This window comes from Agrobacterium sp. 5Ca39 (assembly GCF_055382365.1).
In genome coordinates, this window is record NZ_AP026436.1 from 56,268 (window position 1) to 113,267 (window position 57,000).

The 57,000-nt window shown below is 59.0% G+C and carries 50 protein-coding genes, 2 tRNA genes and 1 riboswitch (2 of these 53 running past the window's edge); of the genes, 36 read left to right on the forward strand and 16 right to left on the reverse strand.

Translation table 11 applies throughout. The features are described 5' to 3' along the window. Positions 1–849, reverse strand: partial view of an acetylglutamate kinase gene (gene argB / locus ACZ47E_RS00280; protein ID WP_004439672.1) — the 5' portion only. The gene continues 36 nt to the left of window position 1, outside the view; the window shows 849 of its 885 coding nt (coding positions 1–849); it begins with the start codon at positions 847–849; its stop codon lies beyond the left edge, outside the window. Between the two features lie 265 nt (positions 850–1,114). On the opposite strand from argB, the gene ACZ47E_RS00285 reads away from it, so the two are divergent. Then, on the forward strand, positions 1,115–1,492 hold the full coding sequence (locus ACZ47E_RS00285; protein WP_045533198.1) for a hypothetical protein: 378 nt from the start codon (positions 1,115–1,117) through the stop codon (positions 1,490–1,492). Positions 1,493–1,504: 12 nt separating this feature from the next. Here ACZ47E_RS00285 and yihA read toward each other — a convergent pair whose 3' ends face one another. The 4 genes from yihA to rpmH are packed head-to-tail and all read right to left on the reverse strand — an operon-like array spanning position 1,505 to position 4,513. Then, a complete protein-coding gene (gene yihA, locus ACZ47E_RS00290; RefSeq protein WP_004439676.1) occupies positions 1,505–2,158 on the reverse strand; it encodes a ribosome biogenesis GTP-binding protein YihA/YsxC in 654 nt (217 codons plus the stop codon). Next, positions 2,155–3,957 (reverse strand): membrane protein insertase YidC, encoded by a 1,803-nt coding sequence (yidC, locus tag ACZ47E_RS00295; RefSeq protein WP_004439678.1) that lies wholly within the window; start codon positions 3,955–3,957, stop codon positions 2,155–2,157. The genes yihA and yidC overlap by 4 nt, the downstream gene beginning before the upstream one ends. Continuing rightward, complete coding sequence (rnpA, locus tag ACZ47E_RS00300; protein WP_004439680.1) at positions 3,957–4,340, reverse strand: ribonuclease P protein component; 384 nt, start codon at positions 4,338–4,340, stop codon at positions 3,957–3,959. Before rnpA ends, yidC begins: the two co-directional genes overlap by 1 nt. A gap of 35 nt (positions 4,341–4,375) precedes the next feature. Next, on the reverse strand, positions 4,376–4,513 hold the full coding sequence (rpmH, locus tag ACZ47E_RS00305) for a 50S ribosomal protein L34 (RefSeq protein ID WP_003493611.1): 138 nt from the start codon (positions 4,511–4,513) through the stop codon (positions 4,376–4,378). A 351-nt stretch (positions 4,514–4,864) separates the two neighbouring features. Here rpmH and ACZ47E_RS00310 point away from each other — a divergent pair, with 351 nt between their 5' ends. The 17 genes from ACZ47E_RS00310 (at position 4,865) to ACZ47E_RS00390 (ending at position 24,461) form a co-directional block, all read left to right on the forward strand. Beyond that, positions 4,865–6,919 carry a methyl-accepting chemotaxis protein gene (locus ACZ47E_RS00310; RefSeq protein WP_278067185.1) on the forward strand — a complete coding sequence of 685 codons (2,055 nt, stop codon included), beginning with the start codon at positions 4,865–4,867 and terminating at the stop codon, positions 6,917–6,919. A gap of 244 nt (positions 6,920–7,163) precedes the next feature. Next, positions 7,164–8,582: an ATP-binding protein gene (locus ACZ47E_RS00315; RefSeq protein WP_006698926.1), complete on the forward strand. Its 1,419-nt coding sequence runs from the start codon at positions 7,164–7,166 to the stop codon at positions 8,580–8,582. Positions 8,583–8,798: 216 nt separating this feature from the next. Further along, a tRNA-Arg gene (locus tag ACZ47E_RS00320) sits at positions 8,799–8,875 on the forward strand. Positions 8,876–9,059: 184 nt separating this feature from the next. Then, entirely contained in the window at positions 9,060–9,872 is an 813-nt protein-coding gene (locus ACZ47E_RS00325) for a class I SAM-dependent methyltransferase (RefSeq protein WP_174150631.1), read from the forward strand. Between the two features lie 199 nt (positions 9,873–10,071). Further along, complete coding sequence (locus tag ACZ47E_RS00330) at positions 10,072–11,217, forward strand: ABC transporter ATP-binding protein (protein WP_006698928.1); 1,146 nt, start codon at positions 10,072–10,074, stop codon at positions 11,215–11,217. Continuing rightward, positions 11,214–12,140, forward strand: a complete 927-nt coding sequence (locus ACZ47E_RS00335) for a carbohydrate ABC transporter permease (RefSeq protein ID WP_035206712.1) — start codon at positions 11,214–11,216, stop codon at positions 12,138–12,140. The genes ACZ47E_RS00330 and ACZ47E_RS00335 overlap by 4 nt, the downstream gene beginning before the upstream one ends. Further along, positions 12,140–12,961, forward strand: a complete 822-nt coding sequence (locus ACZ47E_RS00340) for a carbohydrate ABC transporter permease (RefSeq protein ID WP_278067186.1) — start codon at positions 12,140–12,142, stop codon at positions 12,959–12,961. Before ACZ47E_RS00335 ends, ACZ47E_RS00340 begins: the two co-directional genes overlap by 1 nt. A gap of 42 nt (positions 12,962–13,003) precedes the next feature. After that, a complete protein-coding gene (locus tag ACZ47E_RS00345; RefSeq protein ID WP_278067187.1) occupies positions 13,004–14,296 on the forward strand; it encodes an ABC transporter substrate-binding protein in 1,293 nt (430 codons plus the stop codon). 63 nt (positions 14,297–14,359) lie between these two features. After that, positions 14,360–15,160 (forward strand): phosphodiesterase, encoded by an 801-nt coding sequence (locus ACZ47E_RS00350; protein WP_004439694.1) that lies wholly within the window; start codon positions 14,360–14,362, stop codon positions 15,158–15,160. A gap of 295 nt (positions 15,161–15,455) precedes the next feature. After that, positions 15,456–16,952 (forward strand): acetyl-CoA hydrolase/transferase family protein, encoded by a 1,497-nt coding sequence (locus ACZ47E_RS00355; protein WP_137068264.1) that lies wholly within the window; start codon positions 15,456–15,458, stop codon positions 16,950–16,952. A gap of 187 nt (positions 16,953–17,139) precedes the next feature. Continuing rightward, complete coding sequence (locus tag ACZ47E_RS00360; RefSeq protein ID WP_004439698.1) at positions 17,140–18,462, forward strand: alpha/beta hydrolase; 1,323 nt, start codon at positions 17,140–17,142, stop codon at positions 18,460–18,462. 124 nt (positions 18,463–18,586) lie between these two features. Then, positions 18,587–19,624, forward strand: a complete 1,038-nt coding sequence (locus ACZ47E_RS00365; protein WP_278067189.1) for a 4-hydroxyproline epimerase — start codon at positions 18,587–18,589, stop codon at positions 19,622–19,624. 112 nt (positions 19,625–19,736) lie between these two features. After that, entirely contained in the window at positions 19,737–20,774 is a 1,038-nt protein-coding gene (gene pyrC, locus ACZ47E_RS00370; RefSeq protein ID WP_153776357.1) for a dihydroorotase, read from the forward strand. A 147-nt stretch (positions 20,775–20,921) separates the two neighbouring features. Then, a complete protein-coding gene (locus ACZ47E_RS00375) occupies positions 20,922–21,620 on the forward strand; it encodes an orotate phosphoribosyltransferase (protein WP_004439706.1) in 699 nt (232 codons plus the stop codon). A 98-nt stretch (positions 21,621–21,718) separates the two neighbouring features. Further along, the gene (locus tag ACZ47E_RS00380; RefSeq protein ID WP_278067190.1) at positions 21,719–22,645 is read left to right on the forward strand and encodes a carbohydrate kinase family protein; all 927 of its coding nucleotides are present in this window, start codon (positions 21,719–21,721) and stop codon (positions 22,643–22,645) included. Positions 22,646–22,770: 125 nt separating this feature from the next. Next, positions 22,771–23,736 carry an acetylxylan esterase gene (locus ACZ47E_RS00385; RefSeq protein WP_278067191.1) on the forward strand — a complete coding sequence of 322 codons (966 nt, stop codon included), beginning with the start codon at positions 22,771–22,773 and terminating at the stop codon, positions 23,734–23,736. Beyond that, on the forward strand, positions 23,733–24,461 hold the full coding sequence (locus tag ACZ47E_RS00390; protein WP_278067192.1) for an esterase family protein: 729 nt from the start codon (positions 23,733–23,735) through the stop codon (positions 24,459–24,461). The genes ACZ47E_RS00385 and ACZ47E_RS00390 overlap by 4 nt, the downstream gene beginning before the upstream one ends. A gap of 15 nt (positions 24,462–24,476) precedes the next feature. Here the strand turns inward: ACZ47E_RS00390 and ACZ47E_RS00395 are convergent, their stop codons facing one another. The 3 genes from ACZ47E_RS00395 to ACZ47E_RS00405 all read right to left on the reverse strand — a co-directional run bounded on the left by ACZ47E_RS00395 (position 24,477) and on the right by ACZ47E_RS00405 (position 28,882). Then, the gene (locus tag ACZ47E_RS00395) at positions 24,477–25,346 is read right to left on the reverse strand and encodes a Rossmann-fold NAD(P)-binding domain-containing protein (RefSeq protein ID WP_278067193.1); all 870 of its coding nucleotides are present in this window, start codon (positions 25,344–25,346) and stop codon (positions 24,477–24,479) included. A gap of 87 nt (positions 25,347–25,433) precedes the next feature. After that, on the reverse strand, positions 25,434–27,059 hold the full coding sequence (pgi, locus tag ACZ47E_RS00400) for a glucose-6-phosphate isomerase (protein ID WP_037089367.1): 1,626 nt from the start codon (positions 27,057–27,059) through the stop codon (positions 25,434–25,436). Positions 27,060–27,169: 110 nt separating this feature from the next. Next, positions 27,170–28,882 (reverse strand): long-chain fatty acid--CoA ligase, encoded by a 1,713-nt coding sequence (locus tag ACZ47E_RS00405; RefSeq protein ID WP_004439720.1) that lies wholly within the window; start codon positions 28,880–28,882, stop codon positions 27,170–27,172. Positions 28,883–29,236: 354 nt separating this feature from the next. Between ACZ47E_RS00405 and ACZ47E_RS00410 the strand changes: the two genes are divergently transcribed. The 6 genes from ACZ47E_RS00410 (at position 29,237) to ACZ47E_RS00435 (ending at position 37,076) form a co-directional block, all read left to right on the forward strand. Next, on the forward strand, positions 29,237–30,283 hold the full coding sequence (locus ACZ47E_RS00410) for an ABC transporter ATP-binding protein (RefSeq protein ID WP_278067194.1): 1,047 nt from the start codon (positions 29,237–29,239) through the stop codon (positions 30,281–30,283). 153 nt (positions 30,284–30,436) lie between these two features. Continuing rightward, entirely contained in the window at positions 30,437–31,453 is a 1,017-nt protein-coding gene (locus ACZ47E_RS00415) for a Fe(3+) ABC transporter substrate-binding protein (protein WP_004439728.1), read from the forward strand. Positions 31,454–31,525: 72 nt separating this feature from the next. Then, positions 31,526–33,202 carry an ABC transporter permease gene (locus ACZ47E_RS00420; protein ID WP_278067195.1) on the forward strand — a complete coding sequence of 559 codons (1,677 nt, stop codon included), beginning with the start codon at positions 31,526–31,528 and terminating at the stop codon, positions 33,200–33,202. Positions 33,203–33,397: 195 nt separating this feature from the next. Then, positions 33,398–35,569 (forward strand): TonB-dependent siderophore receptor, encoded by a 2,172-nt coding sequence (locus tag ACZ47E_RS00425; protein ID WP_464016989.1) that lies wholly within the window; start codon positions 33,398–33,400, stop codon positions 35,567–35,569. A gap of 109 nt (positions 35,570–35,678) precedes the next feature. Next, a complete protein-coding gene (locus ACZ47E_RS00430) occupies positions 35,679–36,560 on the forward strand; it encodes a helix-turn-helix domain-containing protein (RefSeq protein WP_278067197.1) in 882 nt (293 codons plus the stop codon). Positions 36,561–36,683: 123 nt separating this feature from the next. After that, positions 36,684–37,076, forward strand: a complete 393-nt coding sequence (locus tag ACZ47E_RS00435) for a PRC-barrel domain-containing protein (protein WP_004439734.1) — start codon at positions 36,684–36,686, stop codon at positions 37,074–37,076. 99 nt (positions 37,077–37,175) lie between these two features. On the opposite strand, the gene ACZ47E_RS00440 is transcribed toward ACZ47E_RS00435, so the two are convergent. The 4 genes from ACZ47E_RS00440 to ACZ47E_RS00455 form a co-directional block, all read right to left on the reverse strand. Then, positions 37,176–37,418 carry a DUF982 domain-containing protein gene (locus ACZ47E_RS00440; RefSeq protein WP_072493947.1) on the reverse strand — a complete coding sequence of 81 codons (243 nt, stop codon included), beginning with the start codon at positions 37,416–37,418 and terminating at the stop codon, positions 37,176–37,178. Positions 37,419–37,735: 317 nt separating this feature from the next. After that, a complete protein-coding gene (locus ACZ47E_RS00445) occupies positions 37,736–37,894 on the reverse strand; it encodes a YqaE/Pmp3 family membrane protein (protein WP_004439740.1) in 159 nt (52 codons plus the stop codon). A 108-nt stretch (positions 37,895–38,002) separates the two neighbouring features. Further along, a tRNA-Thr gene (locus ACZ47E_RS00450) sits at positions 38,003–38,078 on the reverse strand. 135 nt (positions 38,079–38,213) lie between these two features. Continuing rightward, positions 38,214–39,176: an NAD(P)H-dependent flavin oxidoreductase gene (locus ACZ47E_RS00455; protein WP_278067198.1), complete on the reverse strand. Its 963-nt coding sequence runs from the start codon at positions 39,174–39,176 to the stop codon at positions 38,214–38,216. A 253-nt stretch (positions 39,177–39,429) separates the two neighbouring features. Here ACZ47E_RS00455 and ACZ47E_RS00460 point away from each other — a divergent pair, with 253 nt between their 5' ends. Further along, the gene (locus ACZ47E_RS00460; protein ID WP_278067199.1) at positions 39,430–40,575 is read left to right on the forward strand and encodes a hypothetical protein; all 1,146 of its coding nucleotides are present in this window, start codon (positions 39,430–39,432) and stop codon (positions 40,573–40,575) included. A gap of 33 nt (positions 40,576–40,608) precedes the next feature. On the opposite strand, the gene ppk2 is transcribed toward ACZ47E_RS00460, so the two are convergent. Then, on the reverse strand, positions 40,609–41,505 hold the full coding sequence (gene ppk2 / locus ACZ47E_RS00465; protein ID WP_107339978.1) for a polyphosphate kinase 2: 897 nt from the start codon (positions 41,503–41,505) through the stop codon (positions 40,609–40,611). A gap of 230 nt (positions 41,506–41,735) precedes the next feature. Between ppk2 and phoR the strand changes: the two genes are divergently transcribed. The 7 genes from phoR (at position 41,736) to phoB (ending at position 49,670) form a co-directional block, all read left to right on the forward strand. Continuing rightward, positions 41,736–43,004, forward strand: coding sequence for a phosphate regulon sensor histidine kinase PhoR (phoR, locus tag ACZ47E_RS00470; protein ID WP_004439761.1), 1,269 nt, complete (start codon positions 41,736–41,738; stop codon positions 43,002–43,004). 193 nt (positions 43,005–43,197) lie between these two features. After that, positions 43,198–44,232: a substrate-binding domain-containing protein gene (locus tag ACZ47E_RS00475; protein ID WP_004439763.1), complete on the forward strand. Its 1,035-nt coding sequence runs from the start codon at positions 43,198–43,200 to the stop codon at positions 44,230–44,232. Positions 44,233–44,504: 272 nt separating this feature from the next. Continuing rightward, on the forward strand, positions 44,505–45,989 hold the full coding sequence (gene pstC, locus ACZ47E_RS00480; protein ID WP_004439765.1) for a phosphate ABC transporter permease subunit PstC: 1,485 nt from the start codon (positions 44,505–44,507) through the stop codon (positions 45,987–45,989). Continuing rightward, the gene (pstA, locus tag ACZ47E_RS00485; protein ID WP_006698947.1) at positions 45,986–47,305 is read left to right on the forward strand and encodes a phosphate ABC transporter permease PstA; all 1,320 of its coding nucleotides are present in this window, start codon (positions 45,986–45,988) and stop codon (positions 47,303–47,305) included. The genes pstC and pstA overlap by 4 nt, the downstream gene beginning before the upstream one ends. A gap of 14 nt (positions 47,306–47,319) precedes the next feature. Beyond that, a complete protein-coding gene (gene pstB / locus ACZ47E_RS00490) occupies positions 47,320–48,135 on the forward strand; it encodes a phosphate ABC transporter ATP-binding protein PstB (protein WP_278067200.1) in 816 nt (271 codons plus the stop codon). A gap of 95 nt (positions 48,136–48,230) precedes the next feature. After that, positions 48,231–48,956: a phosphate signaling complex protein PhoU gene (gene phoU / locus ACZ47E_RS00495; RefSeq protein WP_004439770.1), complete on the forward strand. Its 726-nt coding sequence runs from the start codon at positions 48,231–48,233 to the stop codon at positions 48,954–48,956. A 30-nt stretch (positions 48,957–48,986) separates the two neighbouring features. Then, on the forward strand, positions 48,987–49,670 hold the full coding sequence (gene phoB, locus ACZ47E_RS00500) for a phosphate regulon transcriptional regulator PhoB (protein ID WP_003493692.1): 684 nt from the start codon (positions 48,987–48,989) through the stop codon (positions 49,668–49,670). A gap of 290 nt (positions 49,671–49,960) precedes the next feature. On the opposite strand, the gene ACZ47E_RS00505 is transcribed toward phoB, so the two are convergent. Then, entirely contained in the window at positions 49,961–50,494 is a 534-nt protein-coding gene (locus tag ACZ47E_RS00505) for a GcrA family cell cycle regulator (RefSeq protein ID WP_004439774.1), read from the reverse strand. Positions 50,495–50,924: 430 nt separating this feature from the next. Here ACZ47E_RS00505 and ACZ47E_RS00510 point away from each other — a divergent pair, with 430 nt between their 5' ends. The 3 genes from ACZ47E_RS00510 to ACZ47E_RS00520 all read left to right on the forward strand — a co-directional run bounded on the left by ACZ47E_RS00510 (position 50,925) and on the right by ACZ47E_RS00520 (position 54,326). Next, the gene (locus tag ACZ47E_RS00510; protein WP_004439775.1) at positions 50,925–52,124 is read left to right on the forward strand and encodes an aspartate aminotransferase family protein; all 1,200 of its coding nucleotides are present in this window, start codon (positions 50,925–50,927) and stop codon (positions 52,122–52,124) included. 57 nt (positions 52,125–52,181) lie between these two features. Continuing rightward, positions 52,182–53,099 (forward strand): ornithine carbamoyltransferase, encoded by a 918-nt coding sequence (gene argF, locus ACZ47E_RS00515; protein ID WP_004439776.1) that lies wholly within the window; start codon positions 52,182–52,184, stop codon positions 53,097–53,099. 237 nt (positions 53,100–53,336) lie between these two features. Further along, positions 53,337–54,326, forward strand: coding sequence for an Hsp33 family molecular chaperone (locus ACZ47E_RS00520; RefSeq protein WP_035206751.1), 990 nt, complete (start codon positions 53,337–53,339; stop codon positions 54,324–54,326). A gap of 45 nt (positions 54,327–54,371) precedes the next feature. Here the strand turns inward: ACZ47E_RS00520 and apaG are convergent, their stop codons facing one another. Together apaG and ACZ47E_RS00530 are read right to left on the reverse strand one after the other, a co-directional pair. After that, positions 54,372–54,764, reverse strand: coding sequence for a Co2+/Mg2+ efflux protein ApaG (gene apaG / locus ACZ47E_RS00525; protein WP_006698948.1), 393 nt, complete (start codon positions 54,762–54,764; stop codon positions 54,372–54,374). A 231-nt stretch (positions 54,765–54,995) separates the two neighbouring features. Then, entirely contained in the window at positions 54,996–56,180 is a 1,185-nt protein-coding gene (locus ACZ47E_RS00530) for an O-succinylhomoserine sulfhydrylase (RefSeq protein ID WP_107339983.1), read from the reverse strand. A 43-nt stretch (positions 56,181–56,223) separates the two neighbouring features. Beyond that, a riboswitch (SAM riboswitch) is annotated at positions 56,224–56,302 on the reverse strand. Between the two features lie 73 nt (positions 56,303–56,375). Here ACZ47E_RS00530 and ACZ47E_RS00535 point away from each other — a divergent pair. Continuing rightward, a protein-coding gene (locus ACZ47E_RS00535; protein WP_045533194.1) for a 2'-deoxycytidine 5'-triphosphate deaminase crosses the window boundary here: on the forward strand, positions 56,376–57,000 show its 5' portion. Its footprint extends 473 nt past the window's final position; 625 of the gene's 1,098 nt are visible here — the first part of the coding sequence; its start codon is at positions 56,376–56,378; its stop codon lies off the right edge, out of view.

Below are 57,000 nucleotides of genomic sequence, written 5' to 3' on the forward strand. Positions count from 1 at the left end.
GATTTCCAGAAGGACGGAGTGCGGCGTCTTGCCGTTGAGGATCACCACACCCTGAACACCAGCCTTGATGGCGTCGATGCAGGTCTCGACCTTCGGGATCATGCCGCCGGAAATCGTGCCGTCCTTGATGAGGGCGCGTGCCTGCGAGACGGTGAGCTCCTTGATGAGTTCCTTGTTCTTGTCGAGAACGCCGGGAACGTCGGTGAGGAACAGCAGACGCGAAGCGTGAAGTGCACCCGCAATCGCGCCGGCGAAGGTATCGGCATTGATGTTGTATGTCGCGCCATCGCGGCCAGGGGCGACCGGTGCGATGACCGGAATCATTTCCGATTTAGCGAGCAGGTCGAGCAGTGTGCGGTCGACTTCCACGACTTCGCCGACGAAGCCGAGGTCGAGCACGCGCTCGATGTTGCTGTCGGGGTCGATCACGGTCTTTTTCGCCTTCTCGGCGAAGACCATGTTGCCATCCTTGCCGCACAGGCCGATGGCCCATTCGCCCGTCTGGTTTATGAGGGCGACGATTTCCTTGTTGATCGAGCCGGCCAGAACCATTTCAACGATCTCGACCGTCTTGGCGTCGGTGACGCGCAGGCCGCCCTCGAATTTTGACTCAATGCCCATCTTGCTCAGCATGGCGCCGATCTGCGGGCCGCCGCCATGCACGACGATGGGGTTGATTCCCGACTGCTTCAACAAGGCGATGTCTTCCGCGAATGCCTTGCCAAGCGTGGAATCGCCCATGGCGTGGCCGCCATATTTCACCACGATGGTCTTGTTCTCGTATTTCTGCATGAAAGGCAGAGCCTGTGCGAGCAGCCGCGCCTGAGTTTCGCTTTCGGAAGACGTCATCTAAAAACCTCGGTCTGTGGTTGCGGCCGTTGAAGCCTGTCACCGCTCTAAAGCAAGTCTTTGACGGATGAAATAACCTCCGGGCCTTATTGTGTCGGCTGCGGTCAAATTTCTTTTTTTGCCTGTTCCGGCCCTGTAATGAGATTGACATAAAGGGCCAATGGGACCAGCCTTGCTGATGAAGGGGAGGGGTTAATTCAGGGTGATGGAGATGTCTCGCGCCGTGGAAATGGTGCACCTGAACGACCGAGGAGTGATTGAACACATGACGGCACCCGATCGAGACAAGCAAAGCGGTTTGCGGGACGAAGTGCTCGCCGGCGAATATGTGCTGGGTGCCCTGCCGCCGGAAAGCATGGCGGAGCTTGCCAAGCGCGTAAAACGCGACAGGCAGTTCGCGGCCATGGTCAGGCGCTGGCGTGACAATCTGGCGGAAACCGAATATCGCGAAAATGCGACCGTCGCTGCGTTGCTGGAGCGGGACCCCCGCCGATCCGGTCTGCCATTCAGGAGCCAGCCGTTGCGGAGTGGCAGCATGTTCGCAGCCATGCTCTCGGAGATATGGCATTCCGTGCGCTTCTGGCGCCTTCTGGCTTTGACGGCGATGCTCTGGACCGCCGTTCTGCTTTTCACCGTCGCCTGAGAGGCAAGCCTCTCAAAGAGAGATCGTTCTGATGATCTCGGCCCGCAGGTTATCCAGCCCGACTGATTTTTCCGAGGATGTGGCGAGAACTTCCGGATAGGCGGCAGGGCGCTTGCGGATTTTCTCAAGCGTTTCGCCAATCAGCCGCGGCACGCCGGCATCCTTGATCTTGTCCGTCTTCGTCAGCACGATCTGGTAGGACACAGCCGCCTTGTCGAGGAGGGTCAGAACCTCCTCGTCATTCTTTTTCACGCCGTGGCGGGAATCGATCAGCACGTAGACACGCTTCAGCGTCGCACGGCCGCGGAGGTAATCGAAGACGAGCTTCGTCCAGGCATCGACCTGATCCTTGGGGGCCTGCGCATAACCGTAACCGGGCATGTCGACCAACGCCATCGGCGGAAGATCGCCCTCAGCACCGGAGTAACCATCGGGAACGAAATAATTCAGTTCCTGGGTGCGTCCCGGCGTGTTGGAGGTGCGGGCAAGCCCTTTGTGGCCCACCAGCGCATTGATGAGCGAGGACTTGCCGACATTCGAACGACCGGCGAAGGCAATTTCCGGCGGCCCTTCAGGCGGCAGGAATTTCATCGCGGGGACGCCGCGAATGAAAATCCAGGGTCGTCCGAATAGTGGCTTTTCGGTTGCCGCGCCGGTTTCACTCATTTCGATTGCACCGGCTTTCGCTTGAACAGTCCTTTGATGTTATCGAACAGCTCGATCTTGGCGCCCTGGCGCTTCATGATGACCGCCTGCTGGGTGATGGAGAGCGTATTGTTCCATGCCCAGTAGATGACCAGACCGGCCGGGAAGGAGGCCAGCATGAAGGTGAAGATCAGCGGCATCCAGTTGAAGATCATCGCCTGCGTCGGATCGGGCGGCGTCGGGTTCATGCGCATCTGCAGGAACATGGTGATGCCCATGACAAGCGGCCAGACACCGATCATCAGGAAGTGCGGCACATCGTAAGGCAGAAGGCCGAAGAGGTTGAACAGCGATGTCGGGTCCGGCGCGGAAAGGTCGTGGATCCAGCCGAAGAACGGCGCGTGCCGCATTTCGATGGTGACGTAGATGACCTTGTAGAGCGCGAAGAAGACCGGGATCTGCAGCAGCATCGGCCAGCAGCCGGCAACAGGATTGATCTTTTCTTCCTTGTAGAGCTGCATCATCGCCTGCTGCATGGCCATGCGGTCATCGCCATGCTTGGCCTTCAGCTCTTCCATCTTCGGCTGCACGCGCTTCATGTTCGCCATGGAAGCATATTGCTTGCTGGCGAGCGGGAAGAAGAGGGCCTTGACGACGATGGTGGTGAGCAGGATCGCTACGCCGAAGTTACCAAAATAACGGAAGAAGAAATCCATCATTTTGAACATCGGCTTGGTGATGAAGTAGAACCAGCCCCAGTCGATCAGAAGGTCGAACTTCGGAATTGCGTAGGTCGTCTCGTAACGGTCAACCAGCGGCACTTCCTTGGCGCCAGCGAAAACAAGGCTCTTCAGCTCGATCGACTGGCCGGGCTCGACCGTCATCGGGTCGCTCTTGAAATCTGCCTGATAGCTCGGCTGATTGCCGGTGATGTGCGAATAACGGGTTTCGAATGGCGTCGTCTGGGGCGGAACGATGGCCGCAGCCCAATACTTGTCAGTGATGCCGAGCCAGCCGCCGGTCGCCTTGGCAACCGTTACCGGTGCTTCTTCGACGTCCTTGTACTTTTCTTCCGTCAGGCTGCCGTCTTTGCCCGAAACGCCGAGAAAACCTTCATGGATGACGAAGACCGGGGGAACTGCGGGCTTGTTGTTACGCGTCACGCGGCCATAGGTGGCGAAGGAGATGGCCGCCTGGCCGGGGTTCTCAACCTTGTCGGCGACCGAGATCATGTAATGCTCGTCGATCGAAACCGTACGGGAGAAAATCACACCCTTGGCATTGGTGTAGGTGAGGGTGACGGGCGTGTTTTCCGTCAGCTTGTCGCCGCTTGCGAGCGTCCAGACAGTGGTCGGACCGGGAACGCCGCCGACTTCCTGCGCTGCAACGTAACCGAGCTCGGTGAAGTAACCGTCCTTGGTGTCAGCGGGCGAGAACAGCGTGATGATCGGGCTCGAGTCATCGACGGTCTCATGGTAGTCCTTGAGCCGGATGTCGTCGAAGCGGGCGCCGGTGAGATTGATCGAGCCGGCGATGGCATTGGTGTCGATGGCCACACGCTGGGTTCTTGCAATCGACTCTTCGCGGGTCGCCGTTGCGGCAGTCTGCGGTGAGGAGGCGGGCGGTGCGCCTTCAACGGCAGCACCTGGTGCGGCGCCCGGCGCCGGCTGCTGTTGCTGCGTGGTCTGCTGCTGCGCCTGGCGGGCCTCTTCGGCGCGGCGCTGCTGCTCGATACGCGGATTCATGTAAAGGAATTGCCAGGCGAGGACGATGACAACCGAAAGGGCTATCGCGATGAAGTAATTGCGGTTCTTTTCCATCATTCTTTCCTGGAGCGGGTCTCCTGGGACCGTTTCGGTTTCGCCGTTCCTTCAATGCGCTCAGCAAGGAGAGACTGAAGTTTCGGGAAGGCCGTATCAAGCACATCCCTGCGGGCGACAATCACATAGTCATGACCGGGCTTCATTGCGACCCCGGCAGAAAGCCTGACGGCTTCCTTCAGACGGCGGCGCATGCGATTTCGCTCGACCGCGTTGCCTTGTCTTTTTGTTACGGTGAAACCGACGCGAGGCTCGGTTTCCGGGGATTTCCGATCAAGCACTTCCAGAAGAAAGGTGCTTCCCCGCCGTTTTTCACCTGCCTGAACGGCAAGAAACTCCGACCGGTTTTTAAGCCGGCCGGGGCTTTTCTTAGTCTCGCTCATGTGCCCGCGACTTTCATCGGGCCACAGATCGGCAATTAAGCCGACAGACGAGCGCGGCCGCGCGCACGGCGGGCTGCGAGAACCTTGCGGCCGCCGGCAGTAGCCATGCGGGCACGGAAACCATGACGACGCTTGCGAACAAGCTTGGACGGTTGGTAGGTACGCTTCGACATTTATTTAATACCGCGGTGTGCGGCCCTTCTTGAATTTGCAATTATTTGCAAGAGCGTTTCGTTTTTTGCACGGCTAAACCCGCCTGGGCGAGCTTTCAATGGCCGAGCGTGCGCGGCTTATAAGGGCATAGCCCAAGCAAAGTCAATTGCCGGAGGGGTTTTCGCCCTTCACCTTTTGCGGAAAACGCACCGCGATTTCTCTCGTCGACGGCCGATGAGGGCCGATTCCCATCCGCAATCGATAAAATCTGAAATTCTTTCTTAAGGCCGCATTGATAAATCTTGTGACGCGAAAAGTTATGCCAGCTTCCCATTTTCATAGCGCAGCTGGTTTTTGTTGGGGGAACGAAATTGAGAATTCGCGGTCGTATCAATCTACTTGTCGGGCTGATGAGCCTTGTTGCCTGTACCATCGGCGGGCTGTCCATCTATGCGATCAACGAATTCTGGGTTCGGTCGCACCATTTCGAGCAAGCGGCCGAACGGGCTTACAAGGGCGAAGCGCTCAACCGTCTGGTAACGGCAGTCGTCATGGAGGCGCGTGGCATCTATGCAGCGGCGGACATTGCTGCGGCCGCACCCTTTGCCGACGGCATGGTCAAGAACCTCGACGCCATGGACAAGCTCATTACCAGCTGGGCACCGCTCGTGCCGGCGGAACAGAAGGCTGGTTTCGACAAGCTTGCCGGCCGCTCGAAGGAATTCCGGACTTTCCGCCTGGAGACCGTCCGGCTGGCTAAGGAAAGCGGGCCTCAGGCGGCGAGCCAGCAGGGCAACAACGAAGCAAACCGCGCCAATCGCAAGGCCTATCAGGCGGAGATCGACAGTATCGTGAAAAACGACATTGCCGAGCTTGAAGTCGTCAAGGCGGGGGTCGACGCTTTCAGCACTTCCATATTCTGGGTGATTGTCGCGGTGACTGTCGCCGGCGTGGGGGCGGGGGCTGCTTTCGGCCTCTATATCGGAACGCGTCAACTGAGTGCGCCGATCCGCCGGGTATCCCAAGTCATGAGCGAGGTGGCCGACGGAAATCTGGATGTGGCAGTTCCCTACCTTGGGCGCAAGGACGAGATTGGCGAAATGGCCGCGGCCGTCGAGGTCTTCAAGACCAATGGCCGCGAAGTGCGCCGCATGAACGCTCAGGAATCCGCCATGCGGGCCAAGAGTGACGACCTGCAGGCCGGCATGGCCGTTGTCGTCGATGCCGCCGCCGCAGGGGATTTCAGCCGCCGTATCAACAAGGATTATGGCGACGACAACCTCAACCGTTTCGCAGCCACGATCAACGCCCTGCTTATCGGCGTGGACAATGGTGTCTCCGAGACCAGCCGCGTCATCGAAGGTCTTGCGCGGGGTGATCTGACGGAGAAGATGGATGGCGAGTTCCGCGGCGTGTTCGCCGAACTCCAGTCGAACGTCAACCAGACGCTGGCCAAGCTGCGGGAAACAATGCGCGAAGTGCGCAGCAGTACGGAGGGTATCAGCGGTAATGCCGGCGAATTGCGCTCGGCCGTCGATGATCTTTCCAGGCGAACGGAACAGCAGGCCGCGGCGCTCGAGGAAACATCCGCCGCTCTGGACGAGATCACTGCCGTCGTCCGAAATTCCACCGACCGCGCCCAGGAAGCCAGCGCCATGGTGGCTGAAACCAAGCAGAAGACCGAAGAATCCGCCAATGTCGTACGCGATGCCGTTTCGGCGATGGACCGTATCGAGCATGCGTCGCGGGAAATCAGCCAGATCATCAATGTCATTGATGAAATCGCCTTCCAGACCAATCTCCTTGCCCTGAATGCGGGCGTGGAAGCGGCCAGGGCCGGCGAGGCAGGCAAGGGTTTTGCAGTCGTCGCTCAGGAAGTGCGTGAGCTCGCACAGCGCTCGGCAACGGCGGCCAAGGACATCAAGGCGCTGATCACCAAGTCCGGTGAGGAAGTCGGGCGCGGGGTATCGCTGGTCCAGAGAACCGGCAGCGCTTTGAGTGAGATCGAAACGCGCGTCCTGGCGATCAACGAGCATATCCACTCCATAGCTACCGCGGCGAAGGAACAGTCCACAGGCCTGCACGAGGTGAATACGGCCATTAACCAGATGGATCAGGTTACACAGCGTAATGCCGCCATGGTGGAGGAAACCTCGGCCGCAACCCATAAGCTCAGCAGCGAGGCGGACCATCTTGTCACGCTGGTGACCCGCTTCAATGTCGGCGCGGATGGTGTTCAGCGGAACCTTCGCGCCGAGACCGTGTCGCGTCCGGCCCGCGCCGCGCAGCCCATGCGGCCCGTTGCAGTGTCAGACAGAACGACGGCGGTGGCTTCTCCGGCGCGCAAATTGATGAACAGCGTCAGCCGGGCACTCAGCGCTCAGCCAGCCGTAGCGCCGGCGCTGGGGGACTGGCAGGAATTCTGACGGGGTTACCTGATAACTAAGCCGCTTCTTGCTTCAGACGCCGCCTTGTGGCGGCGTTTGTTTTATTGCGATGAAAACCTTGCGTCGCAGCGCATTGGAAAAAAATCCGTTAGGTCCTATTATCGTTGGTGCATATAAACCGAGCCGTTCAACCGAAGCGGCGGCGCGCATACAGGATCAGGGCCCGGTGTTTTCTAAAGGCGTAGACAGCTTGGACCGCACGGAAGATAATCCGGCGCACGGCATGCCGGGATTGACTGCCGGTCTTTCCGGGCGGCTGCTGTTGCTCACGGTCATTTTTGTCATGATCGCGGAAGTGCTCATCTTCGTGCCTTCCGTCGCCAATATGCGCCTGTCCTGGTTGAGGGATCGTCTGAATACGGCTGCCGCGGCCGGCGCGGTGATTGACGGACTGCAGGCCGAATTGCCGCGAAGTGTGCAGAACGATACCCTGATGGCGACAGGGGCAAAACTGATAGCCCTGCGCAAGGACGGTACGTCGCGGCTGCTGGCGGCTGCGGAAACCCCGCCCGGCGTCGATGAGCAATATGATCTTTCCGATGTGTCGCAGGTGGCCGCAGTCCGGGATGCCTTTTCCACCCTGCTGTTTGGCGGTAACCGCGTCATTCGCGTTTTCGATGTCGTTGGTGACAGCGACACCATCATCGAACTGGTGCTGGGCGAGAACAAGCTCAGGGCTGCCATGCTGGCCTATGCCCGCAATGTGTTCCTCATTTCCATCGTTCTGTCGCTGATCACCGCCGGCCTCATTTTCATCTCCATCAACCGCATCATGATACGGCCGATACGCCGGCTGACGCTCGGCATGCAGAATTTTTCGGAAGATCCTGGCAACCCGGAGCGGATTTTCGTGCCGGAGGAGGGAACGGACGAGCTGGCCGTCGCCGGGCGTCATCTCGCCGATATGCAGACGGAACTCCAGAAAACGCTGCGGCAACAGAAAAACCTCGTGGATCTCGGCCTCGCCGTCTCGAAGATAAACCACGACATGCGCAACATCCTCTCATCCGCGCAGTTGATGTCTGACCGTCTGGTGGACGCAAAGGACCCGATGGTGCGAAGCTTCGCGCCGAAACTGCTGCGTACCATCGACCGTGCCGTTGCCTATACCGGCGAAGTTCTGGCCTATGGCCAGGCGACGGAAGGTGCGCCGAAACGCAAGATGGTGCAGTTGAGCCTTCTGGTGCGGGACGTGCGCGATATCCTGGCGCTGGAGCCGGACAGCGGTATTGAATTCCGCGACAGCGTGCCCGCGGAGCTGACGGTGGATGCGGATTCGGAGCAGCTATTCCGGGTAATCCACAATCTGTGTCGCAATGCCGTCCAGGCCCTGCAATCCGATGCCGCCAATGCCGCGCCGAGGTATCTTTCAATCTCGGGTCAGAGGGCCGGCAGCGTTGTCAGCATCGTGATCGACGATAACGGTCCGGGTATGCCGCGGAAGGCCAAGGAGAACCTGTTTTCCGCCTTCAGGGGCTCGGCCCGTTCCGGCGGCACCGGGCTCGGCCTGGTCATCGCCCGCGAACTGGTGCTGGCCCACGGCGGCACCATCGCGCTTGTCGAGAAGCCGGGCCCCGGCACGCAGTTCCGCATCGAGATCGCCGATCGCGCCACGACGGTGCAGGCGGCCAGAACCGCCTGAAAGCCCCCAACCGCATAGTCCAGCGCAGCCTTCATACCCGCTGGATGATATGCGGCTCACGCGCTCTCGAAAACGCACGTTTAGGAATGTCGTTTATTTTCAATGCGATAATTGAATTGCTGCGGAAAAATGACAATTTCGAAGCAAAATCGCTTGCAATCGGAATGAGGACGTTTTAGAGGATCGCCACGCCACCGGAAACGACCGGAACGGCACGCACCCGTAGCTCAGCTGGATAGAGCACCAGACTACGAATCTGGGGGTCAGGAGTTCGAATCTCTTCGGGTGCGCCATTTCCTTTCTTAAAAACAAGCATTGAAACACGCGATATTTCTAGCCTCGTATGCGGCTTGGATGAGCAAGTCCGTTCCGCCAGATTCCTCGGCCCCTCTGGCACGCGGCAGGACCGAACGAATTCCACACATCCCGAATATATGTTAAAATCATCCGGTCGTCAGATGGCTCGGGGTGAAAGCCATGTTGGAAGCGGATAAGGTATTTGCGGGGTCGATCCCGGAAAATTACGACCGCTATATGGTGCCGTTGATTTTTGCACCTTTCGCCACTGATCTGGCGCGGCGGGCGGCGGCCTTGATGCCGGTTGATATTCTGGAGGTCGCTGCAGGAACCGGCGCCGTCACGCGCGAACTCACGTCCCGACTATTGCCTGCCGCCAGCTATGTGGTGACCGATCTCAATCAGCCTATGCTCGACTTCGCCGCGTCGCAGCAGGCACCGGATCACCGCATAAAATGGCAACAGGCCGATGCTCAGCTCCTGCCTTTTGCAAGCGCTGTCTTTGATCTTGTCTTCTGTCAGTTCGGCGCAATGTTCTTCGGTGATCGGCCGTCGGCCTATCGTGAGGCAAAGCGGGTGCTGAAGCCCGGCGGGCATTATTTATTCAATGTCTGGGATCGCATCGGGGAAAACCACTTCGCAGATGAAGTGACAAACGCGTTGGCGCGCCTGTTTCCCGATGATCCACCCCGCTTCCTGGCACGCACCCCGCATGGTTATCATGATGTGGCCGCGATCCGTCGCGAACTGGAGGACGCGGGGTTTTCCCGGGTGACGACCGAGACGGTGGCGGCGCACAGTCGGGCCGCTTCGCCCCGTGTTCCGGCGGTCGCTTATTGCCAGGGAACGGTTCTGCGCACGGAAATCGAGGCAAGGGCCCCCGGAACGCTGGATGCTGCGACAGATTACGTCACCGCAGCCATTGAAGCCCGCCATGGCAGCGGTGAGGTTACCGGCAAAATTCAGGCGCATGTGATTCTCGCCGCATTATAAGTCTGCGCCCCCAGCGATTTTCGGTTCACGGACAAGTGCGGAAATACCATCAATATTAGTGGTTTTGAGTAAAGGCCCATTCATCGCGGTTTCCGATTGTCCGAGATTTCCGGGCTTTCGCGTGTCATCGAACTTTCCTCAAACCTTCGTCATATTGTCATACAATATAAGCATATGCGCTTCAGAAAAGGAGCGCAGAATGACGCCACAATCACTTGAACTTTCGGGCATCGGCAAAGGTTTCGGCGCCGACGATGTTCTGAAAGAGATCGATCTTTCCATCCGCCCCGGAGAGTTTTTGTCCCTGGTGGGCATGTCGGGCTGTGGCAAGTCCACGCTGCTGCGCATCATAGCAGGGCTCGAAACGCCGGATCGCGGTTCGGTGTCCATCGGCGGACAGGACGTGACCGAGATCGATCCGAGCGACCGAAATCTCGCGATGGTGTTCCAGTCCTACGCCCTTTATCCGCATATGAGCGTGCGCCAGAACATCGCGACGCCGCTTAGGATGCGGCGTTTGCCCTTTGCCGCGCGGCTACCGCTGATCGGGCGGTTTGCGGCCCCGGCCGAAACGGTGAGAGAGATCGAAGCAGCCGTCGAGCAGGCGGCCGAGACGCTGCAGATCGCGCATCTGCTGGATCGCAAGCCGGCGCAGCTTTCCGGCGGCCAGCGTCAGCGTGTTGCGCTTGCCCGGGCACTGGTGCGTTCGCCGGCCGCCTTCCTCATGGACGAACCGCTCTCCAATCTTGATGCGAAGCTTCGCGCCCACATGCGCGAAGAGCTGGCAGGCCTGCACCGGCGGCTCGGCGCGACTTTCATCTATGTCACCCATGACCAGATCGAAGCCATGACGATGTCCGACCGTATCGCGTTGATGTCTGAAGGTCGTATCGAGCAGCTTGGCACGCCGGATGAACTCTACCGCAAGCCCGCCACGCTCACCGTCGCGCGCTTCATCGGCACGCCCTCCATCAATCTGCTGCCGGTCGAAATCGCCGCCAGCGGCAAGGTGACGGCTTTCGCCCGGGATCTTGGTCTCGAAGCCGCGGGCCGCGACGCCGGTCCCGCAACGCTTGGTCTTCGCGCAGAGGATCTGCGTCCCGGCGCGGAAGGTTTGGCCGTGCGTGTGGTCCGCAGCGAAACCCATGGCGCAGACCGCTTCGTGAGTTGCCGTCTTTTAAGTGATGAGACGGTGGCCATAACCCTGCGACAGGGTGCCGGCGAAACGCTTGGCGCTGATGCGAATGGCGTCATGACCCTCGGTTTTGTGCCGGAGCGCGCGCATCTTTTCGCCGCCGACGGTCTCCGCCGCAAGGTGACCGTTCGCGAGCAGGTGCCGGCATGACGGCGGTTGATTTTTCTGGCGCGGCGCGTGCCAGCGCTCGCCCGCGGCTTTCAAAGGCCGACCGGCGGATGATCCGGCGCGGCCTGATCTTTGCGGCACCCGCAAGCTTGCTGCTTCTGGCAATCTATATCGTGCCGATGCTCGTTCTCGCCGGGTTTTCCGTCACGGATTATCAGCTTGGCGCGCTGTCCACGCGCTTTGTGGGACTGGGAAATTTCGTCAAGGCGTTTCAGGATCCGGTTTTCCTGCGTGCCTTGACGAATACGGCCATCTACGCTGCCATCGTCATTCCCTTCGGCGTGTTTCTGGCGCTCGGCGTAGCCTTGCTTGTCTATAATCGCAAGCGCAGCCGCGCCTTCTGGGAAGTAGCTTACTTCCTTCCGGTCACCGCAACGCTGGTGGCCATGGCGACCGTTTGGCAATTCCTGCTCCATCCATCGCTCGGCCCGGTGAATGCGGCGATCAAGTGGATGGGCTTCGAACCCGTCGCTTTCCTCTCCAACCCCGTTCTCCTTATCCCTACCATGGCGCTGATGGGCGTCTGGCAGATACTCGGCTTCAACATGGTGCTGTTCCTTGCCGGTCTCACCGCCATTTCGAAGGATTTGCACGAGGCGGCGCGTCTCGATGGCGCGAAGAACCCGGTGGACCGCTTCCTGACGGTGACATGGCCGATGCTCGGACCGACGACCATGTTCGTTGTGGTCACCACTTCCATCTCGGCCTTTAAGGTGTTCGAGACGGTGGCAGTGCTGACCAAGGGCCGTTTCGGATCGGAGACGTTGCTGTTCGATCTCTATCTCGAAGGTTTTGAGTATTCCAACACCGGTTATGCCGCCGCGCTGACGGTGATCTTCCTCGCAATCGTACTGGTGCTTTCGATCGGCCAGACGCTGCATATGGACCGGAAGGTGCATTATTGATGGCCGCACTCCGCAAATATCTTCCGCATCTTGCGTTGGCGCTCGGCGCTTTCCTGATGCTCCTGCCGTTCTACTGGATGGTGCTGACGTCAATCCGTTCGCCGGCGGAGATATTCAACGTTTCGCTCTGGCCGATCCCGGAGAAATTCGACGCGGCCGATAATTACACCCGCGCAGCCGGGCAAGTGCCCATGGCACGCTTCATGCTCAATGGCGTCATCGTCTGCGTCGGTATTCTTGTCGTCCAGATACTGACATCTGTGCCGGCGGCCTACGCTCTGGCGAAACTGCGGTTCCCGGGCCGCAAGCTGCTTCTTGGCCTGGTCGTCGCCGCGCTCTGCGTTCCCATCCAGGCCCTTGCCCTGCCGCTTTTCGTCGGTCTGGCAAAGACGGAGCTGCTGAACACCTATTTCGCGATGATGATGCCCTTCTTTCTCTCCGTCTTCGCCATCTTCCTGTTCAATCAGTCCTTCCGCAGCTATCCGGATGAAATCATCGAAGCGGCACGCATGGACGGCTTCTCTGAAATGGAGATCTGCTGGGGGCTTGTGCTGCGTGGTTCGCTGCCTTCACTCGCCGCCTTCTCGGTCTTTTCGCTCGTCGCCCACTGGAACGACCTTTATTGGCCGATGATCGTTATCTCTGACACCAATCTCGCGCCACCGCCGCTTGGCATGATGTTTTTCGCCGATGTTGAATCCGGCGCAAATTACGGCGCGCTGATGGCGGGCGCGACACTGATTACCGCGCCGATGGTGCTGTGCTTCCTCCTGGCACGGCGGCATTTCATCGCCGGTATTACCATGACCGGCGTCAAGTGACGCCGTTCAGACTTCCTCCTCCCAACCTCTCTGGAGACTGACATGAAACTAAACCGACGCGCTGTGATGGGCGGTCTGGCCCTTGGCATGGCTTTTGCGGGCCTCGCTCAGCCGGTTTTCGCCAACGAAATCACGCTCAATGTTCTCTACAACCTGCCGGGCTTCACGAAATTCCATCAGCCGCTGGCCGATGAATTCATGAAGAAGAACCCGGACGTGAAGATAAACTTCCTCGCTCCGGCTGCCGGTTATAACGAAGGCCAGCAGCAGGTTCTGCGCTCTGCCGTTACCGGTAATCTGCCCGACGTTTATTTCTCGGGCTACAATCTGACGGCGGAACTGGTGCACACGCTCGCACCGCGTAACCAGATCACCGATCTCGGCCCGTTCATTCAGGCTGAAGGCGGTCAGGCTTTCCTCGACAAGAACTACAGCCCCAAGATGGCGGCACTCGGCCAGATCGACGGCAAGCAGTATGGTCTGCCGGTCAACGCTTCCTCGCCGATCATCTACATCAACTCGGACCTCGTCACCAAGGCCGGCGGCGACCCGGACAAGATGCCGACGACCTTTGCGGAGCTCATTGCTCTTGCCAAGAAGATCAAGGCTCTCGACCCCAAGTTCGCTGGCATGAGCTACGACATCAACGGCTGGCCGGATGACTGGCTGTGGCAGGCGCTCATTGTCGAACAGGGCGGCAAGCTCGTCAACGAGAAGACCAAGACCGTTGCCTTCGACAACGAGATCGGCCTCAACGCCCTGAAGATGACCCGCCAGTTCGTCACCGAAGGTGGCCAGAACCTGCTCGATTGGGACCAGTCCCGCCAGCAGTTCGGTGCAGGCCTCACCGGCTTCATCTTCTCGACGCCTGCTCACGTTCAGACGATCCAGGGTCTGGTTGGCGACCGCTTCAAGCTGAAGACGGCGACCTTCCCGCTGGACAACAAGGAAAAGGGCGGCGTTCCGACCGGCGGTAACTCTGCCGTTATCCTGACGCAGGACAAGGCCAAGCAGGATGCTGCCTGGAAATACCTGAAGTGGATCACCGGTCCGGAAGCGCAGAACACCATCGTTCGCATCACCGGTTACCTGCCGACCAACAAGCTGGCAACCGGCCCGGACTTCCTCGCTCCTTATTACGTCGAGAACCCGAATGTGAAAACCGCTTCGCTTCAGGCTGACCGTTCTCTGCCCTGGGCCGGTTACCCCGGTGGCGATTCCGTCCGCATCTGGCGCACCCAGCGCGATATCATCGGCACCGTCATGCGCGGTGAGGTGACGCCGGAAGCCGGTCTCAAGCAGATCGTCGAGCAGACCAACGCCCTGCTGAAATAATCAGCACCATCGAGAGGCTGCGGGAAATCCGTTCCCGCAGCCATTTTGCGCAGGAAGCCCCAAATGAAGATTATCCAGATCACCGATACCCATCTTCTGCTGCCCGGCGTCGCCATAAATGGCGTCGACCCGGAAAAGCAGCTGCGCGCGGCAATCGCCGATATCGTTGAAAAACACGCCGACGCCGATCTTCTTGTCATGACGGGCGATCTTTGCAATTACGGTGAGCCGGAAGCCTATGAGCTGCTGCGCGGCATCCTCGCGTCGGTCTCCATGCCGGTGCGGCTGATGCTCGGCAATCACGATCGCCGCCCGGAATTCGTGGCCGCCTTTCCCGAACAGCCTCGCGACGATAACGGTTACATCCAGTCCTTCATCGACACCGATTTTGGTCGTTTACTGTTTCTGGACAGCCATGAAGCCGATGTCATAGGCGGCATGTATGGTGAGGATCGACTGGCATGGCTGGAGAGCGCGCTGGAAAGCGCGGGCGAGTTGCCCGTGACGGTTTTCATTCACCACCCGCCGATGGATTGTGGCATCCGCCATTTTGAACATATCGGCATGCACGATGACGGAGCTGTCATGCGCCGGCTCGCCGCTCACCCGGCCGGTGTGCGTCACATTATCTTTGGCCATATCCATGTGCCAATGGCAGGCACGACGGCCGAAGGCATCGCTTATAGTTCCGGTCAGGCCTGCGCGCATCGCTTTATCACCGATATCGACGTTGTCGATCCCCTGTGGACGGGCGGCAATCCCTGTTACCGGGTCATAAGCCTCGGCGCGTTCGGCCTGCGTGCCTATGATGTGGAAGTGGGGCAGGTCGTGCTTGGGCGGGCGCCTGTCTGCGAAGGCCCCTGACGAGTTGCTTTTTCCTCACTGCGATGACGCGAAGTGGGGCTCGTCACTCCTCGCCGGTCACGGCGTAACGGAAGTCTCCTGCCGATCGCAGGGCCGGCATGGTGTGAGGGCCTGCCAGCCTGTCGCGCCGATGCGTCACTTATTGTCGCTGAACGGGATTTGATACGCAGAAGTGATGGTTCCCTTCTTGCCCTTGATCTATGTCAGTTTCATCGATGAAACTGCACGCCATAGTCGCCGAATAGGTGGCCAGCCGAATGCCGTGCCATCGTGATTGCAGATCATGGAGAAGTGCATGCTTGAAAAGCGTATTCGCAACGCGTCCCTTTTGAACCGGATCGTCAGTGCCGAAGAGGCCGCCAGTCTCATTCGGGATGGCATGACTGTGGGCATGAGTGGCTTCACGCGTGCCGGCGAGGCCAAAGCGGTGCCGCTGGCGCTGGCGGAGCGTGCCAAGCTGCATCCCATGAAAATCACACTGATGACGGGGGCATCGCTGGGAAATGATCTCGACAAGACCATGGTCGAGGCGGGCATGCTGGCGCGTCGCATGCCGTTCCAGTCCGACCCGGCTTTGCGCAAGGCGATCAATGACGGCAAGGTCATGTTCATTGACCAGCATCTCTCCGAGACCGTCGAGCAATTGCGCGGTGGTCAGATTCACGGCGTCGATATCGCCATCGTTGAAGCCGTGGCGATCACGGCTGACGGTGGTATCGTGCCCACCACCTCCGTTGGCAATTCCGCGAGCTTCGCCATCCTGGCCGATAAGGTGATCGTCGAGATCAACCTGTCCCAGCCCGAGGTGCTGGAGGGGCTGCACGACATCTTCATTCCCGCAAAACGTCCGACCCGCATGCCCATCCCGGTGGTGGCGACGGATAGCCGCGTTGGACTGCCCTTCATTCCGGTGCCGCCGGAAAAGATCGCCGCTATTGTCCTGAGTGACAAGAGCGACAGCTTCTCGACAGTGCTACCGCCGGATGATGAAACTAGGGCCATTGCCGGCCACCTCACTGAATTCCTGCTGAACGAGGTGCGTCAAGGCCGTATGACCCACGAACTTCAGCCGCTTCAGGCCGGCATCGGCACGATCGCCAATGCTGTGATGCACGGTTTCATTGATACGCCGTTTCACGATCTCAAAATGTATTCGGAGGTACTGCAGGACTCCACATTCGAACTTTTCGATGCGGGCAAGCTGACTTTCGCGTCGGGTTCGTCGATCACCTTGTCCTCCGCCATGAATGAGCGGGTCATGCCGCGTCTGGCCGAATATAAAAGCAGGCTCATTCTGCGCCCGCAGGAGGTCAGCAATCATCCCGAAGTTATCCGCCGCCTCGGTATCATCGGCATCAACACGGCGCTGGAATTCGATATTTACGGAAACGTCAATTCGACCCATGTCGGGGGAACGCATATGATGAACGGCATCGGCGGCTCGGGGGATTTTGCCCGGAATGCCTATATGTCCATCTTTGTCACCAAGTCTATCGCCAAAGGCGGCGCCATATCGAGCGTCGTTCCCATGGTCAGCCATGTCGATCACACTGAACATGATGTCGATATCCTCGTGACCGAGACGGGCCTTGCCGACCTTCGTGGCCTTGCGCCTCGTGAACGCGCAGCGGTCATCATCGAGAACTGCGTGCATCCGGCCTATCGTGATGCGCTAACGGACTATTTCCAGCGGGCAGTCTCGCGGGGAGGGCACACGCCGCATCTCATCGAAGAAGCGCTGTCGTGGCATGGCGCCCTGCGTGAAAGGGGCACCATGCTGCCGCAGAAATAGCGGCGGATCAGGAATCCAGCCTGAGGTATCGGACGCGCCCACGCAAAATTGGGTCCGTTTGGACACACCGGGATGGAAATCATCCGCCACTTCGCTGTGGTTGCTGGCGCGTCAGTTCCGCCTCCGGTAGAAAATCCTCTCTCTCGGCAGCGACCCGGCTGCCTCAGGGTTGCAGGAGAGTGATGTAATGCCCATTCGCTTCGTCGCCATGATCGCGATTGTTGCCCTGCTTGCCGGTTGCGGCGGGCGGCCGATCGGAGTGATGACGCCAACGGGACAAACAGTGGCCGGTACGACGCCGGTGAATCTCCTTGTCGCGACGACACGCGCGCCGTCTGACAATCCTGCGGTTCTTTTCGGCGGCGAGCGGGGTACGGGGCTGAAGGTCGACGCGGTCACCGTCTCGATACCGCCGGATGCCAACCGCAAGGTCGGGCAGGTGCAGTGGCCGAAGAAGCTGCCGCCCAATCCGCTGAAGGATTTCACTACCGTTGCGGTCGAGCCCATCCGCTCCGAAGCCGAGACGCGAAGCTGGATCGGCCGGCATATTGAAAAGGACCGCCGCGTGCTGGTCTTCGTGCATGGTTTCAACAACCGCTACGAGGAATCCGTCTATCGATTTGCCCAGATCGTCCATGATTCCAGAACCGATGTCGTGCCCGTCGTCTTCACCTGGCCGTCACGCGCCAGCATCTTCGACTATAATTACGACAAGGAAAGCACCAACTATTCCCGTGACGCGCTGGAAGAGATGCTGACGCGGCTGGCGAAAGACAAATCCATCCGTGAAGTCACGGTCATGGCGCACTCCATGGGCACCTGGCTTGCGGTGGAGGCGTTGCGGCAGATGGCTATCCGCAATGGCCGCGTCGATCCGAAGATCGGCAACGTCATTCTGGCAGCACCTGATCTCGACGTGGATGTCTTCAGCCGCCAGTTCGCAAGCCTCGGCAAGACACCACCGAAATTCACGCTCTTCGTTTCGCAGGATGACCGCGCGCTCAGCCTGTCGCGCCGCATTTCCGGCAATGTTGACCGTCTTGGCCAGATCGATCCTTCGGTTGAGCCCTACAGCAGCCAGCTGGAAAAGGCCGGTATCACGGTTCTCGATTTGACGAAGCTGCAATCGGGTGACCGCCTGAACCACGGCAAGTTTGCCGAAAGCCCGGAGGTCGTGCGTCTGATCGGCGACCGCCTCATCGCGGGCCAGACCGTGACGGATTCCGATGTCGGCCTGGGCGAAGCCTTGGGCGCCGTCAGCATCGGTGCCGCGCAGACGGTGGGAACAGCAGCGAGCGTTGTGGTCAGCGCGCCAATTGCTGTGTTCGATCCCCGCACGCGGGAAAACTACGGCAGGCAGGTGGAGCGGCTTGGCCGCTCGGTGGAAAATACCGTGGGATCGGTGGGTGATACGGCCGGCTCCGTGGTGGACGATCAGGCGCTTCAGTCGTCAAGGATCAACTGCGATGCCGCTGCCAATCGAAACCGGGCGGAATGCCGCAATCGCTAAACTGCGATGCGTTAGGGGCAGCGGGAACGCTAGGCGCTTTTTGTCACAGAGCGGCGCAGATTTGTATACAGCTTGTATTTTTATCTGTATGGTCGGTCGACAACCCTTTTCGGAGTAAGACCCCATGCGTTGGAAACGCACCCTTCAGCTTCTCGATGTTCATTGCGAAGGCGAAATCGGCCGTGTCGTCACCGGCGGCGCGCCGAAAATTCCCGGCAATACGGTGGCTGAACAGCTTCACTGGATGAATACCGACCCAAAGGGAGAGGCGCTTCGTCGCTTCCTGACGCTGGAGCCGCGCGGCACGCCCATGGGCTCGGTCAATCTGCTTCTGCCGCCGAAGCATCCGGATGCGCACGCCGCCTTTGTCATCCTTCAGCCGGACCAGGCGCATGCCAGCTCCGGATCGAATTCCATATGTGCGACGACTGCGCTTCTGGAAAGCGGCATGGTGGAGATGCACGAACCGGAAACTGTCATCATTCTGGAAACGGCGGCCGGTCTGGTGAAGGCAACGGCCACCTGCTGCGACGGGCGCTGCGAAAAGGTCAAGCTGACCATGGTGCCGTCTTTCGTGCATGCGCTTGATGTCAGCATCGACACACCCCAATGGGGCAAGGTGACGATGGACATCTCCTATGGCGGCATTTTTTATGCGCTGGTGGATGTGCGTCAGATTGGTCTAACGATCGAAAAAGCCAATGCCGCGAAGCTGGTCTCTGCAGGCATGATCCTTAAGGATCTGGTCAACCGCGAAATGACCGTTGTGCATCCAGAAATCCCCGCCATATCGGGCGTGGCCTATGTGATGTTCCGCGATGTGGACTCCGATGGCTCCATCCGCACCTGCACCACCATGTGGCCCGGCCGGGCGGATCGTTCGCCTTGCGGCACGGGCAATTCCGCCAATCTCGCCACGCTTTATGCGCGCGGCAAGGTGAAGGTGGGCGACGAGTATAAATCCCGCTCGATCATCGGTTCGGAATTTGATGTCGGCCTTTCCGCCGTCACCGAAGTTGCGGGCCGTCCGGCTGTCATTCCCACGATTGCCGGGCGCGGCTTTACCTTCGGTCTGCATCAGGTCGGCCTCGATCCTTTCGACCCATTGGCCGATGGTTTTGCCATGACCGACGTTTGGGGTCCGGAAGCGGGCAACATCTGAAGCGCGCTTCAAAAAAATGACATTTACGGCTGCCTGATCATGTCGGGCGGCTGTTTTCCCGCGACAAAAGATGCTAAGCGGGCGCAATTCCATCATGCTCCGAGGTATCCCGATGAAGTCGCTCACCCTGCGCCGCCCTGATGACTGGCACCTGCATCTTCGTGATGGCGCCATGCTGGAAGGGGTGATCGGGGATACGAGTCGGCATTTCGCCCGCGCCATCATCATGCCGAACCTGGTGCCGCCGGTTGTCACCACCGCAGATGCCCGCGCCTATCGCGACCGCATCGTCAAGGCCATTCCCGCTGGCGACAGCTTTGAGCCCTTGATGACGCTCTATCTGACCGAGGACACGCAGGCCGACGACGTGGAAGAGGGCAAGAAAAGCGGCCTGATTACCGCCGTAAAGCTTTATCCCGCCGGTGCCACAACCAATTCCCATGGCGGTGTGCGCGATTTTAACAAGGCCATGCGTGTTCTGGAGCGCATGGCGAAGATCGGCCTGCCCCTCTGCGTGCATGGAGAAGTAACAACGCCGGAAGTTGATATTTTCGACCGCGAGAAGGTCTTCATCGAGACGGTTCTGGAACCGCTGCGCCAGCGCCTGCCGGAGCTCAAGGTGACGATGGAGCACATCACCACCCGCGATGGCGTTGACTATATCAAGTCTTCCAAGGCCAATCTGGCCGGCTCGATCACCACGCATCATCTCATCATCAACCGCAACGCCATTCTGGTTGGCGGCATCAAGCCACATTATTACTGTCTGCCCGTCGCCAAGCGCGAGGAGCACAGGCTGGCGCTGCGGGCTGCCGCGACCTCTGGCGATGCGCGCTTTTTCCTTGGCACGGATTCCGCTCCGCACGTGGACCCGCTGAAGGAATGCGCCTGCGGTTGCGCGGGCATTTACACGTCCATCAATACGATGAGCTGCCTTGCCCATGTCTTCGAGGACGAAAACGCTCTCGACAAGCTGGAAGCTTTCGCTTCGCTCAACGGCCCGGCCTGGTATGGTCTGGCGCCGAATGAGGAGACGATCACGCTGGTCAAGCGCGACGAGCCAGTGTCATTCCCCGCCAAGATCGAAACGGGCGCCGGGCCGGTGACCGTATTCGATCCGATGTTCCCGCTTCATTGGGATGTAAACTGATTTTATGACCGCCGGCACTGCCGGCGGTTTTGTTATGGTCCGCCGGCACCTCGGCTGGCGCACGAAATACCGAACAAAGACGCGTGCTTTCCGAACACCGATCCGGGTTTTCGGAGCGAGAAACCAAGGCCTAAAAGGAGAACGCCTATGAACCACTTCACATTCACCGATCGCGCCGTCGTTGCCGAACTGGTTGCGAAAATGTTGTGGGAAATCAAGGCGGTCCATTTTAATTCCGAAAGCCCATACACCTTCGCGTCAGGCATGAAGAGCCCTGTCTATATCGACATGCGCAAGCTCATCTCCTTCCCGCGCATTCGCTCCGCAGCCATGGATTTTGCGGCGGCGGCTGTCCTGCGCGAGGCCGGTTTCGAGAAGTTTGACTGTGTGGCCGGCGGCGAAACTGCGGGCATTCCCTTCGCCGCTTTCCTTGCCGAGCGCCTCGGCCTGCCGATGATCTATTGCCGAAAGAAGCCGAAAGGCCATGGCCGCAATGCCCAGATCGAAGGACATATGCCCGAGGGTGCCCGCGTTCTCGTCATCGAGGATCTGACGACCGCAGGTGGCTCGATGTTTACCTTTATCGACGCCATTCGTGCGGCGGGCGGCATCGTCGATCACGGCATCGCACTCTTCTATTACGGCATCTTCCAGGAGGCGGAAGCACGCTTTGCCAACGGCAATGTTAAGCTGCATTACCTGACGACCTGGCGCGATGTTCTGGCCGTTGCCCGGGCTGAAAAACTGTTCGATGAAAAGACCCTCTCCGAGGTTGAAGCCTTCCTCGATAACCCGCTGCCCTGGTCGGCAAAGCGCGGCGGTGTCAGCGAATTGCCGCAATCTTGATTTCGGATGCGGGTGGCCAGCTTGTGGCTGGCCTTCCGATCCATCTTCGTCTAAATCGATTTAAGTCCATTTGATTTGCTGTTTTGAGGAGGACCGTAATGATCCTGTGTTGTGGTGAAGCCCTGATCGACATGCTGCCCCGGCAGACAACGCTGGGAGAGGCGGGTTTTGCCCCTTATGCAGGCGGTGCGGTCTTCAACACGGCCATCGCGCTGGGACGTCTCGGCGTTCCCTCCGCCTTTTTCACCGGTCTTTCCGATGACATGATGGGCGATATCCTGCGGGAGACCCTGCGCGCCAGCAACGTGGATTTCAGCTATTGCGCCACCCTCTCGCGCCCGACCACCATCGCCTTCGTGAAGCTGGTCGACGGCCATGCGACCTATGCCTTTTATGACGAGAACACCGCCGGCCGGATGATTACCGAAGCCGAGCTTCCGGCGCTGGGCGCCGATTGCGAAGCGCTGCATTTCGGAGCCATCAGCCTCATCCCCGAACCCTGCGGCAGCACCTATGAAGCGCTGATGACGCGTGAGCAAGAAAGCCGTGTCATCTCGCTCGATCCCAATATCCGCCCCGGCTTCATCAAGGACAAGCAGTCGCATATGGCCCGCATCCGCCGCATGGCCGCCATGTCCGATATCGTCAAGTTCTCGGATGAGGACCTTGCCTGGTTCGGTCTTGAAGGCGATGAGGACACGCTTGCCCGCCACTGGCTCCACCATGGCGCAAAGCTGGTCGTCGTCACCCGCGGTGCAAAGGGCGCGGTGGGCTACACCTCGGGTCTGAAGGTCGAAGTCGCCTCTGAACGGGTGGAGGTCGTGGATACCGTTGGCGCGGGTGACACATTCGACGCCGGCATTCTGGTTTCGCTGAAAATGCAGGGTCTTCTCACCAAGGCGCAGGTGGCGGCGCTGACGGAAGAACAGATCAGAAAGGCGCTTGCGCTCGGTGCAAAGGCGGCGGCAGTCACCGTTTCGCGCGCTGGCGCCAATCCACCTTTTGCGCACGAAATCGGCTTGTGATGGGTTAGGGTTGAACCATTTTGAAAAGATGGTTCAACACGCATCACGCCGCCAAAATCGTGAAAAACCGTTATTTCGGTATTATCAAGCTTGTGTCTGCTGTTTTTTCGAGAAACAAGCGTCGCATGAGTGTACCGAAGACCCACCCTTTCGATTTCGACCCGACCTACGGCATGCAACGCGAGCAGTTGCTTGCCATCACGCCCCCGGAAGCGCCACCCGGTTTCGATGACTTCTGGGAGAAGCGCTATCGCCGCGCGCTCGCCACTGATCCGCGCCCGGTGCTGCGCCGGAGCAAGCTGAGCGATCCCCGTTGGCAGGTCCTCGATCTCACCTACACCTCCACCGACGGTTTCCGTATCGGTGGATGGCTGCTGTTGCCGCGCGAAGGACAGGTCCGCCGCGGCCTGATCGTCGGCCACGGTTATGGCGGGCGCGGCGAGCCTGATTTCGATGTGCCGGTGGAAGAGACAGCCGTGCTGTTTCCCTGCTTTCGTGGACTGTCGCTGAGTGCCTGTCCGCCGATTTCATCCGATCCGGCCCTTCACGTTCTCTATAATATCGAGCGGAAAGACGATTATATTATCGGAGGCTGTGTCGATGACCTTTGGATCGCGGTCTCGACGCTCGTCAGCCTTTATCCCTGGCTGGAAGGGCAGGTGGGTTATAGCGGCATCAGCTTCGGGGGTGGTATCGGCGCTCTTGCTATCCCTTATGATAAGCGTATCGACCGCGGCCATCTCGTCGTGCCGACCTTCGGCCACCGACCGTTCTGGCTGACGCTGCCAACGGTCGGCAGCGCGGACGCCGTCCAGACCTATGCGAAGACGCACGCCCATGTGCTTGAAACGTTGCGCCTCTTCGATGCGGCCTGCGCGGCCGCCCGCATAAGCGTGCCCATGCTGATTGCGCCTGCGCTTTTTGATCCAGCTGTGGCCCCGCCCTGCCAGTTCGCGGTGGCCAACGCTTTGCCGCCGTCAAAATTTAATGAAATCTTCATCCTCGACGCCGGGCATTTCGAATACCCTGACAGCGCATCGCAAGATGCGGTCCATAAGGACAAGGTCAGACGGTTTTTCAAGGTGCCATGAAACGCGAATATCTCCGCTGGTATAGTCACAGGCTCCATCGCGATATGGAACTCCTGATATTCGGTCATGCCGGCGCGAAAGTGCTGATGTTCCCGACACGCGACGGGCGCTTCTTCGAATATGAGGAGTTGGGCGTCGTCGAAAGTCTTTCTCACAAGCTGGAGGCCGGCCACCTCCAGCTTTATTGTATCGAGGGTCTGGCACGGGAAAGTTTCTACGCGGGCCACAACCATCCCGCCGACCGTCTCCGACGTCACGCCGCACTCGAGGCCTATATTCTGGGCGAAGTGCTGCCGCTGATGGCGGAGAAAAATCCGCACGGCAGCACCATCGTGCAGGGCTGCAGCCTCGGTGCCTTTCAGGCCGCCAGCCTCGTCTTCCGTCACCCGCATCTCTTCACCAAGCTCGTCGCTTTTTCCGGCCGCTATGACCTGACGATGGAGGTGGAGTCTTTCGGTGATCTATTCGACGGCTATTATGACGATGACGTCTATTTCCACATGCCGAGCCACTTTCTTCCCGGGTTAAACTGCCCATGGCGGCTCGATCACCTGCGCCGCATCGACATGGTCTTCACCATTGGCGACGCTGACCCCTTTCTGGACAACAATCACCACTTAAGCCGCGTGCTTTCAGGCAAGCAGGTGGGGCACCAGATGCATGTCTGGGAAGGCCGCGCGCATCGGGCGGGTGCGTGGCGCAAGATGGCGGCGCTTTATATTTGAGGTGGAGCCCGTGCCTCAGGCGAGAAGAAATTCCATCAGGGCATTCTGGGCATGTAGAAGAAAAGCTTTTGCCGACCGGCTCTGACAGGCCGGGTGGGCCATTGCGTCCGCGGTCACCTCTTGGCCACGCGAGACTGGCGGACAGGGCAAAAAAATCACATCAGGCCGCATCCTGTCGAGAAGGGACGCGGATATGCTATAATCGGCCAGATGATGATTGGCGTCGGACGGCCAGGAATCGGTAATGACCACATCCGCATCCAGTAGCTTGTCCATGTCCGTGCTTGCCCGGAAGTTCGGATTGATGAGCGCGGCATCCGTGACGTGCCATTGATCCGGGTAAACCTGCGTGACCTGAATGGGCAGGGAAATCGAGGCTTCGACCCAAGAGCGTAAAATATTGGCGTCCGGTGCTACACCGACGATTTTGAGGCCGGCTTTCTGGCCCCTCAGGCTTTTCACATAGGCTAAATCACCAAGCGTTTCACATGGATGATTGAATTTTGTCCGCGCGTTGATGACAGGTGCGCGCATGTCGGCTGCAAGTGCCCGAAGTGTCGAGAGGTCCTTCGTGCGGATAATCAAAAGATCGAACCAATTGTCGAGATAACCAGCCAGATCGGCAATCTCTTCTCGGCCGTTAAAGTTGATCGGAACGGTAACGCAGGTGCCGCCCATCGCCTGGATACCGAGATCAAAGGCGGCGGTATTGCGCCAGCCGGTGTCGTCAACGATCAGCCCGACACGTTTTCCCTTGAGCGTCTGTGGCATCGTGCCCTGTAACCAGTCCTCGGCCAGAGCGCCCGCGCGGTCGATGATCGAGAAGATCGCGTCCGCACTCAGGTCGTGAAACTCCAGAAAGTCCCTGCCCGGCCGGAACGACATATGCACCTCCAAGTGACATTCGATCAACGCTGCATTGAAAAAAGCCGGAAGTCGCCCTCCGGCTTTCGTAAATTGCAGTGCCTGGATTTACCCCGCCAGACCCGCCAGCGCCTTCACCAGCCCCTGCGTAGAGCTGTCATGGCCAGCGGCGCTTTCCTTTCCTTCGACGACCGGAAGCAGGCCGGTCGCCAGTTCCTTGCCAAGCTCCACGCCCCATTGGTCGAAGGAGTTGATGCGGAACAGCACGCCTTCGACGAAGACGCGATGTTCGTAAAGCGCGATCAGGCGGCCAAGCGCGAATGGCGTCAGCTTGTCGTAGACGAAGGTGATGGACGGACGATTGCCGGTGAAGACACGGTGCGGCGCGATGAAATCCGCATGTCTGTCATCCACGCCCTTGGAGGTGAGCTGGGCTTTTGCCTCAGCCAGCGTCCGCCCCTTCATCAGCGCTTCCGACTGCGCCAGGCAATTGGCGATGAGAAGCTGGTGCTGGTGGCGCAGTTCGGGCTCGAAACCGTTGGCTGCGATCATGAATTCCGCCGGGATGACGCTCGTGCCCTGGTGGATCAGCTGATAGAAGGCGTGCTGACCATTCGTACCGGGCTCGCCCCAGACAACCGGGCCGGACTGGCCTTCGACCGGCGTGCCGTCGATGGTCACACCCTTGCCGTTCGATTCCATGTCCAGCTGCTGCAGATAAGCCGGGAAACGCGACAGCCGCTGGTCATAGGGCAGGATCGCCCGCGTCGGGTAATTCAGTACGTTGCGGTGATAAAAACCGATCAGGCCGAGCAACATCGGAAGATTTTCACGGACCGGCGCCTCGCGGAAGTGGCGATCCATGGCGTGGGCGCCATCCAGGAACTTGCCGAAATTATCCGGCCCGATGGCGATCATCAGCGGCAGCCCGATGGCAGACCAGATCGAGTAACGGCCGCCAACCCAGTCCCAGAAACCGAAAATGCGGTCGCTTTCGATGCCGAAGGCGGTAACCTTGTCCAGCGCTGTGGAAACCGCGGCAAAGTGATGCTTGACGGCGTCTTCGCCCAGCTTTTCGGCGATGAAGCGGCGCGCCGTGGCGGCGTTCGTCATCGTCTCGATGGTGGTGAAGGTCTTCGACGCCACGATGAAGAGCGACGTCTCGGGGTCGATGAGCTTCAGCGTATCGGCAATATGCGCGCCATCAATGTTCGAGACGAAATGCGCCCGCGGGCCGTCATGGAAAGGTGCCAGTGCCAGCGTTGCCATGACCGGGCCGAGGTCGGAACCGCCAATGCCGATATTGATGACATCGGTAATCTTTTTACCGGTCGCGCCCTTCAGCGAACCGGAACGGATGGCATCGGCAAACTTGCCCATGGCAGACAGAACCGCGTTCACATCGGGCATCACGTCCTTGCCGTCAACGAGAACCGGCGTGTTGCCGCGATTGCGCAACGCGGTATGCAGGACGGCACGGTCTTCGGTGAAATTGATCGCCTTGCCGGAAAACATCTCCTCGCGCTTGGCCTCGACGCCGCCTTCTTGTGCAAGCTGTTCGAGAAGCGTGACGATCTCTTCATTCACGGCGCACTTGGAATAATCCATCAGCAGGTCGTCGAACTTGGCGCTGAAACGGCTGAATCTCTTGTCATCGGCCGCAAAGGCGGCGCGAAGATCGGTTGCGGCTGTGCTGCTCGCCGTTGCTTTCAGTTTTTCGATGGTGGCCTGCATCTCGTGCTCCTCGGCTTCCGTGGAAGGATGAGGAAACTATTCTTTTTCAGGCGGCCAAATCAAGGCGGCTTCGATAAAAGAAAAGAGCCGGTCACCCGGCTCGATTTCGTTCAGTTCAGATTGCGCAATTCGCGCCGCAGGATCTTGCCGACATTCGATTTCGGCAGCTCGGTACGGAACTCGATGATCTTCGGCCGCTTGTAGTTTGTCAGGTTCTTGGCGCAGAATGCCTTGAGTTCCGCTTCCGTGAGCGACTGGTCCTTCTTGACCACAAAAAGCTTGACGGTTTCGCCGGAGTGCTCGTCCGGAACGCCGATGGCGGCGCATTCCAGGACGCCTGGATGGCTGGCGGCCACTTCCTCCACCTCGTTCGGATAGACGTTGAAACCGGAGACGAGGATCATGTCCTTCTTGCGGTCGACGATCTTGGTATAACCGCGTTCATCCATGAAGCCCATGTCGCCGGAACGGAAGAAGCCGTCTGATGTCATCGCCTTTGCCGTCTCGTCCGGCCGCTGCCAATAACCCGCCATCACCTGCGGCCCACGAATGCAGATTTCTCCGACCTCTCCGGTGGGCAGGCTGTTGCCGTCCTCGTCGCGAATATCGATTTCGGTGGAAGAGATCGGCAGGCCGATGGTTCCGCTGAACTCCGTGGAATCGAGGCGGTTGACGGTGGCAACCGGCGATGTCTCGGAGAGGCCGTAGCCCTCCGCAATGGGGCAGCCGACGATGGAAAGCCAGCGTTCCGCGACAGGCCTTTGCACCGCCATGCCGCCGCCGAGAACCAGAATGAGCGACGACAGATCGAGCTTGCGGAAATCCTCGTTGTTCATCAGCGCGTTGAAAAGCGTATTGATGCCGGGGAAAATATGCGGCTGATAATGCGACAATTCTTTCACAAAACCGGGAATATCGCGCGGATTGGCAATCAGCAGATTGTGGCCGCCAAGCGCAATGCCCATCAGCGAATTCACCGTCAAGGCGAAGATGTGGCAGAGCGGCAGCGCGCAGATGAAGTTGAGAACTTCCGGGCGATCCTTTTGGCCGTTGAAGGCGGCGTCCAGCCACAGGCTGATCTGAAGCTTGTTGGCCAGAAGGTTGGCATGCGTGAGAACCGCACCCTTGGATACACCCGTCGTGCCCCCGGTATATTGCAGGAAAGCAATGTCCTGCGCCGTGAGGCTGACCGGCTTCAGCGAAAATCCCTGACCTTCCTTCAGCATCGCCTTGAAGCTGATGGAGCCGGGAATGGTATAGGCGGGCACCAGTTTCTTGACCTTGCGGACCACCAGATTGACGATATGTCCCTTGAGGCCGAGAAGATCGCCCATCGCCGCGACGACCACGTGCCGCACCGCGGTTTTCGGCACCGCCTGCTGCGCCACATGTGCAAAGTTCTCCAGCACGAAAAGCGCCTTCGCGCCGGAATCCTTCAGCTGATGTTCCAGCTCGCGCGGTGTGTAAAGCGGATTGACATTGACCACCACCATGCCTGCCCGCAGGATTCCATAAACCGCAACCGGATTTTGGAGGATGTTCGGCATCATCACGGCAACCCGGTCGCCCTTTTCCAGTCCTCTGGACTGCAGCCAGGCGGCGACGGCTCGGGTTTCAGCGTCCAGTTCCCGGTAGGTCAGCGACTTTCCCATGCTGGAAAAGGCCTTCCGGTCGGCAAACTGCACACAGCTCTTTTCGAGAAGATCGACGAGGGAGGCATTGGTCGATACGGGAATTTCGGAAGGAACGCCCGGCGGATAGGAAGACAGCCAGCGCTTCCCAATGACGGCGTTCTGCGGGTGTCCCAGGGACAATTCACTCATGCTGCTCCTCCCAGAGTCTCTTCGCGCCGCGCATTCTGTGGAACGCGTGAACAGCGCTTTCGGCTGCCTGATGTTCACGAGGCTCCCGCACCTGCCCGCATCTGCCGGCGTGAGGGAACCACTTGTGACGTCACCGGATCGACTGCTCCTCCCGCTCCCCGGTGACGAATGATAGACGCGTAATCCCTTGACGTCCATCTTATCGGCGAAACCTATTTAACTCTAACGTAAACGTCAATATTGCTGCCGCACATCTCGCCAACTCGTGATGGAAAATGCATTTTCCCGGTCTTTTTTGACTTTAATCCTGATTTGAGCGATCAACATAATTCGCAAAGCAGGGCAGGATTGGAAATGGCAGGCAGCGCAGCGCTAGAACTGAAATCGGTGGGCAAGAAATTCGGTGATACGGATGTATTGTCCGACATCGATCTGTCCGTCGAAAGCGGTGAGATCATTTGTCTTGTAGGGCGCTCCGGCTGCGGAAAATCAACCTTGCTGCGTATCATCGCAGGCGTGGAGACACCCGATAAAGGCAGCATTTCCCTGAACGGCGCTGTCGTGGCCGGGTCTGGAGTTTTCATCGAGCCCGAAAAGCGCAATATCGGTTTCGTTTTTCAGGATTATGCGCTCTTCCCGCATCTTACCGTCGAGCAGAACGTCATGTTCGGCCTCCGCTCGCTGCCGAAAGCGCAGGCCCGGGCGCGCACTGCGGAGATGATCGAACATGTGCATCTCAAGGAACTTGCGAAACGTTATCCCCATACGCTGTCGGGCGGTGAGCAGCAGCGCGTCGCGCTTGCCCGTGCACTCGCCCCGCAGCCTGGCCTTCTGCTGATGGACGAGCCTTTTTCCAATCTGGACAGGGGATTGCGTGACGATGTGCGCGAAGAGACGCTAGGTCTTCTACGCCAGCTGGGTACGACGGCAATCATGGTTACTCACGATCCCGAAGAAGCGCTTTCGGCGGGCGATCGCGTGGTTCTGATGCAGCGCGGACGGATCGTGCAAAGCGGCACGGGTTACGAAATCCACGACCATCCCAAGACCCGCTATGCCGCTGATTTTTTCTGCGCCTTCAACAAGATTGAAGGACGGGTAAGGCAGGGTCGCGTGGAAACGCCGCTTGGCCTGCTGGGGGATGCCTCCGATCTGCCCGATGGCCTCGCGGCGGTTGCCTATGTTCGGCCCAATGCGATTTCGATTATCGAAGACGCCGCGAAAGAAGGTATCGCTGGCGAAATATCGAGCCGGGTCTTCTTGGGGGAGATCGAACAGCTCGGCATCGCCGTGCCCGGATTACCAGCTGATCTTCGCGTCAGAACAATGCAGCGTACAGCCGCCAAGACGCGGGCGATACGCTTCGGAATTGATCCGAAGGGCGTGCTGATATTTACCTGAAGTTGAATGATCGCATTTGCATGTTCTTTTTCTGCACGTTTTCAACTCTTGGTGATCAAAATGCGGCGGAAAATGGCGAAATAAAACTTGATTTGTATCATCATGTATGATGTCTGCTCCCCCTATTGCCGTTATCGGAGAGGGAGACAAAACATGAAGAAATTTACCGGGTTCGCCCTGCTTGCCAGCACGGTTGCCTTTGCAGCCGGCGCAGCCAATGCCGCTGAACTCAATATCTATACCACCCGCGAGCCGGGCCTCATTCAGCCCCTCCTGGACTCCTTCACCGCTTCGAGCGGCGTGAAGGTCAATACCGTGTTTTTGAAGGACGGCCTTGCGGAGCGTGTTCTGAGCGAAGGCGCGAGTTCGCCGGCTGACGTTCTGATGACGGTGGACGCCGGCAATCTTGTCGATCTCGCTGAAAAGGGCGTAACGCAGGCGGTCGAATCCGAGACCCTGAGCAAGGCCATCCCCGCTGAACTGCGCGATGCCAAGGGTCACTGGTTCGCGCTTTCCATGCGAGCCCGCGTTCTGTATGCAGCCAAGGACCTCGATCTCGCTTCCTTCAATTATGAAGATCTCGCTGATGCGAAGTGGAAGGGCAAGGTCTGCATTCGCGCCGGACAGCATCCCTACAATACGGCGCTGTTTGCGGACTACATCGCCCATTATGGCGCTGAAGACACCGAGAAGTGGCTTGCCGGAGTCAAGGAAAACCTCGCCCGCAAGGCAGGCGGCGGTGACCGCGATGTCGCCAAGGACATCCTCGGCGGCATTTGCGATATCGGTATCGCCAACTCCTATTATGTCGGCCTGATGCGCTCGGGCAAGGGCGGCGAGGAGCAGGTGAAGTGGGGCGACGCCATCAAGGTGGTTCTGCCGACCTTCAAGAATGGCGGCACGCAGGTCAATATCAGCGGCGCAGCCGTGGCGAAGAATGCGCCGAACAAGGCGGAAGCTGTCAAGCTTCTGGAATATCTCGTTTCCGACGAAGCCCAGAAGATCTATGCCGAGGCCAACTACGAATATCCGGTCAAGCAGGGCGCGGCTCTCAACGAGATCGTCGCTTCGTTCGGCACGCTGAAGATCGATAACAAGCCGCTGACGGAAATCGTATCGCATCGCAAGCAGGCGAGCGAGCTGGTCGACAAGGTCGGTTTCGACAAGTAAAGGCCAATCAGCGATAACATGTGAAAGGCGTTCGCAATTGCGGGCGCCTTTCCGCGTATTTTCCAGAAGCACATGAACCCAGACGCCACCCAGCCATTGTCACCTCGTGCCCGAGCCAGATTTTCATCCTCCTTCTGGTGGCTGTGCCTTTCAGTGCTGGCGGTTTGCAGCGCCATGGTTCCGGTTATGGCGCTTGTCTCGCAGGCGTTGCAGGGTTCTGATGGCCTTTGGTCGCATCTGGGCTCAACCGTGCTCTGGACGGCGCTTCCGGATACGGCGATCCTTCTTGCCGGTGTCGGGCTGCTGGCAGGTATCGTCGGAACCTGTGCCGCCTGGCTGGTCACCGCCTATGATTTTCCCGGCCGCAAAATATTGGAGTGGGCGCTGCTGCTGCCGCTGGCCATGCCCACCTATATCGTCGCTTACGCCTATCTGGATATTCTGCATCCCATCGGGCCTGTGCAGGGCGCGATCCGCTGGCTGCTCGGCTATTCCAGCCCGCGTGAATTCCGTCTTCCGGACATAAGGTCCATGACCGGATGCATCGTCCTTCTGGGCTTCGTGCTGTTTCCCTATGTCTATATTCCCGTGCGCGCCATGTTCCTCACGCAGGCAGGCAACCTGCTGGAAGCGGCGCGCACGCTCGGAGTCTCCAGACGTGCGGCTTTCTTCAAGGTAGCGGTGCCGCTGGCGCGCCCGGCGATTGCGGTCGGCGTCAGCCTTGCCTTGATGGAAGCGCTGAACGATATCGGCGCGTCCGAATTTCTTGGCGTCCGCACACTCACCGTCTCCGTCTACACCACCTGGGTCACGAAATCCGACCTGCCGGGTGCGGCGCAGATTGCGCTTTCCATGCTGTTCATCGTTGTCGCCCTCGTGGCGCTTGAGCGCTGGGCGCGACGCAAGCAGCGCTACGCGGTCTCTGCGCAGAAAAGCAGGCAACTGGAGCCGCTGCGGCTCAATGGCCTGAAGGGTTGGGCCGCTTTCTTGTTGGGCAGCTTGCCGGTCCTGATCGGTTTTATGGCGCCAGCCAGCTATCTCGTCACCGAGGCATGGAAACGGTTTCGTTTCAACGGATTGTCCCCCCGTTTTGCCGATGAGGCCCTGAACACCATCGTCTTTGCCGGGATGGCGACGGTGATCACCCTCATCCTCGGCCTTGTCGTCGCTTACGCCATGCGCCTTGCGCCGGGCCGCCTGTCGCTCTGGTCCTATCGTCTTTCGACGGTGGGATATGCCGCCCCCGGAACGGTCATCGCCATCGGCGTCCTGATCGCGCTCGGCGGCTTTGACCGCTTTGTCGACGAGACCATGCGCGACTGGTTCGGCATATCGACAGGCCTCATCTTCATCGGCAGTGGCGCCGCGCTGATCTACGCCTATTCCGCACGTTTCCTTACCATTGCCGCCGGTGGGGTGGATGCTGGCCTCAGCCGCATCCCGCAGTCCTTCGATCACGCCTCGCGAACGCTCGGGCGATCCGCAACGCAGACATTCCGACACGTCCATCTTCCGCTTTCCAAGGCCTCACTTGCGGCTGCGGCATTGCTTATCTTCGTGGATTGCGTCAAGGAGCTTCCCGCTACGCTCCTGTTGAGGCCGCTCAATTTCGAAACCTTTGCCACCCATCTTTATGGCGAAGCGGCGCGTGGCACCTACGAGGAGGCGGCCATCGCAGCCTTGGCAATCGTCGTCATCGGCATGCTTCCGGTCATGCAACTTGCAAGGATCGGCCGGCGCAAGAGCTGACATCGAAGCTCCGCCGGATAAATTGCGGGCGCAAAATTGTGCGAGAGGCCAATAAGCTTCAAATCCACCCAGAAAACGACAAGCATCGCGCCTTAATCCTGATGTAAATACTCAGCTTAATTGAGGTGCTGCGACCCTTGGGATATCAATACGGTCGCGATGTTTTCGGGGCATATCTTGAAAAATTTGCATGGGATGTTTTTGTGCCATCTGGCTTTGGGAACGGCTGCCGTAGTTTTGCTGGCGCCCGCGATGGTGCATGCGCAGGACACAACTGTCCTTCAGCAGATTACCGTTGACGGGCAGGGCGCGGAAAATGCAACCGGTCCCGTCCGGGGCTACGTCGCGAAGAAAAGCGCGACGGGTTCAAAAACCGAGACGGAAACCAGAGATATTCCGCAATCCGTATCGGTCGTCGGCCGCCAGGAAATGAACGACCGCGGCGCGGTGACGAAGATCGACGAGGTGCTGCGGTATACCCCAGGCGTGACGGCGGAGCCCTTTGGCACGGATCCGGATACGGACTGGTTTTATATTCGCGGTTTTCAGGCCACCCAGACTGGGGTGTTTTTGGACGGGCTGAACCTGTTCAGTTACGGTTTCGGCGGTTTCCAGATGGATGCCTATGGTCTGGAGCGGGTTGAAGTCCTGAAGGGGCCTGCGTCGGTGCTCTACGGCGGCGCCAATCCCGGTGGCATCGTTGAGATGATCCGCAAGCGCACCCAGGAGGAACCCGTTCGCGAAACGGAAATCGGCATCAATAATTTCGGCAACGCTTTCTTCGGTTTCGATCTCGGCGACAAGGTGGATGATGAGGGCGTATGGAAATACCGCGTCACCGGCAAGGTCTCGGGCGGCGACAACTATACGAATTACTCCGAGGATTTGCGCGGCTTCATCATGCCGCAAGTCACTTTCGAGCCGGATGCGCAGACAAGCGCCACGCTCTATGGGTATTTTTCGGCGCTTGACCAGGTGCATGTGGGCAACGGTTTCCTGCCTTATGTCGGCACCGTGGCCGACGCGCCCTTCGGCAAGCTCAACCGTGAAGCCTTTTATGGTGAGCCGGGCCTTGATAACGGCCGCGTCTATCAATCGATGGTGGGCTACGAGGTCAGCCATGAATTCGACACTGGCTGGAAGATCAGTCAGAACGCCCGTTATGGGCATCTGTACAAGTACGAGACCGGGCCCTATCCCGGCGGCTGGGCGAATGCCGATGCCAACGGCCAGCCGAGACTCGATCCGATCACCAAGGACTATATGCTGACCCGCTTCGGTTACGACGGCGTGTCGAAGGTCGATAGCTTCGGTGTGGATAACCGAGTGGAAGGCCAGTTCGATACCGGTGCCGTCAGCCATTCACTGCTCTTTGGTCTGGACTATAAATATTACCGGCTGGATCAGGTGCAGGCCTGCTGCGGGTCGAATGCGATCGGCGCGCTCAATCCGGTTTACGGTTCGGCGCAGGGAACGAATTTCGTTTATGCCGATAACATCGTGACCCAACAGCAGATCGGCATTTATGCGCAGGACCAGCTGCGGTTCGGAGATGGCTGGCTTGTGACGCTGAATGGCCGTTACGACTATGTCGATACGGAGCTGAACAACAGATTGCCGACGGGCCTGTCCCGCCGCTCCAGTGACGACGCGCTGAGCGGCCGCGCCGGCCTTGCCTACGAATTCGACAATGGCCTGACGCCCTACGTCTCCGCCGCCACCTTCTTTAATCCGCTTATCGATACGCCTGCAGACGGCACACCCGCCGTGCCGGAAGAAGGCCACCAGTTCGAAGCCGGCATCAAATACGAGCCGACGTTCTTCGATGGCAGCATCACCGCCTCGGTCTTCAAACTGGTCAAGGATAATGCTATCGTGTCGTATACGGCGGGTGGGGTGACCACCAGCGGCCAGTTCGGACAGGTCGAATCCACCGGCTTCGAGCTGGAGGCCAAAGCCAATCTCAATGAAAACTGGAAGGCACTCGCCTCCTATTCCTACACCGATATCGACATTACCCGCGATGCCAATCCAAATCTCATAGGCAAATCGCCATGGATCGTGCCCGCCCATACCGCTTCGCTGTGGTTGGACTATGCTTTCACCACGGATACACTTGACGGACTGAGCATCGGCGGTGGTGTGCGGTATCAGGGCAAATCCTGGGCGGATGCGGCGAATACATTGCGCGTTCCTGACGCCGCTGTTTTCGATGCCGCGGTCCGTTACCAGAAGGACGACTGGACCGCATCCATCAACGTCGCCAATGTCTTCGACAAGGAATACGTCAAGGGCTGCGCCGGTGTCTCCGTCTGCGGCTGGGGTGACAGCCGAACCATCACCTTCAAGCTTTCCAAGAAGTGGTAAGGCCTGGTCAAAGGCCGCAGTTGCGGGAAAATTGGTTTGCCACTATAAACATGAATAAACTTATCATGTTATAGTGGCGCCATGGCGCGCCCTGCGGGATCGAGAAGCCATGGCTTTCCGCGTGCGGATGGAAAATGAGATCGACGGTTTTGCCGTTATAGGCGGCCCGCGCTCAAGGGTCTGGAACGGCATCGTTGCCGATCTCTGGGACGTGCGTTGTGCACCGAAAGCAGGTGGACGTTATGTCGGCAAGGACCCGCGTTTTGTTTTTCTGCTGGAGATGGATGGAAAGGATGATGGCAGGTTCGTCATGAACGGCTGCCGCCGCGACAAGTATATTGCCTCCGAGGTGAACCGTATTTCCTTCGTGCCTGCCGATCTGGATGTGCATGCGGAGTTGAGCAACGTTTCCTTCCTCCGCCACCTCGATCTGCACTTCGACGCTGGACTGCTGGGGGCTCGGTTGGTGCAGGGTTTCGATCCGCACGGTTTGCTCGACCCGCATCTGATGTTCGAGGATGAGCGCCTGCTGGCGCTGGCGCGGTTGATCGCAGCCGAATGCGACAATCCCGATCCGCTGCACGATCTCTATGGCGAGAGCCTCGTGCTGGCGCTGCTGACGGATTTTCTGAAAGTGAGGCGGGAGCCGGTCAAAAAGCGCAGCAAGCTCGCCGCCTGGCAATTGAGGGCGGCGACGGATTATATTCGCGAACATTGCCTTCGGTCGATCCGGCTTGAGGAACTTGCGGAACTTACAAACCTGTCGCAATCCCATTTCAGCCATGCCTTCAAGGCCTCCACCGGCGTCCCGCCGCACCAGTGGCAGATGCAGGCGCGTATTGATCGGGTCAAGGATCTGATGATGCGAACCGAGATGGGGCTTACCGACATCGCCATCGCAGCCGGATTTTCCGATCAGGCGCACTTCTCCCGCGTCTTTCGAAAGATGGTCGGGGTGTCCCCCTCGGTCTGGCAGAGGAGCCGCCAGTAGCTGCCCTTTGTTCCGTTCTTTCTCCAAAAAATTCCCTGACGGCATCTGAAACGCACCGGAACGATTTCTCCGGCGACGGGTTTACAGACGTGACCCATTGAGGAAATCAAGGAGGAAACTATCATGTTGCATCAGGAACCCCGCGCCGGCCAGGACCCCTATGTGAAGGACACGCCCAGCCTTATCGCCAGCGACAAGGTGGAAGGCACCCGCGTTTACGGCGCCGACGGCAAGCATATCGGCTCGATCCAGCGCATCATTCTTGAGAAGCGCGGCGGCCGCGTGGCCTATGCGGTGTTGAGCTTCGGCGGCTTTCTCGGCATTGGCGACGATTATTATCCGCTGCCGTGGGAAAAGCTGCATTACGACGAAGAGCTCGACGGCTACCGCATCGACCTGACGAAGGAACAGATCGAAAATGCCCCGCATTTCGCCAATCTCGATGATGACGAATTGCTGAACGCAAGGGATCGTAAGGTCTACGACTATTACGGCGTCGCCCCCTACTGGATGTAAGGCCAATAATCTTGCCAATGGGCATTGTGGCGTTTTCGGCTCATCTTCAGCCGGAAACGCCTGACGAAAACGGCTCCTGTAGGAGCCGTTTTTTCTGTATTAATGTGGGTTCTTCTGCATGTCGGAAACCGCATCTGTGAAGCACTTACGCGCTTCCTCCGGCGATTTTCGCCCGTCAAGTGCAGCGCGGCAGGCACTTCTGGCTCTCACGAAACTCAATCCGCGCCGATTTGGCCAGCCTTCGGTCAACAATGTTAGTGCTTCGAATGGGCCGGCGACGACACTCTTGCCGTTCGCATCCAGATTGACCTCAACAGGCTCTGTCCATCTCTCGTTATTCATCGTGCACCTCCCAGAGCAACGCGATCCCGAAACAAACCCGACAGCGGAGCAACCCATGAACGCTGTCCTGTGTCACTACCGCCTAGGATAAGCGCAAGCAATGGAATTGACAACGGTGATCAGCGGAAGCCGAAAAACGAAAGGATCGCCAGGACGATAACGACGAGGCCGACGATGTAGATGATCTGGTTCATGATTTTCTCCTTGTCTATGTCATCACCATAACGTGAAGGAGAAGATGCGGTTCCAGAAGCACATGATAATTTAATCACGTGCTAAAAAATTGCGGACATTCCATCGTCACGCGATGCGGAACGTCACCTCCGCACGATCACCCAGATCGCGTGTATGATGCCGGGCACATAACCGCACAGCGTCAGAAGAATGTTGAGCCAGAAGTGCAGCCCCAGTCCGACCTGGAGAAATACACCAACCGGCGGCAGGATGATGGCGATGAGAATACGAATGACGTCCACGATGACAGGCTTTCCGGTTGACTGTTGACCAGCCGGAGAACGTGTGTGGGGCGGTTTGGTTTCACTTAAGCACGGACGTGCTTTTTGGGATGGATTTTTGTTTGAAAATGGTGCCGCTTACGTGACTCGAACACGTGACCCCATCATTACGAATGATGTGCTCTACCGACTGAGCTAAAGCGGCCCGGTTGTGATCCGTCTGTCACGGATCAGCTTCATGGCGGGCTGATACAGGCAATGCCGACGGATTTCAAGCCTTGAATGCGTGGCTTTTGAAATTTCCGCAAAAAGCTTTGCCTGTCCAAGGTTTAAGGGCGTATCAGGCTCCGGCGCAGATGCGGCCCCTCGCAACCTCGTATTCCTGGACCAGCCGATCAACCAGAGCCGCTACCGGCTCCACCGCCTTGACCGCGCCAATACCCTGGCCCGCGCCCCATATGTCCTTCCAGGCTTTTGCGCCGCCGGAAGCCGATTCGAAATCCATCTTTGAGGGATCCGCTTCCGGCAGCTTGTCGGGGTCGAGGCCGGAGGCGACGATCGAACTTTTCAGATAATTGCCGTGAACACCGGTGAAATAGTTCGAATAGACGATGTCTTTGGCATGCGCATCGACGATTGCCTGCTTGTAGGCGTCGGAGGCGCGGGCCTCCCGCGTGGCGATGAAAGGGGAGCCGATATAGGCCATGTCCGCGCCCATCGCCTGTGCCGCGAGGATGGAGCCGCCATTGGCAATGGCGCCGGCAAGCAGCAGCGGGCCATCGAACCACTCGCGGATTTCCTGCACGAGGGCGAAGGGAGAAAGTGTGCCCGCATGGCCGCCGGCGCCCGTCGCGACGGCGATCAGCCCATCCGCGCCCTTGCGGATGGCCGACCTTGCATGGCGATCGTTGATGACATCGTGCAGGACGATGCCGCCATAGGAATGCACGGCCGCATTGACTTCCGGCACGGCACCGAGCGAGGAAATAACCACCGGGACCTTATATTTCACGCAAAGGCCGAGATCATGTTCCAGTCGCCGGTTGGACATATGCACGATCTGATTGACCGCGAAAGGCGCGGCCGGACGATCCGGGTTGGCCCGGTTGTGCGCGTCAAGCTCTTCGGTGATCATCGCCAGCCACTCATCGAGCTGGCTTTCCGGCCGCGCATTCAGCGCCGGGAAAGCGCCGATGACGCCCGCCTTGCATTGCGCCAGCGTCAGTTGAGGGTGCGAAATGATGAATAATGGTGACGCTATGACCGGAAGACGCAGATTGTCTTTCAGCACGGACGGTAGCATGGCTCCTCCCCCAGATTACGTTTACGCGCACGTAAGTCATTATCGTGTTCGGTGTCGGATTGGAAGCGAAAACAGTACCGCGAGGCGTCGCCGAACCTGCGTTCGTAGCGCCACAATAGATCGATTTTCCCCAAGACAATCCGGTCTTTATCACAAACGATGCTTGCGGAGGGGCGGCATAGCCGTTACCGAATCGTGAACCCATGGCGCAGCGCCGCATATTTTGCAAAGCGCATTAGAACAAGGATCGGTCGTGAGCGGACTGGAAACGGCAATCAGAAATGCTCTGGAAAAATCGGACAGATCGAACGCCGAAGTTCGTGCACGTATTTATCAATCGTCCCGTCAGGCGCTGGAAGCGGGCCTGCGCAAGCAGGGCATCGACGACCCGCAGATTGTTGCCCAGCAGCGCCAGCGGCTTGAAAGCCTGATCCACCTCATCGAGAACGAGGAACGCAACCGGCTTCTGGACAGGGTGGAGCAGCAATTGCGGCCGCCCGTGGAGGAAAGAGCGGCGCAGGATGATGATTCCGTCGATCCCGTTTCGCAGCCGCCCCATCGGGATGAAGTGGCTGTCGAGCCGGAACTGCGCGGTGAAACGCGCGATGCGCGACCCGGTGCCGCCACGGCTCCGGAATCCCCCCGACCAGGTCGGCGCGGCGGAAAACCATCGAGGAGAGGTTCCAGCGCGGCTGACGCATCGCTCGCCTTCCGCCCCGAAGGTGCTGTTGGTCGCCGCAAGCGCCGCGGGCTTTTTGCCCGGCTTTTCATCTATGTCACGCTTCTGGCCTTTGTCGGTTTCGGCGCCTGGTGGGCCTATTCCTCGGGTGTCCTGCTCTCTCCGGAACAGCGGGATACCAGCGTGCCCAATCCGCCGGCGCAGGTGCAGGCAGAGGACTTTAATGGCGCCGAACCCGCCCCGAGCCTATCGGCCGGGCGTGGCTTTTCGGACGACTGGGTCGAGGTTTTTAATGCCGAGCGCGGTAATTCCGGAGTTTCGGCAGGTCCACGCGCCAATGTCGAAAATATCGCAACGCCCGCCGGCAAGGCAATTCGGGTGACGTCGAGAAGCGTGGCGCAGGATGGCGCCGTCAGCATCGAGGTTCCAGTCGAAGTGATGCGGGACATGGCCGGGAAATCCTCGACCATATCCATTACCCTGCAATCTTCCAGTGACCGGCAGACACAGGTGTCCGTCGCATGCGATTTCGCTACCTTGGGCGATTGTTCGCGCCACCGCTTTACGGCCACGGCCGAGCGCGCCGACATGCTGCTGAACGCGACATTCGAGCGTTCGCTGGCCCCCAACGCGCCGGGCAGGATTTTCATCAACAGCGATATCGATGGCAGCGGCCGCCCGGTCAACCTTTATTCCGTGCGTATCCTGCCAGGTCAGTAAAAAGGTACGAGCAGCCGCCAAAGGCGGCTCTCCTCATTTCCCTTCGGCTTTTCCGAGAAAATTCGGCCCCGCCCCCAATATCTTATTGTCGATCTCGCCGATCGCCTTCTTGTCCTTGCCTTCATAGTCCAGCGAATTGAGAATGTGGCGGATGAGATTGACCCGGGCCCGGCGCTTGTCATTGGCGCGTACCACCGTCCAGGGCGCGACATCTGTATGGGTCTTTTCCAGCATCTCGTCGCGCTTTTGCGTGTAGTCGTCCCACTTCGTCAGCGCGGCTATGTCCATGTCCGAGAGTTTCCAGCACTTCAGCGGGCTATGGCGGCGATCGTGGAAACGGTCGATCTGCGTTTCCCGTCCGATATCGAGCCAGAACTTGAAAAAGTGGATGTCCTCGTGGGCGAGCATCTTTTCCAGGCGCGGCGTTTCCTTGAGGAAGCGCTTATGTTCCTCGGGGGTGCAGAAACCCATCACCGGTTCCACTCCGGCCCGATTGTACCAGGAGCGATCGAACAGAACCAGTTCGCCTGCCGTGGGAAAATGCGAGATATAGCGCTGGAAATACCATTGCCCACGCTCGGTTTCCGTCGGCTTGGTCAGCGCCACGACGCGGGCATAGCGTGGGTTGAGATAAGAGCGGATCGCGAAGATGGCGCCGCCCTTGCCGGCCGCATCGCGGCCCTCGAAAACTGCCATGACCCGCTTGCCTGTGGCCTGGAGCCAAAACTGGACCTTCACAAGCTCGATCTGCAGCGCCTCCAGCGCGGCATCGTATTCCTCGCGCTTCATTTTTTTGTCATAGGGAAAATTGCCGGCCGAGAGCTTGTTCTCCTCCACCCAGTCGGGAAGAACCGGATCGTCGATGTCAAAGCTGCGCAGCTTTCCGCCAACGGTAATCTCAACTGTCCGCTTCTTCGTTTCATCGGCCATGGTTTCCTCCGGCTGTTGTTGTGTAAAGGCAACTCGCCGCCAATGAGTTCACATCGCCCGGCAGAATTCAAGCGAAAGAGGATTGCTTGAGAAAGCTGTGGCGGTGTGACGATTGCAGCGTGGAATTTGCACATATACGCTGTGGAAAATATGCGGTGATGAATCTCTGTCATGAAGCTGGCCTATGAGATTTCGATGCGCTGTCGAGCGAGAGTGGAAAGCAGGCTGAAATGGCAGTCATGGAAGGCGATGGTGGATTAAGGCTTTTGGCAAAGAAGCTTGGCCGGAACTGGCTGCCCGTGCTCGTCGTCAGCATGCTCGCCATCGTGGCAGTTTCCGAGTTGCACACGCCCTATATGCCGGCCGTCCTCTGGCTCTGCGCGGTCATCGCCATTCTGGCCGTTCGCGAAAAACCGGCCTTTTCCGAAAAGGCCAAAAATGCGGCCGGACAGGTGGATGAGCCTGATGTTCCGGCTGAAAGTGTCATTTCCGGCGTCAGGGCGGGCCTTGCCGTGCTGGATACGCCCGTTTTCATTCTCGATAAGAATGCCAGCGTGCTGTTTCAGAACGGCGCGGCCGAACGGGCGTTTGGTCAGCTTCCCGCCGGGGCGCATATTTCCGCAAGGCTGCGCTCGCCGGGCCTGCTGGATGTCATTCGCGAAACCATAACCACCGGTGAGCCCAATCAGGTCGAACATTCCGAGCGTTTCCCCTCGGAACGGGTCTTCATCGTCCGTATCGCCCGTGCGGATATGGGCGAGGGGGCGGGCCCGCTTTTCTACATCCTGTCATTCCGCGATGTCTCGGAACTTCGCCGCATCGACCGCATGCGCAGCGATTTCGTCGCCAATGCCAGCCATGAACTGCGCACTCCGCTGGCTTCCCTGCGCGGTTTCATCGAAACCATGCAGGGGCCGGCACGCAACGATCCCAAGGCGCAGGAGCGTTTCCTCGCCATCATGCTCGATCAGGCAACCCGCATGAGCAGGCTCGTGGATGACCTCATGTCCCTTTCGAGGCTGGAGCTGCGCGCCAATATCGCGCCGGATCAGAAGGTCGATCTCGTTCCCGTCATAGGTCATGTGCGCGATACGCTTCTGCCGCTTGCCAACGAACTCGATGTCGATATCACCCTGCATCTGCCGGATGGTCCTGCGGAGGTGCAGGGAGATCGCGACGAACTGGTGCAGGTATTCCAGAACCTCGTGGAAAATGCATGCAAATACGGCCAGGAAGGCAAGATTGTTGATGTCTGGCTGCGGGCTGAGCCCGGCAAGCCGGTAGAGGTGAGCGTCGTCGACCGGGGGCCGGGCATACCGGCCGAACATGTGCCGCGGCTGACGGAACGGTTTTATCGCGTCAGCGTCGCCGACAGCCGCTCCAAAAAGGGAACGGGGCTTGGTCTTGCCATCGTCAAGCACATTCTCACCCGCCACCGCGCTCGGCTCATCATTAAATCTGAACTGGGCAGCGGCACGGATTTTACCGTAAGATTCTGACATAAATACCCGTACATACAAAATATCACGTAAATTTGCATTTAAACCAATTAGTTAGCTTGTCACAAATCTTTCATCGAAGTGACATAAAAGGATGGGGCTACGGTGGTTAAGAAGAGGTCGCCGAGCGCATGCTAAGAGCGAGTGCCGCTATCGGCTGCGTCCACAAACAAGCCCACGACGGGAGAGACAAATGAACTTCGTTAAATTTTCCGCAGCAGCTCTGGTGGCTTCTGTCGCCTTCGCTGGCGCCGCCGCTGCTCGCGACCAGATCCAGGTTGCCGGTTCCTCCACGGTTCTGCCTTATGCCAAGATCGTTGCCGAGACTTTTGCCGAAACCTTCCCGAACTTCAAGGCTCCGGTCGTCGAGTCGGGCGGCACGGGTGGCGGTCTGAAGGCGTTCTGCTCGGGCGTGGGCGAAGGCACCATCGACGTCGCCAACGCATCGCGCAAGATCAAGAGCGACGAACTGGCCGCCTGTAAGGCTGCTGGCGTTACCGACGTTCAGGAAGTGAAGATCGGTTACGACGGTATCGTCTTCGCAATGGATTCTTCCAACAAGGACATCAAGCTTGAGCCGAAGGACCTTTACCTCGCTCTCGCCGCTGAAATCGTCAAGGACGGCAAGCTCGTTGCCAACCCCTATAAGAAGTGGTCGGAAATCAACAAGGAACTGCCGGATGTAGCGATCGCCGCTTACATCCCGGGTTCCAAGCACGGCACCCGCGAAGTCTTCGAAGAGAAGATCATGGCTGACGGCTGCAAGGAAGCCAAGGCGACCGACGTCATCAAGACGCTGATCACCGACGCCAAGCAGGCTGCTGCCAAGTGCGTAGCAGTCCGTAAGGACGGCGCTGCAGTCGACATCGACGGCGACTACACCGAGACGCTCGCTCGCATCGACGCCAACAAGACCGGCCTCGGCGTCTTCGGCCTCGCTTTCTATGAAAACAACGCCGACCGCCTGAAGGTCGCAACCGTTTCGGGCGTTGTTCCGTCCACTGAAACCGTTGCCAGCGGCAAGTACCCGGTTTCCCGCCCGCTGTTCTTCTACGTGAAGAAGGCTCACCTGGGCGTTATCCCGGGCCTTAAGGAATATGTCGAGTTCTTCGTTTCCGACGAAATGATCGGCCCGGATTCCCCGCTCGCAAATTACGGCCTGGTTGCCGCTCCGGACGCAGAGCGCGAAGAAATCCGTGCCAAGTTCTCGGCCGGTTCCACGATGTAATGAAGAAGGAGGGGTGCGGCCTGCCGCGCCCCTCATACCATCCGGTGCCTCTCCGCTTGGGCGAATGTCTCCGGTTGACAGTTCCTATTCATCGTCGTCCACATGATTGTCTATGGATTACAGATGGATAGGATGTATCAACCTTGACGCTTGCCGGACTTTGATACAGTCACTTGGCAGGCATTCCGGGATGGTCCAGCGGTCTCGTTTTGATGACTTTTTGATTTGCCCTATATCGCACCGTGCTCCTGCGGCACGCCGAGGGAACTCTAATGAACACATCGATCCTTTTGCTGATACTGGCGCTGATCGGCATCGGCAGTTATCTGCTCGGCAGCCGCCGTGCCGTTGCCCTGTCTGGTGGGCGTCCTTCCAGCATGCATTCCCGAGCCGGTTATCACGGTTCATACGCGGTCGTCTGGGCGGTACTGCCCGCGGCGTTCATTCTCAGCGTCTGGCTGATTATCAGCCCGCTCATCGTGACGTCAGCGGTCCGCGGCGATTTCCCGGAAGACATCCGGGCGCAATCCGAGGCGCAGCAGAGCCTGACCTACGGCATGGTAACCTCTATCGCCCGCGGCCTTCAGCGGCTGACACCGGAAGAAACGGCGCAGGTCGATGCGGACACAAGCGCGGTGAGGCCTCTGCTTGCATCCAAGGGCGTGGCGATTGCCGGTGATCCGGAACGGTTCATGGTTGACGCCGCCCAAACGCTGAACACCATGACCGCCACGAGCCGTCTTGCGATGATCGCTGTCGTGCTGCTGGCCGCGCTTGGCGGCGCCACCTATGCGCTGCGGGCGATTGCACCGCGCTTCCGGGCGCGCAACAAGGTCGAAAAGGTCATTCTCGGCGCTCTTCTTGTCGCATCTTCCATCGCTATCCTGACAACGATCGGCATCGTTCTGTCGATGCTGACGGAAGCGATCCAGTTCTTCAACATGGTTCCGGCTCACCAGTTCTTCTTCGGCACGGTGTGGGATCCGCGTTTTGCGGCTGCCGGTGCGACCGATTCATCGGGACAGTTCGGCCTGATCCCGCTGCTTGCCGGCACACTTTATATCGGCTTCGTCGCCATGCTGGTTGCCGTGCCCGTCGGACTGTTTTCGGCGATCTATATGTCGGAATATGCGTCACCCCGCCTGCGCTCGGTGGCAAAACCGCTGCTCGAGGTGCTCGCCGGCATTCCCACCATCGTCTACGGCTTTTTCGCGCTGACGACGGTTGGTCCTTTCCTCAGAGACATTTCTGCGCAGATCAACGGGCTGGCGACGGGTAACTACGCCAACTTCATCCAGGCGCAGAGTGTCATCACCGCCGGCTTCGTCATGGGTATCATGTTGATCCCCTATGTGTCGTCGCTGTCGGATGACATCATCACCGCCGTGCCGCGTTCGCTGCGCGATGGTTCGCTCGGACTTGGCGCAACGCGCTCCGAAACCATCAAGAGGGTCATTCTTCCGGCTGCTCTTCCCGGCATCGTCGGCGCCGTGCTGATGACGGCCTCGCGCGCCATCGGCGAAACCATGATCGTGGTTCTGGCGGCAGGTGTCGCTGCTCGACTGCAGCTTAATCCCTTCGAGCCCATGACCACGGTGACGGTCAAGATCGTCAGCCAGTTGACGGGCGACCTTGAATTCACCTCACCGCAGACGCTGGTTGCCTTTGCGCTTGGCATCACGCTTTTCGCCATCACGCTTTGCCTGAATATCTACGCGCTTTACATCGTGCGCAAATACCGGGAGCAATATGAATGACCGACATCGCCTCTCCCGCAGCTGGTGCGAACGCCGTCAAGGCGACGCGTCGTGATATCGGCATCAAGCGCCGTTATGCCGCCGAACGCCGTTTCCGTGCTTATGGCATGGCAGCGATTTCCTTCGGCCTCATCTTTCTCTTCCTTCTGCTTTTCTCGGTTGTCTCCAAGGGTTACACCGCGTTCCAGCAGACGATGATCACCGTTCCGGTTGAGTTCTCCGAACAGATCATCGATCCCAAGAACGAGCGTGCCACCAATCCGGCCAAGCTTATGACGGCCAATTATCCCGTTCTTGCCCGTGATGCGGTTGCCAAGGTTCTGGGCGTCGCGCCAACGGACCGCACCGGTCTTCGCGCCGTCAACCTTCTGATCTCCGATAGCGTACGTACGCAGCTTCGCGATATCGTCGTTGCCGACCCCGCCGTTATCGGCACCACCCGCACGGTGACGCTGCTGGCCTCGGGCGACGTCGACAGCGCCTTCAAGGGCCAGGTCGATCTGACGGCGGATGAAGCCAATCGCCGTATCTCGAACCAGCAGCTCGGCTGGATGAACCAGCTCGCCGAAAGCGGGCAGCTTGGCAAGCATTTCAATACCGGCATCTTCATCAACGGCGCCTCGAGCCGTCCGGAAGCGGCGGGTGTCGGCGTGGCGCTGATTGGCTCCTTCTACATGATGCTGATCGTGCTGGTGCTGTCGCTGCCGATCGGTGTTGCGGCTTCGATCTACCTTGAGGAGTTTGCTCCGAAGAACCGTCTGACTGATCTCATCGAGGTGAACATCAACAATCTCGCGGCTGTTCCCTCGATCGTTTATGGTCTGCTCGGCCTCTCCGTCTTCATCAACTTCATGGGCTTTCCGCGCTCGGCCTCGCTGGTCGGCGGCCTCGTCCTGACGCTGATGACCCTGCCGACGATCATCATTGCGACCCGCGCTGCCCTGAAAGCCGTGCCGCCGTCAATCCGCGCCGCCGCCCTGGGTCTCGGCGCTTCCAAGATGCAGACGATCTTCCACCACGTGCTGCCGCTCGCCATGCCCGGCATCCTCACCGGCACCATCATCGGCCTCGCACACGCGCTGGGCGAAACTGCGCCGCTGCTGCTGATCGGCATGGTGGCATTCGTAGCAAATTACCCGACAACGCCGATGGACCCGTCCACGGCCCTGCCGGTGCAGATTTACATGTGGGCGAATGAAGCGGAGCGCGCCTTTGTCGAAAGGACTTCAGGCGCTATCATCATCCTGCTTTTGTTCCTCATCGTCATGAATGTTGGCGCAATCCTGTTGCGTCGCCGCTTCGAACGGCGCTGGTAAAGGGAGATTGAGCAATGAACATGTTGTCGGAAGCAGCAGTTGAAAAGGCGCTGGACAAGAAAATGAATGAAGTCTCATACAAGATGATCGGCAAGGACGTTTCGGTTTATTACGGCGAAAAGCGCGCGCTTTACGACGTGAACCTCAACGTTCGCGAAAATACGGTAACCGCGCTTATCGGCCCGTCCGGCTGCGGCAAATCCACCTTCCTGCGTACCCTGAACCGTATGAACGACACGATCGACGGTTGCCGGGTCACGGGCAAGATCACGCTCGACGCCGACGATATCTATGATCAGGCGATTGACGTCGTGGAGTTGCGCGCCCGCGTCGGCATGGTGTTCCAGAAGCCAAACCCTTTTCCGAAGTCGATCTACGAAAACATTTCCTACGGTCCACGCATTCACGGTCTCGCCCGCAACAAGGCGGATATGGACCAGATCGTTGAGCAGAGCCTTCAGAAGGCGGGTCTCTGGAACGAGGTTAAGGATCGCCTGCACGAATCCGGCACCGGTCTTTCCGGCGGTCAGCAGCAGCGCCTGTGCATTGCACGCGCCGTTGCCGTCAGCCCGGAAGTGATCCTGATGGACGAACCCTGCTCGGCGCTGGATCCGATCGCCACTGCCAAGGTCGAGGAACTGATCCACGAACTGCGCACCAATTACACGATTGTTATCGTCACGCACTCCATGCAGCAGGCGGCACGTGTTTCCCAGCGTACGGCCATGTTCCATCTCGGTCACCTTGTCGAGGAAAATGAAACCGACAAGATGTTCACCAATCCGGATGACCAGCGCACGCAGGATTACATCATGGGCCGCTTCGGCTGATCGCGGCCGGCGCTTTATCGCAACCCAACAAGACTGGTGCCGCTGCGGCCCCGCTTCGGGCGGTCGCATGCAAGGCCAAGCCGGAGGAATAGACCGTGAACCAGACAACGACCCATTCGCATATTCTGTCTGCTTATGATGACGAACTGAAGTTCCTGACGCGACGCATCGCCGAGATGGGTGGTCTCGCCGAGCAGATGTGTGCCGACGCCGTGCGTGCGCTCGTCAATTCCGACGCCGCGCTTGCCCAGAAGGTCATTTCCGATGACGCTATCCTCGATCATTCCGAGCGAGAGATCGGCGACAAGGCCATCGTCACCATTGCGAAGCGCCAGCCGATGGCGGCAGACCTTCGCGAGATCATCGGCACGCTGCGTATTGCAGCGGACCTCGAGCGCGTTGGCGACCTCGGCAAGAATACTGCCAAGCGTGTCATCGCGGTGGCCGGAACGGGCGTGCCGCGCAAACTCGCCCGCGGCATAGAGCACCTGTCGGAGCTGGCGTTGGTACAGCTCAAAGAAGTCCTTGACGTCTATTCGACACGTTCCGCCGAAAAGGCCAATGCCATTCGCGAGCGCGACGAGGAAATCGACGCCATGTATACCTCGCTCTTCCGCGAGCTTCTGACCTACATGATGGAAGATCCGCGCAACATCACCACCTGCACGCATCTTCTGTTCTGCGCCAAGAATATCGAGCGCATCGGTGACCATGCCACCAACATCGCCGAGACGATCTATTACATGACCACCGGCAGCCAGCCGGAGGGCGAGCGTCCGAAGGACGACAGTTCCAACACGCTCGGTTCGGTGACCGAGTAACAGACAAGCAGCGGCTTGCGGAGTTAGCATATGGTGCCCAAGATTGCAGTTGTGGAAGATGAGGAAGCGCTGAGCGTCCTGCTTCGTTACAATCTCGAGGCTGAGGGATATGACGTCGACACCATACCCCGTGGAGACGAGGCAGAGATCAGGCTGCAGGAACGTATTCCGGATCTGCTCATCCTGGATTGGATGCTTCCCGGCGTTTCCGGTATCGAGCTGTGCCGTAGGCTCAGGATGCGGCCGGAAACCGAGCGCCTTCCCATCATCATGCTGACGGCGCGCGGCGAGGAAAGCGAACGGGTTCGCGGCCTCGCCACCGGCGCGGACGATTATGTGGTCAAGCCGTTTTCCACGCCGGAACTGATGGCCCGCGTCAAGGCCATGCTGCGCCGGGCCCGTCCGGAGGTTCTGTCTTCGGTGCTGAAGTGCGGCGATATCGAGCTGGATCGCGAGACGCATCGCGTTCACCGCAAAAGCCGCGAGGTGCGTCTCGGTCCGACGGAGTTCCGCCTGCTGGAATTCCTGATGACCTCTCCGGGCCGCGTGTTCTCCCGTTCGCAATTGCTGGACGGCGTCTGGGGTCACGATATCTATGTGGATGAGCGGACGGTTGACGTGCATGTCGGACGTCTGCGCAAGGCGCTCAACTTTTCCCATATGCAGGATGTCATCCGCACCGTGCGCGGTGCCGGATATTCGATGGAAGCCTGATCGGAACCGAACTGAGGGTTCCCCTCAGCATGACGTTCCGCCAAAATGAAAAGGCCCGAAACCGGTCTGGTGTCGGGCCTTTTTATTTTGAACCTTCCGCAAGCACGATAATTTCATCCCTTTGACGAGCGGTTGAGAGTCCACCGAAATTCGATTGAGGGGCGAAACCCGACGACGATGAATAAGCCTTGATGTTCTGCTGTCGCTGTCCGGGAAGCGCGGTATTTTGTCACAAAAAAAACGGGCCCGAAGGCCCGTAGTTTTTGAGTGTCAAATGTGTGCCGCAACACTCAAGCCTTGCGGCGTTCGCTGACCGGTTGGTAGGCGAGTTTCGCATGGAATTTGCAATAAGGTGACGATTCCAGCGCTTCACAGCCGCAGAAATGGAAATCGTCTTTCAGGGGGTCGCCGACCGGCCACTTGCAGGTGCGCTCCGTCAGTTCCGTCAGCGTCAGCCGGCGGGAGATCGGAGTAACGACGTTTCTGGAAGGAACGTAATCGAGAATTTCAGCGGTTTCGATGCCGACCTCTTCCTGAAGAGCGGTCGCCGCGTTGGAGCGGGTCAGGATCCGAGCAGGTGCAGCGTTGACGCGGCCAGCGAAATTCGCCGTGCGCGGGGCAGGTGCAGCAGTCCGCTTGGGCGCAGAACGCGCCGACGTCACCGGGCCGCCAGCCTTGACGCGTCCGGGCAGATTAAGACGATGGACCTTGCCGATCACGGCATTGCGGCTGACGCCGCCCAGCTGAGCTGCTATCTGGCTGGCGCTCAGTCCTTCGGCCCACAATTTCTTGAGTTTCTCGACCCGCTCGTCTGTCCAGTTCATGCCGCTTCTCCGCTTTTCGCGTGTATTTCGACAGAATCCTTCTCCGTCTCGCGGGCATGCCGCGAGCGTGGTTTCTGCCTGATTTTTGGTGACTAGTTCCGCCGCAATGCAGTCTAGTAATTAGCGATTAACCTAGTGCCACGCAGACTCCGTGGCAAGAGTCGCGGGAATCATCTCGAATCGATTTTCCGGTTTTCCCCAACTTGCTGGCGAGTTGAGTCAGAAAGGCAACACCTTGGGCCTCGCGACCTGCCACCTACTAGGGCTTGAGAAGCCTAGGAAATACGGACTTTTGTTGACATCGGCAAGCGAAGTGACAATAGTGCCCCTGCCGCCGCGAGGCGGCATTTTTGATTTTCAGGCGAGGGATAACCCTCGAAGCCTATTGACAACCGTCTGACAGCGCATCCGCGCAAGGAGTGATACAGCCATGGCCGAAGCCGCCGCGCCATTGTTCGATACATTTGCAAGAGCCCCCCTCCGCTTCGAGCGAGGCGAGGGCGTCTGGCTGTACACGGAAAGCGGCGAGCGATATCTCGATTTTGCGGCCGGCGTTGCCGTCAATTCGCTGGGCCATGCCCACCCACATCTTGTCGACGCGATCAAGACGCAGGCCGAAAAGGTCTGGCATGTCTCGAACCTTTATGAAGTTCCGGGCCAGGAAAAGCTTGCCAAGCGCCTGACGGAGGAAACGTTCGCAGACAAGGTCTTCTTCACCAACTCCGGCGCGGAAGCACTGGAATGTGCAATCAAGACCGCGCGTCGTTATCATTATTCCAAGGGCCACCCGGAAAAGTTCCGGATTATCACCTTCGAAGGCGCCTTCCATGGTCGTACGCTTGCAACGATCGCAGCCGGCGGCCAGCAGAAATATCTCGAAGGTTTCGGCCCCAAGGTCGAAGGCTTTGACCAAGTACCTTTCGGTGATGTCGATGCGCTGAAAGCCGCCATCACGGCCGAGACGGCAGCGCTTCTGATCGAGCCCATTCAGGGTGAGGGCGGTATTCGCGCACCCAGCAAGGAATTCCTGCAGTTACTGCGGTCGCTTTGTGACGAACACGGTCTGCTGCTGATTTTCGATGAGGTGCAGACGGGCGTTGGCCGCACGGGTAAGCTCTTTGCCTATGAACACACTGGTGTCGCCCCCGATATCATGGCGGTTGCCAAGGGCATCGGCGGTGGTTTTCCGCTGGGCGCATGCCTTGCAACGGCTGATGCCGCTTCCGGCATGACGGCGGGCGTGCATGGCACCACCTATGGCGGTAATCCGCTGGCCATGGCAGTCGGTAATGCCGTGCTTGATGTCGTCCTCTCTGACGGCTTTCTGGAAAAGGTTCGTGATGTCGCGCTGGTTTTCCGCCAGGGCCTTGCTTCGCTGAAGGACCGTTATCCTGACGTTATCGAGGAAATCCGTGGCGAAGGCCTGCTTCTCGGCATCAAGGCCAAGGTGCCGTCGGGCGAGCTCTTGCAGGCCATGCGCGCCGAGCATCTGCTGGGCGTACCAGCGGGCGATAATGTCATTCGTCTCCTGCCGCCGCTCGTCACCACGGCGGAGGAAGCCCGTGAGGGGCTGGCACGCGTGGAAGCGGCCGCCGCTTCCCTCACAGCGAAACAGGCAAAAATCGCCTGAGGAAACACTGAAGGGCGGGCCTCTTTCCTGGGGCTCGCAAGCATGGGACAGTTTGAAATGGCTTCACCTAAACATTTTCTCGACCTGTCGGCCGTCAGCTCGCAGGACCTGCGGGTAATTCTCGACGATGCCCGCGAACGCAAGGCGGCCACCAAGGCCGGAACGGCGGAAAAACCGCTTGCCGGCAAGATGCTGGCCATGATCTTCGAAAAGCCATCCACGCGGACCCGCGTCTCCTTCGATGTGGGGATGCGCCAGCTTGGCGGCGAGACGCTTTTCCTCTCTGGTACGGAAATGCAGCTCGGCCGCGCGGAAACCATCGGTGATACGGCAAAGGTGCTGTCGCGTTACGTTGACGCCATCATGATCCGCACGACAGATCATTCGCGCCTGCTCGAGCTTGCCGAACATGCGACAGTGCCTGTCATCAACGCCCTGACGGATGACACGCATCCATGCCAGATCATGGCTGACATCATGACTTTCGAAGAACATCGCGGTCCGGTCAAAGGCAAGACGATTGCGTGGACAGGGGACGGCAATAATGTCCTGCATTCTTTCGTGGAGGGCTCGGCCCGTTTCGGTTACCGCATGACGATGGCAGTGCCGATGGGCTCCGAACCGCATGACAAGTTCCTGAACTGGGCCCGCAACAATGGCGGCGAGATAATGTTGTGCCACGATGCCGACAAGGCGGTGGCGGGCGCTGATTGCGTCGTCACCGATACCTGGGTCTCCATGAATCAGGAACACAAGGCGCGCGGCCACAACATCTTCCAGCCCTATCAGGTCAATGAAGCCCTGATGGCCAAGGCGGAAAAAGACGCGCTGTTCATGCATTGCCTCCCGGCTCACCGCGGCGAAGAGGTGACGGATGCGGTGATCGACGGCCCGCAATCGGTGGTCTTCGACGAGGCGGAAAACCGCCTCCACGCGCAGAAATCCATCATCGCCTGGTGCATGGGCGTCATCTGAAAATATCACCCGTTTGATCAACGTCGGGCGGGTGCTTGAACTTCTCGGCAGCGATTACCATCTGTTGGACTTCGAAGAGGCTCGTCGGTTTTCTGGCGGGCCATCGTCACGATTTGCACGTTTTTCCCCGGAAGCGGTTTCTCTTCCCGGGTCTCTGTGCGACAAGCGGAAAAAGCACATTTCGAAAGCCGGACTTTTGGACGGTAGCGGCGCCACGGCTGCGCCAAGGAGTATGACATGGCAGATGTAACGGTTGAACTGGACGATCTCGATTTTGCTGGCGACGACAAGGTCGTGCCCTTTCAGGTCGAAGGTCTGGATGTGCGCGGCCGCGCCGTGCAGGTGGGTCCGCTGCTGAATGCCATTCTCGAGCGCCACGATTACCCGGCTGCGGTCGCCCGCCTGCTGGCGGAAGCGACCGTTCTGACGGCGTTGATCGGCACATCGCTCAAGTTTTCCGGCAAGCTGACGGTACAGACCAAGGGCGACGGTCCGGTGGACCTGCTGGTGGCGGATTTCACCGCGCCGGAAAGCATGCGCGCTTATGCCCGTTTTGATGAGGAGCGGCTGGCGGAGGCGCTTGCGGCAGGGGCGACTTCGCCGGAACAATTGTTGGGCAACGGTATTCTGGCCTTCACGATCGATCAGGGCGCGGGCATGCAACCCTATCAGGGCATCGTGCCACTCGATGGCTCGTCGCTGGAAGACATTGCCGGGGTTTATTTCCGTCAGTCGGAGCAGCTTCCAACCCGTGTGCGGCTCGGTGTGGCCGAATTCTTCGATCGCGACGGGGAAGGCAAGCCGCGTCATGGCTGGCGTGCGGGCGGCGTTATCGCCCAGTTCCTGCCGCAGGCGCCCGAGCGGCTGCGTATGCGTGACCTGCACGGCGGCGATGGCGATGAAGGCGGTCACGATGTGCAGGAGGACGATGCCTGGACGGAAGCCGTGACGCTTTTGAACACCGTGGATACGGACGAACTGACGGATCCGCAGGTGCCGGTGGAACGTCTCCTCTTCAGGCTGTTCCATGAAAGCGGCGTGCGCATCTATGATCCGCAGTCCATTTTCGATCGCTGCAGCTGCTCGCGGGATAAGATCAAGGGCGTGCTCTCGGGTTTTACCGCCGAAGAGATCAAGGCAAGCGAGGAAGACGGCGCGATTGCCGTGACCTGTGAGTTCTGCTCGACCACTTATCGCTACGATGTCAGCGAATTTGAAAACGCCTGAATAAGGGCCGCGCCTGCAAAGGCGCGGTTTTTCATGGCCTGCGGGTCAGTTCAAGACCCGCATCAGCCCCGGAGAATCCAGCGAAAAAGCGGGTATGGTGACGTTGAACACTTCTCCGCTTTCCGTTTCCATCTCGTAATGTCCGAACATAAGGCCGGACGGCGTGTCCAACGGGCAGCCGGAGGAATATTCGTAGGTGTCGCCGGGCTTGAGATGCGGTTGTTCTCCCACGACACCCGGTCCGTAGACTTCGTCCACCTGACCGTTCTGGTCAGTGATATGCCAATAGCGATTGACGAGAGTAACGGGAACATCCGAGTTATTCGCGATCACGACCTTGTAGCCCCAGACGTAGCGGTCGTCATCCGGGTCGGATTGTTCTTCGAGATAATACGGATCAACCGTCACCTCGATATCCCTTGTCAGAGCACGATACATACGCGCCACACCTCGATATTTTCCCTGCCCGCTTATCCTACACTATAGGCTCTGGCTATCGTCAAGAAAATGAATGACTTGAGGGGCAGGAGCTGTCTCCCGTTGCGCTGTTTTTTACCGTTAGGGATAACGGAAAAGGTAAATAATGGTTGCCTGATACTGGCTTTCGAGGCCATCAAACGCGACATGGCCCGGCGTTCCCGCGGGGCCACGTCGCTTATTGAATGAATGTCAGGCCGAAACAGCTGCCAGACCCTTTGCCAGATCTTCCAGCAGATCGTCCGTATCCTCGATGCCGCAGGAAAGGCGCAAAGTGCCGCCGGAGATACCGAGTTCCGCCCGTGCCTCGTCTGTGAGGTTCTTGTGCGTCGTGGTGCCGGGATGGGTGATGAGGCTCTTGGCATCGCCCAGATTGTTGGAAATCTTCACGATCTCAAGCGCGTTCTGCAGCTTGAAGGCCGCTTCCTTGCCGCCCTTCAATTCGAAAGCCACCAGCGTCGAACCACCGGACATCTGCCGTGCAATGATGTCGGCCTGCGGGTGATCGGCGCGGCCGGGATAGATGACCTTGGCGACCTTAGCGCTATCGGCCAGGAAGTCCGCGATCTTCGAGGCATTGGCCGTCTGCTGCTTCACGCGCAGCGGCAGCGTCTCGATGCCCTTCAGAAGCGTCCAGGCATTGAACGGCGACATGGCCGGGCCGGTGTGGCGGAAATAATCCTGCAGCTCTTCCTCAATCCACTTCTTGTCGGAAAGGATCACGCCGCCGAGGCAGCGACCCTGGCCGTCAATATGTTTGGTGGCCGAATAAACGACGATATGGGCGCCGAGTTCGAGCGGCTTCTGGAAAAGCGGTGTGGCGAAGACATTGTCAACGACCACTTTCGCACCGATCTGGTTGGCAAGCTTCGCCACGCCGGCGATATCCACCACTTCGAGTGTCGGATTGGTTGGGCTTTCGAGGAAAAACAGCTTGGTGTTTGGCTGGATTGCCTTTTCCCAGTTGCCGAGATCACGTCCGTCGATCAGCGTGCATTCGATGCCATATTTCGGCGCGAGCGTTTCAACCACCCAGCGGCAGGAGCCGAAGAGGGCACGGGCGGCAACGATATGGTCGCCGGCGCGCAGCTGACACATGATGGCGGCGGTGACGGCGGCCATGCCCGAAGCAAGTGCGCGGGCGTCTTCAGCGCCTTCCAGCAGGCACATGCGCTTTTCGAACATGTCATTGGTCGGGCTGGCGTATCGGGCGTAGATAAAGCCGTCGGTTTCACCCTTGAAGCGCGCTTCGGCTGCTTCAGAGTTTTCGTAGACGAAGCCTTGGGTCAGATAAATCGCTTCCGACGTCTCACCGTAAGGGGAGCGTAGCGTACCGCCGTGAACGAGCTGGGTTGCCGGGCGCCATTTATTGCTCATGTGATCACCTTCAAAACAAAAAAACCGGCCGCAAAAGCAGACCGGTTCCTAGCACCCGGTCTTTTTAGCCACTTGTTTAACGTGGCTGCAAGCCGACCGGCCAAATCACCACGGGATAAGCTTGCCATACTGCCGTTACCGGCTTGCGTCAATGCTTTCCTTTTGGTTTTGTCGCCGTAAAAAGGAATGACGACCATGATGAGAACCACGGGCATTTTGGCGGATGGCGCAATCCGCGCGCTGTTTGCAGGCGGCAAGCTGAAAAGCGAGGCCGATCTCGATGTCGATCAGGTGCAGCCCGCCAGCCTCGACCTCAGGCTTGGCTCCAGGGCCTATCGTGTTCGTGCAAGTTTCATGCCCGGCCCCGGAACCAAGGTCATCGACAAGCTCAATCGTCTCAGCCTGCACGAGGTGGATCTCAGCCAGGGCGCGGTGCTGGAAACCGGCTGTGTCTATATCGTTCCGCTGATGGAAAGCCTTGCGCTGCCGGCGGACATGTCCGCCTCGGCCAATCCTAAGAGTTCGACCGGTCGCCTCGATATCTTCACCCGCGTCATGACCGACAATGCGCAGGAATTCGACAAGATACCGGCGGGATACACAGGTCCGCTCTATCTGGAAATCAGCCCGCGCACCTTCCCCGTTGTGGTTCGCCGTGGCTCGCGCCTGTCGCAGATCCGTTTCCGCATTGGCCATTCGCTGCTGAATGAAAGCGAGCTTCTGAAACTGCACGAGACGGAAACGCTGGTCGCCAGCGAAAGCCCGAACGTGACGGGCGGTGGTATCGCACTCTCGATCGACCTCAAGGGATTTGGCGAAA

What these genes read in the sequence shown, in the direction of transcription:
- ACZ47E_RS00285 (WP_045533198.1), top strand. Translation starts at nt 1,115, where the DNA reads ATGACGGCACCCGATCGAGACAAGCAAAGCGGTTTGCGGGACGAAGTG.
- yihA (WP_004439676.1), bottom strand. Translation starts at nt 2,158, where the DNA reads ATGAGTGAAACCGGCGCGGCAACCGAAAAGCCACTATTCGGACGACCC.
- yidC (WP_004439678.1), bottom strand. Translation starts at nt 3,957, where the DNA reads ATGGAAAAGAACCGCAATTACTTCATCGCGATAGCCCTTTCGGTTGTC.
- rnpA (WP_004439680.1), bottom strand. Translation starts at nt 4,340, where the DNA reads ATGAGCGAGACTAAGAAAAGCCCCGGCCGGCTTAAAAACCGGTCGGAG.
- rpmH (WP_003493611.1), bottom strand. Translation starts at nt 4,513, where the DNA reads ATGTCGAAGCGTACCTACCAACCGTCCAAGCTTGTTCGCAAGCGTCGT.
- ACZ47E_RS00315 (WP_006698926.1), top strand. Translation starts at nt 7,164, where the DNA reads ATGCCGGGATTGACTGCCGGTCTTTCCGGGCGGCTGCTGTTGCTCACG.
- ACZ47E_RS00325 (WP_174150631.1), top strand. Translation starts at nt 9,060, where the DNA reads ATGTTGGAAGCGGATAAGGTATTTGCGGGGTCGATCCCGGAAAATTAC.
- ACZ47E_RS00330 (WP_006698928.1), top strand. Translation starts at nt 10,072, where the DNA reads ATGACGCCACAATCACTTGAACTTTCGGGCATCGGCAAAGGTTTCGGC.
- ACZ47E_RS00335 (WP_035206712.1), top strand. Translation starts at nt 11,214, where the DNA reads ATGACGGCGGTTGATTTTTCTGGCGCGGCGCGTGCCAGCGCTCGCCCG.
- ACZ47E_RS00340 (WP_278067186.1), top strand. Translation starts at nt 12,140, where the DNA reads ATGGCCGCACTCCGCAAATATCTTCCGCATCTTGCGTTGGCGCTCGGC.
- ACZ47E_RS00345 (WP_278067187.1), top strand. Translation starts at nt 13,004, where the DNA reads ATGAAACTAAACCGACGCGCTGTGATGGGCGGTCTGGCCCTTGGCATG.
- ACZ47E_RS00350 (WP_004439694.1), top strand. Translation starts at nt 14,360, where the DNA reads ATGAAGATTATCCAGATCACCGATACCCATCTTCTGCTGCCCGGCGTC.
- ACZ47E_RS00355 (WP_137068264.1), top strand. Translation starts at nt 15,456, where the DNA reads ATGCTTGAAAAGCGTATTCGCAACGCGTCCCTTTTGAACCGGATCGTC.
- ACZ47E_RS00360 (WP_004439698.1), top strand. Translation starts at nt 17,140, where the DNA reads ATGCCCATTCGCTTCGTCGCCATGATCGCGATTGTTGCCCTGCTTGCC.
- ACZ47E_RS00365 (WP_278067189.1), top strand. Translation starts at nt 18,587, where the DNA reads ATGCGTTGGAAACGCACCCTTCAGCTTCTCGATGTTCATTGCGAAGGC.
- pyrC (WP_153776357.1), top strand. Translation starts at nt 19,737, where the DNA reads ATGAAGTCGCTCACCCTGCGCCGCCCTGATGACTGGCACCTGCATCTT.
- ACZ47E_RS00375 (WP_004439706.1), top strand. Translation starts at nt 20,922, where the DNA reads ATGAACCACTTCACATTCACCGATCGCGCCGTCGTTGCCGAACTGGTT.
- ACZ47E_RS00380 (WP_278067190.1), top strand. Translation starts at nt 21,719, where the DNA reads ATGATCCTGTGTTGTGGTGAAGCCCTGATCGACATGCTGCCCCGGCAG.
- ACZ47E_RS00385 (WP_278067191.1), top strand. Translation starts at nt 22,771, where the DNA reads ATGAGTGTACCGAAGACCCACCCTTTCGATTTCGACCCGACCTACGGC.
- ACZ47E_RS00390 (WP_278067192.1), top strand. Translation starts at nt 23,733, where the DNA reads ATGAAACGCGAATATCTCCGCTGGTATAGTCACAGGCTCCATCGCGAT.
- ACZ47E_RS00395 (WP_278067193.1), bottom strand. Translation starts at nt 25,346, where the DNA reads ATGTCGTTCCGGCCGGGCAGGGACTTTCTGGAGTTTCACGACCTGAGT.
- pgi (WP_037089367.1), bottom strand. Translation starts at nt 27,059, where the DNA reads ATGCAGGCCACCATCGAAAAACTGAAAGCAACGGCGAGCAGCACAGCC.
- ACZ47E_RS00405 (WP_004439720.1), bottom strand. Translation starts at nt 28,882, where the DNA reads ATGAGTGAATTGTCCCTGGGACACCCGCAGAACGCCGTCATTGGGAAG.
- ACZ47E_RS00410 (WP_278067194.1), top strand. Translation starts at nt 29,237, where the DNA reads ATGGCAGGCAGCGCAGCGCTAGAACTGAAATCGGTGGGCAAGAAATTC.
- ACZ47E_RS00415 (WP_004439728.1), top strand. Translation starts at nt 30,437, where the DNA reads ATGAAGAAATTTACCGGGTTCGCCCTGCTTGCCAGCACGGTTGCCTTT.
- ACZ47E_RS00420 (WP_278067195.1), top strand. Translation starts at nt 31,526, where the DNA reads ATGAACCCAGACGCCACCCAGCCATTGTCACCTCGTGCCCGAGCCAGA.
- ACZ47E_RS00425 (WP_464016989.1), top strand. Translation starts at nt 33,398, where the DNA reads ATGTTTTTGTGCCATCTGGCTTTGGGAACGGCTGCCGTAGTTTTGCTG.
- ACZ47E_RS00430 (WP_278067197.1), top strand. Translation starts at nt 35,679, where the DNA reads ATGGCTTTCCGCGTGCGGATGGAAAATGAGATCGACGGTTTTGCCGTT.
- ACZ47E_RS00435 (WP_004439734.1), top strand. Translation starts at nt 36,684, where the DNA reads ATGTTGCATCAGGAACCCCGCGCCGGCCAGGACCCCTATGTGAAGGAC.
- ACZ47E_RS00440 (WP_072493947.1), bottom strand. Translation starts at nt 37,418, where the DNA reads ATGAATAACGAGAGATGGACAGAGCCTGTTGAGGTCAATCTGGATGCG.
- ACZ47E_RS00455 (WP_278067198.1), bottom strand. Translation starts at nt 39,176, where the DNA reads ATGCTACCGTCCGTGCTGAAAGACAATCTGCGTCTTCCGGTCATAGCG.
- ppk2 (WP_107339978.1), bottom strand. Translation starts at nt 41,505, where the DNA reads ATGGCCGATGAAACGAAGAAGCGGACAGTTGAGATTACCGTTGGCGGA.
- phoR (WP_004439761.1), top strand. Translation starts at nt 41,736, where the DNA reads ATGGCAGTCATGGAAGGCGATGGTGGATTAAGGCTTTTGGCAAAGAAG.
- ACZ47E_RS00475 (WP_004439763.1), top strand. Translation starts at nt 43,198, where the DNA reads ATGAACTTCGTTAAATTTTCCGCAGCAGCTCTGGTGGCTTCTGTCGCC.
- pstC (WP_004439765.1), top strand. Translation starts at nt 44,505, where the DNA reads ATGAACACATCGATCCTTTTGCTGATACTGGCGCTGATCGGCATCGGC.
- pstA (WP_006698947.1), top strand. Translation starts at nt 45,986, where the DNA reads ATGACCGACATCGCCTCTCCCGCAGCTGGTGCGAACGCCGTCAAGGCG.
- pstB (WP_278067200.1), top strand. Translation starts at nt 47,320, where the DNA reads ATGAACATGTTGTCGGAAGCAGCAGTTGAAAAGGCGCTGGACAAGAAA.
- phoB (WP_003493692.1), top strand. Translation starts at nt 48,987, where the DNA reads ATGGTGCCCAAGATTGCAGTTGTGGAAGATGAGGAAGCGCTGAGCGTC.
- ACZ47E_RS00505 (WP_004439774.1), bottom strand. Translation starts at nt 50,494, where the DNA reads ATGAACTGGACAGACGAGCGGGTCGAGAAACTCAAGAAATTGTGGGCC.
- ACZ47E_RS00510 (WP_004439775.1), top strand. Translation starts at nt 50,925, where the DNA reads ATGGCCGAAGCCGCCGCGCCATTGTTCGATACATTTGCAAGAGCCCCC.
- argF (WP_004439776.1), top strand. Translation starts at nt 52,182, where the DNA reads ATGGCTTCACCTAAACATTTTCTCGACCTGTCGGCCGTCAGCTCGCAG.
- ACZ47E_RS00520 (WP_035206751.1), top strand. Translation starts at nt 53,337, where the DNA reads ATGGCAGATGTAACGGTTGAACTGGACGATCTCGATTTTGCTGGCGAC.
- apaG (WP_006698948.1), bottom strand. Translation starts at nt 54,764, where the DNA reads ATGTATCGTGCTCTGACAAGGGATATCGAGGTGACGGTTGATCCGTAT.
- ACZ47E_RS00530 (WP_107339983.1), bottom strand. Translation starts at nt 56,180, where the DNA reads ATGAGCAATAAATGGCGCCCGGCAACCCAGCTCGTTCACGGCGGTACG.